General features: G+C 73.2%; 58 protein-coding genes, 1 tRNA gene and 1 riboswitch (1 of these 60 cut by a window edge). Of the genes, 36 read left to right on the top strand and 23 right to left on the bottom strand.

Annotated elements, in window-relative coordinates; all coding sequences use genetic code 11:
- The 5 genes from HD595_RS26015 to HD595_RS26035 form a co-directional block, all read left to right on the top strand.
- Window positions 1-484, top strand: the 3' portion of a protein-coding gene (locus tag HD595_RS26015; RefSeq protein ID WP_253773351.1) for an SAM-dependent methyltransferase. 332 nt of this gene lie to the left of the window's left edge; 484 of the gene's 816 nt are visible here — the last part of the coding sequence; the start codon falls outside the window, past its left edge; the stop codon is at window positions 482-484.
- Window positions 485-683: 199 nt separating this feature from the next.
- Window positions 684-1,565 (top strand): DMT family transporter, encoded by an 882-nt coding sequence (locus HD595_RS26020; RefSeq protein WP_301309599.1) that lies wholly within the window; start codon window positions 684-686, stop codon window positions 1,563-1,565.
- 225 nt (window positions 1,566-1,790) lie between these two features.
- Window positions 1,791-3,941, top strand: coding sequence for an accessory Sec system translocase SecA2 (gene secA2 / locus HD595_RS26025; RefSeq protein ID WP_253773355.1), 2,151 nt, complete (start codon window positions 1,791-1,793; stop codon window positions 3,939-3,941).
- A gap of 54 nt (window positions 3,942-3,995) precedes the next feature.
- Window positions 3,996-4,370, top strand: a complete 375-nt coding sequence (locus HD595_RS26030; RefSeq protein ID WP_253773357.1) for a VOC family protein — start codon at window positions 3,996-3,998, stop codon at window positions 4,368-4,370.
- 109 nt (window positions 4,371-4,479) lie between these two features.
- A complete protein-coding gene (locus HD595_RS26035; RefSeq protein WP_253773359.1) occupies window positions 4,480-5,364 on the top strand; it encodes a DMT family protein in 885 nt (294 codons plus the stop codon).
- On the opposite strand, the gene HD595_RS26040 is transcribed toward HD595_RS26035, so the two are convergent.
- Window positions 5,267-6,481 carry an FAD-dependent monooxygenase gene (locus HD595_RS26040; RefSeq protein WP_253773361.1) on the bottom strand — a complete coding sequence of 405 codons (1,215 nt, stop codon included), beginning with the start codon at window positions 6,479-6,481 and terminating at the stop codon, window positions 5,267-5,269. The two genes, HD595_RS26035 and HD595_RS26040, sit on opposite strands and share 98 nt — an antisense overlap.
- Window positions 6,482-6,575: 94 nt before the next feature.
- Between HD595_RS26040 and HD595_RS26045 the strand changes: the two genes are divergently transcribed.
- A complete protein-coding gene (locus HD595_RS26045) occupies window positions 6,576-7,154 on the top strand; it encodes a TetR/AcrR family transcriptional regulator (protein WP_253773363.1) in 579 nt (192 codons plus the stop codon).
- Between the two features lie 27 nt (window positions 7,155-7,181).
- On the opposite strand, the gene HD595_RS26050 is transcribed toward HD595_RS26045, so the two are convergent.
- Complete coding sequence (locus tag HD595_RS26050; RefSeq protein WP_253773365.1) at window positions 7,182-7,757, bottom strand: GNAT family N-acetyltransferase; 576 nt, start codon at window positions 7,755-7,757, stop codon at window positions 7,182-7,184.
- A gap of 124 nt (window positions 7,758-7,881) precedes the next feature.
- Here HD595_RS26050 and HD595_RS26055 point away from each other — a divergent pair, with 124 nt between their 5' ends.
- Genes HD595_RS26055 through HD595_RS26065 form a run of 3 tightly spaced genes read left to right on the top strand, consistent with a single transcriptional unit; the run spans window position 7,882 to window position 11,488 of the window.
- Window positions 7,882-9,084, top strand: a complete 1,203-nt coding sequence (locus HD595_RS26055; RefSeq protein ID WP_253773367.1) for an acyl-CoA dehydrogenase family protein — start codon at window positions 7,882-7,884, stop codon at window positions 9,082-9,084.
- A gap of 20 nt (window positions 9,085-9,104) precedes the next feature.
- Window positions 9,105-10,268, top strand: a complete 1,164-nt coding sequence (locus HD595_RS26060; RefSeq protein WP_253773369.1) for an acyl-CoA dehydrogenase family protein — start codon at window positions 9,105-9,107, stop codon at window positions 10,266-10,268.
- Window positions 10,265-11,488 (top strand): acyl-CoA dehydrogenase family protein, encoded by a 1,224-nt coding sequence (locus HD595_RS26065; protein WP_253773371.1) that lies wholly within the window; start codon window positions 10,265-10,267, stop codon window positions 11,486-11,488. Before HD595_RS26060 ends, HD595_RS26065 begins: the two co-directional genes overlap by 4 nt.
- Here the strand turns inward: HD595_RS26065 and HD595_RS26070 are convergent.
- Complete coding sequence (locus tag HD595_RS26070) at window positions 11,441-12,073, bottom strand: TetR/AcrR family transcriptional regulator (protein WP_420540760.1); 633 nt, start codon at window positions 12,071-12,073, stop codon at window positions 11,441-11,443. The two genes, HD595_RS26065 and HD595_RS26070, sit on opposite strands and share 48 nt — an antisense overlap.
- Before the next feature lie 153 nt (window positions 12,074-12,226).
- Here HD595_RS26070 and HD595_RS26075 point away from each other — a divergent pair, with 153 nt between their 5' ends.
- The gene (locus HD595_RS26075) at window positions 12,227-12,991 is read left to right on the top strand and encodes a nuclease-related domain-containing protein (protein ID WP_253773375.1); all 765 of its coding nucleotides are present in this window, start codon (window positions 12,227-12,229) and stop codon (window positions 12,989-12,991) included.
- A gap of 75 nt (window positions 12,992-13,066) precedes the next feature.
- On the opposite strand, the gene HD595_RS26080 is transcribed toward HD595_RS26075, so the two are convergent.
- From HD595_RS26080 to HD595_RS26100, 5 genes are all read right to left on the bottom strand, one after another.
- Complete coding sequence (locus HD595_RS26080) at window positions 13,067-13,483, bottom strand: STAS domain-containing protein (RefSeq protein ID WP_253773377.1); 417 nt, start codon at window positions 13,481-13,483, stop codon at window positions 13,067-13,069.
- On the bottom strand, window positions 13,480-14,763 hold the full coding sequence (locus HD595_RS26085) for a cobalamin B12-binding domain-containing protein (protein WP_253773379.1): 1,284 nt from the start codon (window positions 14,761-14,763) through the stop codon (window positions 13,480-13,482). Before HD595_RS26085 ends, HD595_RS26080 begins: the two co-directional genes overlap by 4 nt.
- Entirely contained in the window at window positions 14,760-16,475 is a 1,716-nt protein-coding gene (locus HD595_RS26090) for a PP2C family protein-serine/threonine phosphatase (protein WP_253773381.1), read from the bottom strand. The genes HD595_RS26085 and HD595_RS26090 overlap by 4 nt, the downstream gene beginning before the upstream one ends.
- Window positions 16,476-16,583: 108 nt before the next feature.
- A complete protein-coding gene (locus tag HD595_RS26095; protein ID WP_253773383.1) occupies window positions 16,584-17,969 on the bottom strand; it encodes a vWA domain-containing protein in 1,386 nt (461 codons plus the stop codon).
- Entirely contained in the window at window positions 17,962-18,801 is an 840-nt protein-coding gene (locus tag HD595_RS26100; RefSeq protein WP_253773385.1) for an AAA family ATPase, read from the bottom strand. The genes HD595_RS26095 and HD595_RS26100 overlap by 8 nt, the downstream gene beginning before the upstream one ends.
- 118 nt (window positions 18,802-18,919) lie before the next feature.
- Between HD595_RS26100 and HD595_RS26105 the strand changes: the two genes are divergently transcribed.
- Window positions 18,920-18,993, top strand: a tRNA-Lys gene (locus HD595_RS26105).
- Between the two features lie 47 nt (window positions 18,994-19,040).
- Here the strand turns inward: HD595_RS26105 and HD595_RS26110 are convergent.
- A complete protein-coding gene (locus HD595_RS26110; RefSeq protein WP_253773387.1) occupies window positions 19,041-19,502 on the bottom strand; it encodes a hypothetical protein in 462 nt (153 codons plus the stop codon).
- 5 nt (window positions 19,503-19,507) lie between these two features.
- On the bottom strand, window positions 19,508-21,265 hold the full coding sequence (locus HD595_RS26115) for an alpha/beta hydrolase (RefSeq protein ID WP_253773388.1): 1,758 nt from the start codon (window positions 21,263-21,265) through the stop codon (window positions 19,508-19,510).
- A gap of 118 nt (window positions 21,266-21,383) precedes the next feature.
- On the opposite strand from HD595_RS26115, the gene HD595_RS26120 reads away from it, so the two are divergent.
- Window positions 21,384-21,764: a VOC family protein gene (locus tag HD595_RS26120; protein WP_253773390.1), complete on the top strand. Its 381-nt coding sequence runs from the start codon at window positions 21,384-21,386 to the stop codon at window positions 21,762-21,764.
- A gap of 11 nt (window positions 21,765-21,775) precedes the next feature.
- Here HD595_RS26120 and HD595_RS26125 read toward each other — a convergent pair whose 3' ends face one another.
- Complete coding sequence (locus tag HD595_RS26125) at window positions 21,776-22,213, bottom strand: YkvA family protein (protein ID WP_253773392.1); 438 nt, start codon at window positions 22,211-22,213, stop codon at window positions 21,776-21,778.
- A gap of 125 nt (window positions 22,214-22,338) precedes the next feature.
- Between HD595_RS26125 and HD595_RS26130 the strand changes: the two genes are divergently transcribed.
- From HD595_RS26130 to HD595_RS26145, 4 genes are all read left to right on the top strand, one after another.
- Window positions 22,339-23,199 carry an aldo/keto reductase gene (locus tag HD595_RS26130; protein ID WP_253773394.1) on the top strand — a complete coding sequence of 287 codons (861 nt, stop codon included), beginning with the start codon at window positions 22,339-22,341 and terminating at the stop codon, window positions 23,197-23,199.
- A 153-nt stretch (window positions 23,200-23,352) separates the two neighbouring features.
- Entirely contained in the window at window positions 23,353-23,553 is a 201-nt protein-coding gene (locus HD595_RS26135) for a DUF5302 domain-containing protein (RefSeq protein ID WP_253773396.1), read from the top strand.
- A 201-nt stretch (window positions 23,554-23,754) separates the two neighbouring features.
- A riboswitch (cyclic di-AMP (ydaO/yuaA leader) is annotated at window positions 23,755-23,893 on the top strand.
- Between the two features lie 187 nt (window positions 23,894-24,080).
- Window positions 24,081-24,911: a hypothetical protein gene (locus tag HD595_RS26140; protein ID WP_253773398.1), complete on the top strand. Its 831-nt coding sequence runs from the start codon at window positions 24,081-24,083 to the stop codon at window positions 24,909-24,911.
- Window positions 24,912-25,197: 286 nt separating this feature from the next.
- Complete coding sequence (locus HD595_RS26145) at window positions 25,198-26,049, top strand: alpha/beta fold hydrolase (RefSeq protein WP_253773400.1); 852 nt, start codon at window positions 25,198-25,200, stop codon at window positions 26,047-26,049.
- A gap of 21 nt (window positions 26,050-26,070) precedes the next feature.
- Here the strand turns inward: HD595_RS26145 and HD595_RS26150 are convergent, their stop codons facing one another.
- The 5 genes from HD595_RS26150 to HD595_RS26170 all read right to left on the bottom strand — a co-directional run bounded on the left by HD595_RS26150 (window position 26,071) and on the right by HD595_RS26170 (window position 29,743).
- Window positions 26,071-26,442, bottom strand: coding sequence for a hypothetical protein (locus HD595_RS26150; RefSeq protein ID WP_253773402.1), 372 nt, complete (start codon window positions 26,440-26,442; stop codon window positions 26,071-26,073).
- A gap of 39 nt (window positions 26,443-26,481) precedes the next feature.
- The gene (locus HD595_RS26155) at window positions 26,482-26,913 is read right to left on the bottom strand and encodes a roadblock/LC7 domain-containing protein (protein WP_253773404.1); all 432 of its coding nucleotides are present in this window, start codon (window positions 26,911-26,913) and stop codon (window positions 26,482-26,484) included.
- Window positions 26,910-27,902 (bottom strand): hypothetical protein, encoded by a 993-nt coding sequence (locus tag HD595_RS26160; protein WP_253773406.1) that lies wholly within the window; start codon window positions 27,900-27,902, stop codon window positions 26,910-26,912. The genes HD595_RS26155 and HD595_RS26160 overlap by 4 nt, the downstream gene beginning before the upstream one ends.
- 3 nt (window positions 27,903-27,905) lie before the next feature.
- The gene (locus tag HD595_RS26165) at window positions 27,906-28,283 is read right to left on the bottom strand and encodes a roadblock/LC7 domain-containing protein (protein WP_175593873.1); all 378 of its coding nucleotides are present in this window, start codon (window positions 28,281-28,283) and stop codon (window positions 27,906-27,908) included.
- A 197-nt stretch (window positions 28,284-28,480) separates the two neighbouring features.
- On the bottom strand, window positions 28,481-29,743 hold the full coding sequence (locus HD595_RS26170; RefSeq protein WP_253773408.1) for a DUF4032 domain-containing protein: 1,263 nt from the start codon (window positions 29,741-29,743) through the stop codon (window positions 28,481-28,483).
- A gap of 22 nt (window positions 29,744-29,765) precedes the next feature.
- Between HD595_RS26170 and HD595_RS26175 the strand changes: the two genes are divergently transcribed.
- Entirely contained in the window at window positions 29,766-31,352 is a 1,587-nt protein-coding gene (locus HD595_RS26175) for a DUF885 domain-containing protein (RefSeq protein WP_253773410.1), read from the top strand.
- 71 nt (window positions 31,353-31,423) lie between these two features.
- On the opposite strand, the gene HD595_RS26180 is transcribed toward HD595_RS26175, so the two are convergent.
- Window positions 31,424-32,068 carry a class II aldolase/adducin family protein gene (locus HD595_RS26180; protein WP_253773412.1) on the bottom strand — a complete coding sequence of 215 codons (645 nt, stop codon included), beginning with the start codon at window positions 32,066-32,068 and terminating at the stop codon, window positions 31,424-31,426.
- 115 nt (window positions 32,069-32,183) lie between these two features.
- Here HD595_RS26180 and HD595_RS26185 point away from each other — a divergent pair, with 115 nt between their 5' ends.
- The gene (locus HD595_RS26185; protein WP_253773414.1) at window positions 32,184-33,251 is read left to right on the top strand and encodes a saccharopine dehydrogenase NADP-binding domain-containing protein; all 1,068 of its coding nucleotides are present in this window, start codon (window positions 32,184-32,186) and stop codon (window positions 33,249-33,251) included.
- Between the two features lie 31 nt (window positions 33,252-33,282).
- Here the strand turns inward: HD595_RS26185 and HD595_RS26190 are convergent, their stop codons facing one another.
- On the bottom strand, window positions 33,283-33,867 hold the full coding sequence (locus HD595_RS26190; RefSeq protein WP_253773416.1) for a TetR/AcrR family transcriptional regulator: 585 nt from the start codon (window positions 33,865-33,867) through the stop codon (window positions 33,283-33,285).
- A 75-nt stretch (window positions 33,868-33,942) separates the two neighbouring features.
- Between HD595_RS26190 and HD595_RS26195 the strand changes: the two genes are divergently transcribed.
- The 7 genes from HD595_RS26195 (at window position 33,943) to HD595_RS26225 (ending at window position 40,621) form a co-directional block, all read left to right on the top strand.
- Window positions 33,943-34,914, top strand: coding sequence for a carbohydrate kinase family protein (locus HD595_RS26195; RefSeq protein ID WP_253773418.1), 972 nt, complete (start codon window positions 33,943-33,945; stop codon window positions 34,912-34,914).
- Between the two features lie 21 nt (window positions 34,915-34,935).
- The gene (locus HD595_RS26200; RefSeq protein WP_253773420.1) at window positions 34,936-36,150 is read left to right on the top strand and encodes an aminotransferase class III-fold pyridoxal phosphate-dependent enzyme; all 1,215 of its coding nucleotides are present in this window, start codon (window positions 34,936-34,938) and stop codon (window positions 36,148-36,150) included.
- Between the two features lie 212 nt (window positions 36,151-36,362).
- Complete coding sequence (gene ngcE / locus HD595_RS26205) at window positions 36,363-37,802, top strand: N-acetylglucosamine/diacetylchitobiose ABC transporter substrate-binding protein (protein WP_253773422.1); 1,440 nt, start codon at window positions 36,363-36,365, stop codon at window positions 37,800-37,802.
- A gap of 3 nt (window positions 37,803-37,805) precedes the next feature.
- The gene (locus tag HD595_RS26210) at window positions 37,806-38,720 is read left to right on the top strand and encodes a carbohydrate ABC transporter permease (RefSeq protein ID WP_253773424.1); all 915 of its coding nucleotides are present in this window, start codon (window positions 37,806-37,808) and stop codon (window positions 38,718-38,720) included.
- 1 nt (window position 38,721) lies between these two features.
- Window positions 38,722-39,618 (top strand): carbohydrate ABC transporter permease, encoded by an 897-nt coding sequence (locus HD595_RS26215; protein WP_253773426.1) that lies wholly within the window; start codon window positions 38,722-38,724, stop codon window positions 39,616-39,618.
- A gap of 10 nt (window positions 39,619-39,628) precedes the next feature.
- Window positions 39,629-39,904: a 4a-hydroxytetrahydrobiopterin dehydratase gene (locus HD595_RS26220; protein WP_253773428.1), complete on the top strand. Its 276-nt coding sequence runs from the start codon at window positions 39,629-39,631 to the stop codon at window positions 39,902-39,904.
- Window positions 39,905-40,000: 96 nt separating this feature from the next.
- Window positions 40,001-40,621 (top strand): superoxide dismutase family protein, encoded by a 621-nt coding sequence (locus tag HD595_RS26225; RefSeq protein WP_253773430.1) that lies wholly within the window; start codon window positions 40,001-40,003, stop codon window positions 40,619-40,621.
- Between the two features lie 194 nt (window positions 40,622-40,815).
- Here HD595_RS26225 and HD595_RS26230 read toward each other — a convergent pair whose 3' ends face one another.
- The gene (locus tag HD595_RS26230) at window positions 40,816-41,169 is read right to left on the bottom strand and encodes a VOC family protein (RefSeq protein WP_253773432.1); all 354 of its coding nucleotides are present in this window, start codon (window positions 41,167-41,169) and stop codon (window positions 40,816-40,818) included.
- A 98-nt stretch (window positions 41,170-41,267) separates the two neighbouring features.
- Between HD595_RS26230 and HD595_RS26235 the strand changes: the two genes are divergently transcribed.
- From HD595_RS26235 to HD595_RS26255, 6 genes are all read left to right on the top strand, one after another.
- Entirely contained in the window at window positions 41,268-41,504 is a 237-nt protein-coding gene (locus HD595_RS26235; protein ID WP_253773434.1) for a hypothetical protein, read from the top strand.
- Window positions 41,505-41,860: 356 nt separating this feature from the next.
- On the top strand, window positions 41,861-41,986 hold the full coding sequence (locus HD595_RS46080) for a hypothetical protein (protein WP_301309601.1): 126 nt from the start codon (window positions 41,861-41,863) through the stop codon (window positions 41,984-41,986).
- Window positions 41,983-42,720 (top strand): ABC transporter ATP-binding protein, encoded by a 738-nt coding sequence (locus HD595_RS26240; protein ID WP_253773436.1) that lies wholly within the window; start codon window positions 41,983-41,985, stop codon window positions 42,718-42,720. Before HD595_RS46080 ends, HD595_RS26240 begins: the two co-directional genes overlap by 4 nt.
- Window positions 42,717-45,116 carry an FtsX-like permease family protein gene (locus tag HD595_RS26245; protein WP_253773438.1) on the top strand — a complete coding sequence of 800 codons (2,400 nt, stop codon included), beginning with the start codon at window positions 42,717-42,719 and terminating at the stop codon, window positions 45,114-45,116. Before HD595_RS26240 ends, HD595_RS26245 begins: the two co-directional genes overlap by 4 nt.
- 40 nt (window positions 45,117-45,156) lie before the next feature.
- Window positions 45,157-46,347: a sensor histidine kinase gene (locus tag HD595_RS26250; protein ID WP_253773440.1), complete on the top strand. Its 1,191-nt coding sequence runs from the start codon at window positions 45,157-45,159 to the stop codon at window positions 46,345-46,347.
- The gene (locus HD595_RS26255) at window positions 46,335-46,976 is read left to right on the top strand and encodes a response regulator transcription factor (protein ID WP_253773442.1); all 642 of its coding nucleotides are present in this window, start codon (window positions 46,335-46,337) and stop codon (window positions 46,974-46,976) included. Before HD595_RS26250 ends, HD595_RS26255 begins: the two co-directional genes overlap by 13 nt.
- 10 nt (window positions 46,977-46,986) lie before the next feature.
- On the opposite strand, the gene HD595_RS26260 is transcribed toward HD595_RS26255, so the two are convergent.
- Window positions 46,987-47,889, bottom strand: a complete 903-nt coding sequence (locus HD595_RS26260; RefSeq protein WP_253773444.1) for an aldo/keto reductase — start codon at window positions 47,887-47,889, stop codon at window positions 46,987-46,989.
- A gap of 1 nt (window position 47,890) precedes the next feature.
- Window positions 47,891-48,916 (bottom strand): hypothetical protein, encoded by a 1,026-nt coding sequence (locus HD595_RS26265; protein ID WP_253773446.1) that lies wholly within the window; start codon window positions 48,914-48,916, stop codon window positions 47,891-47,893.
- Between the two features lie 85 nt (window positions 48,917-49,001).
- Here HD595_RS26265 and HD595_RS26270 point away from each other — a divergent pair, with 85 nt between their 5' ends.
- Window positions 49,002-49,598, top strand: coding sequence for a TetR/AcrR family transcriptional regulator (locus HD595_RS26270; protein ID WP_253773448.1), 597 nt, complete (start codon window positions 49,002-49,004; stop codon window positions 49,596-49,598).
- Between the two features lie 7 nt (window positions 49,599-49,605).
- On the opposite strand, the gene HD595_RS26275 is transcribed toward HD595_RS26270, so the two are convergent.
- A complete protein-coding gene (locus HD595_RS26275; protein ID WP_253773450.1) occupies window positions 49,606-49,788 on the bottom strand; it encodes a hypothetical protein in 183 nt (60 codons plus the stop codon).
- Between the two features lie 62 nt (window positions 49,789-49,850).
- Window positions 49,851-50,672 carry a spermidine synthase gene (locus HD595_RS26280; protein ID WP_253781320.1) on the bottom strand — a complete coding sequence of 274 codons (822 nt, stop codon included), beginning with the start codon at window positions 50,670-50,672 and terminating at the stop codon, window positions 49,851-49,853.
- A gap of 51 nt (window positions 50,673-50,723) precedes the next feature.
- Here HD595_RS26280 and HD595_RS26285 point away from each other — a divergent pair, with 51 nt between their 5' ends.
- The 4 genes from HD595_RS26285 (at window position 50,724) to lat (ending at window position 54,970) form a co-directional block, all read left to right on the top strand.
- Window positions 50,724-52,256, top strand: coding sequence for a penicillin-binding transpeptidase domain-containing protein (locus HD595_RS26285; protein ID WP_253773452.1), 1,533 nt, complete (start codon window positions 50,724-50,726; stop codon window positions 52,254-52,256).
- A 94-nt stretch (window positions 52,257-52,350) separates the two neighbouring features.
- The gene (trhA, locus tag HD595_RS26290) at window positions 52,351-52,998 is read left to right on the top strand and encodes a PAQR family membrane homeostasis protein TrhA (protein ID WP_253773454.1); all 648 of its coding nucleotides are present in this window, start codon (window positions 52,351-52,353) and stop codon (window positions 52,996-52,998) included.
- Between the two features lie 88 nt (window positions 52,999-53,086).
- Complete coding sequence (locus HD595_RS26295; RefSeq protein ID WP_253773456.1) at window positions 53,087-53,620, top strand: HdeD family acid-resistance protein; 534 nt, start codon at window positions 53,087-53,089, stop codon at window positions 53,618-53,620.
- Between the two features lie 75 nt (window positions 53,621-53,695).
- Window positions 53,696-54,970: an L-lysine 6-transaminase gene (lat, locus tag HD595_RS26300; RefSeq protein ID WP_253773458.1), complete on the top strand. Its 1,275-nt coding sequence runs from the start codon at window positions 53,696-53,698 to the stop codon at window positions 54,968-54,970.
- Window positions 54,971-54,993 lie beyond the last annotated feature (23 nt).

Raw genomic sequence — 54,993 nt, forward strand, 5'->3', positions numbered from 1 at the left:
CCCGATGGTGGAGCCGCACGCCCGCGCCATCCTCAAGGGCAACCCGCACGTGACCGCCGTCACCGCCGACGCCCGCGACGTCGCCGCCGTGCTGGGCCACCCCGGGCTGCGGCGGCTCATCGACCTGTCCCGGCCGGTCGGGGTGCTGGCGATCGGGCTGCTGCACCTGTTCCCCGACCAGGACGACCCCCACGGGATCGTCCGGAGCTACATGGACGCGCTGCCGTCCGGCAGCCACCTGGCCGCCTCCAACATGCTGGCCGCCGACAACCCGAAGGCCAAGGCGCTGGAGGTGATGCTCCAGGCCACGATGGGCACCGGCTGTTTCCGCTCCCGCGCGGAGATCGGCCGCTTCTTCGACGGGCTGGAGCTGGTGGAGCCCGGTCTGGTCCACTTCGCCGAGTGGCGGCCCGACGACCGGCTGCCGCACCCGCTGGCGAGCTGGGAGCAGCTCCTGCTCGGCGGCGTCGCCCGCAAGCCCTGACGCCCACCCCCGGCCGTGACAGGGCCGTGGCCGCGTCGCTAGGGTGGGGACCGTGCCGCGCAACCTGATCTGCTCCCCGCCGCCCGCCCTGTAGCGGGCGGCCTCCTCTGCTGACATCTCGCCGGGTCTGAGCCGATCCGGGGATGGTCGCCGCCCGCGTACGGGCCCCTTCCGACCACTCCACCCGGAGAGACCTGTCATGACTGCTGTCCCCGCTTCCCTTTCCGCGCGCCGGGGAGCCCTCTACATGTCCGCCGCGGCGGCCGCCTGGGGCACCGGCGGCGCCGCGGGATCCCTGCTGTTCCAGACCGCCGGGCTCGGCCCGGCCGGCGTCTCCCTGTGGCGCTACGCCCTCGGCGCGGCGTTCCTCCTCGGCCTCCTCCGGCTCACCGCCGGCTCCCTCCCGCGGCTCAGCGCCCGGATGGTCGTCGTGGGCGCCGGGATGGCCGTCTACCAGGCCGCCTACTTCGCCGCCATCGAGCGCTCCGGCGTCGCCGTCGCCACCGTGGTGACGATGGGCGCCACCCCCGTCCTCACGGAGCTGGGCGGGCGGCTGCTGCTCGGCGAGCGGTCCGGCCGCACCGGCCTGCTCGCGCTGGCCGCCGCGATGGCCGGGCTGTTCCTGCTCACGGGCGAGAGCGTGCTGGCGGGCGGCGGCCGGCTCGGCGGCGTCGGGTACGCCCTGCTGTCGGCCGCCGGGTACGCCGCGGTGACGCTGTACTCCCGGCGGCACCGGGACGACTCCGGCGGCATGGCCGTGGGCGGCTTCGTCGTCGGCGCGCTGTGCCTGGCGCCGTTCGCGCTGGTCGGCGGCGCCGTGCCCGAGCCGAGCCTGACCACCGCGGCGCTGCTGCTCTATCTCGGCGCGGTGCCGACGGCGCTGGCCTACGCGCTGTTCTTCCGGGCCCTGACCACGCTGCGGGCCGCCACGGTGTCGGTCATCTCCCTCGGCGAGGCCGTCTTCGCGGCCGTGCTCGGGGTGGCCCTGTTCGGCGAGCGGCTGAGCGGGCTCGGCTGGGCGGGCTGCGCGCTCCTCACGGCCGCGGTCGTGATGCCGGCCGTACGTCCCGAGCAGCGATGACACGCTGAACCGGGGAGCGGGGCGGCGGCGCGGGAGGCCGGGCACGTGCCCGTATGGGTTAGGGTCCGGTACGGCGACGCATGCCGTACCGTCGCTCCGCTCCCCACTTCGGACACACTTGTGGAGGTGGGCACGAGGGGAACGCGGCCGGGCAGAGCGCGCGTTGGAGGGACTGTGGCGTCGATTTCCGGAATCTTGAAGAACCTCCTGGACCGTCCGGGAGGGGTGAGTCTGGGCCCGTACCAGAAGGTCGTCAAGGCGGCCGGCGCGCTGACCGGTTCGATCGGCGCCCTGGACGAGTTGCCCCGCCCCGCGATGGACGACCTGGCGCGGTTCTGCGCCGTCGCCCGCGAGGCCGCCGACCGCTCGCTCGGGCTGCGGCCGTACGACGCGCAGCTCCTCGGCACGCTCGCGCTGCTCGACGGCAAGATCGCCGAGATGGCGACCGGCGAGGGCAAGACGCTGTCCGGCGCGATGGCCGCCGCCGGCTACGCCCTGCAGGGCAGGCGCGTGCACGTCATGTCCGTCAACGACTACCTGGCCCGGCGCGACGCCGAGTGGATGGCGCCGTTCTACGCGGCCATGGGCGTGACGGTCGGCTGGGTCGGGCAGTCGTCCACCCACGAGGAGCGCCGCGAGGCGTACGCGAAGGACGTCACCTACGGCGCCGTCAGCGAGATGGGCTTCGACGTGCTGCGCGACCGCCTGCGCACCGACCCGGCCGAGCTGATCGTGCCCGCGCCCGAGGTCGTGCTGGTGGACGAGGCCGACTCCGTGCTGGTGGACGAGGCCCGCGTGCCGCTCGTCATGGCCGGCGCCTCCGACGCGGGCAGCGCCGTGCCGGAGATGGCCGCAATGGTCAGGCAGCTCGTCCGCGGCTACCACTACGAGGTGGACGACCAGGCGCGCAACGTCTACCTCACCCCCAAGGGCGCCGACACGGTCGAGAACCTGCTGTCGGTCGACCTCTACGACGAGAACGAGCCCGGCACGCTCATCGAGCTCAACCTCGCCCTGCACGCCCACGTCCTGCTCACCCGCGACGTCGACTACATCGTCCGCGACGGCAAGGTGCAGCTCATCAACGCCTCCCGCGGCCGGGTCGCGCTGCTCCAGCGCTGGCCCGACGGCCTGCAGGCGGCCGTGGAGGCCAAGGAGGCGCTGGCGCCCAGCGAGAAGGGCGAGATCCTCGACTCCATCACCGTGCAGGGCCTCATCCGCCGCTACCCGCAGATCTGCGGCATGACCGGCACGGCCGTCGCGGTCAGCGAGCAGCTCGGCGAGTTCTACGGGCTCAAGGTCGCCGTCATCCCGTCCAACCGGCCGTGCGTCCGCGTGGACGAGCCCGACCGGGTCTACCCGGACGTGCCCGAGAAGGAGGCCGCGCTCGTCGAGGAGATCCAGGCCGTCCACGCCACCGGCCGGCCCATCCTCATCGGCACCCTGGACGTGGCCGAGTCGGAGAACCTGGCCCGCCAGCTCCGGCGGCGCGAGCTCGACCCGGTCGTGCTCAACGCCAAGAACGACGCCGAGGAGGCGTCGATCATCGCCCGGGCCGGCGAGCGCGACGCCATCACCGTCTCCACCCAGATGGCCGGGCGCGGCACCGACATCCGCCTCGGCGAGGGTGTGGCCGAGCTGGGCGGCCTGTACGTCATCGGCTCCGGCCGCCACGCCAGCAGCCGCCTCGACGACCAACTCCGCGGCCGGGCCGGGCGGCAGGGCGACCCCGGCGGCTCGGTGTTCTTCGTCAGCATGCGCGACGACCTGGTCACCCAGTTCGCGCCGGACGAGCGCCCGCCCGCGCCCGACGCCGACGGCGTGGTCCGGCACCGCCGCGGCGCCTACGTCGTCGCCCACGCCCAGCGCGTCGCCGAGGGCGTCAACCTGCAGATCCACCGCAACACGTGGCGCTACACCCGGCTGCTGGAGCAGCAGCGCGAGCTCATCCTGGAGTGGCGCGACAAGGTCCTGCACGGCGACGCCGCCGCGCGGGCGCTGGCCGAGGGCGACCCCGAGCGCTGGGCGGCCATGCCCGAGGACACCCGCGAGGAGACGGCCCGGCAGATCGTGCTGCACGCCATCGACCGCTGCTGGACCGAGCACCTGGCCTTCCTCACCGACCTGCGCGAGGGCATCCACCTGCGGGCCCTGGGCCGGATGAGCCCGATCGACGAGTTCCACCGCGAGGCGGTCGCCGAGTATAAGGCGATGCTGGCGGAGGTGGAGCGGCGCTCGCTGGAGGCGTTCGAGGCGCCCGAGCCCGATCTGAGGCGGCCCACGGCGACCTGGACGTACATGGTGCAGGACAACCCGTTCGGCACCGAGTGGGACCGCATCCTCAAGCGCATGAGTCCGGACGGCCGCCGCCGCTGACATCGCTCGCCGTACCTGACAGAAGATGGCAGGTACGGCTGGGAGGCTTGAGCCATGACAACGAAGGCGAAGCTCCTGGCCGTCACCATCGACTGCGCGGAGCCCAAGAAGCTGGCCGAGTTCTACCACCAGATCACCGGCCTCGACCTGCAGTACGCCGAGGAGGAGTACGCCGCGGTCGGCGACGGCACCACGGCCATCTACTTCGGCCGGGTCCCCGAGCGCGAGCCCGCCCCCTGGCCCGGCCCGGCCAAGCAGTTCCATCTCGACTTCCGGGTGCCCGACGTGGAGAAGGCGGCCGAGGAGTACATCGCGCTGGGGGCGACCAAGCCCGACTTCCAGCCCGGCGTCACCGAGGAGGGCGTCCGCTGGATCGTGCTGCGCGACCCCGAGGGGCACCTGTTCTGCGTCTGCCCCGACCAGTCCTGACGCCCGTGCCTGAAGGGTGAATTGTCCTAAAGGATGATTCCCGCGCTCCGCTTCCCTCATAAGCTGGAGCAATGCTCCTCCACGTTCCCCCGCCCCTGCGTGGGCGCCGATGACCTGGGCCGGACTCCTCATCGCCCTGCTCGGCGCCCTCGGATACGCGCTCGGGGCCGCCCTGCAACAGTACGAGGCCGTGGCGGCCGGCGCCTCGCTCAAGCTCGTGCGACGGCCCCGCTGGTGGATCGGCGGGGTCATCGGGTTCACCGGGGCGAGCCTGCACGCCGTCGCGCTCAGCTTCGCGCCGCTGGTCGCGGTGCAGCCCATCAGCGTGGCCACACTCGTGTTCGCCGTGCCGCTGGCCGCGCTGATGTACGGGCGGCGGCCGTACCGCGCCGAGGTCCTCGGCTCGATCGCCGTGGCCGTCGGGCTCGTGTGGCTCATGCTGCTCGTGCCGGCCCACAACGTCGTCCCGCACCTCGGCGACGGGGCCGCGCTCGCGTTCATCGGCGTGATCGCGGTGATCGCGGTGGCCGCCGAGCTGGTCTCCCGCCGGCTGCGCGGCCCGGCCAAGGCCCTGCTGATGTCGGTGGGGGCGGGGGCCGTCACGGCCAGCGTGTCCACGTTCGTGCGCGTGGTCGGCGGCGGCATGCAGGGCGACTGGAGCAGGCTGCTGCACTGGTTCACGCTGGCCGTGCCGGTGCTGCTGGTCTGCGCGGTGGTGCTGCTCCAGCGCTCGTACGCCGTCGGCTACTTCGGCATCGCGTACGCGGGCGTCCAGGTCGTCGACCCGGTCACGTCCGTGCTGGCCGGGGCGATCCTGCTGGGTGAGCCGCTGCCGGCCAACCCCTCCACGGCCATCCCGGCGCTGCTCGCCGGGGCGCTGACCATCGCCGGCACGATCACGCTCGGGCGGCTGGCCCCCGACCACTCGCGGCCCGCCGCGGTGGAGTCCATTCCAGTACCTCCCGCATTGACCGCAGCATCAGATCGGAACTGAGCCGGGTCCCGAGGGCCATGCCCGCCTCGCGCAGGGACACCGCGACCGGGTTGCGGAGCTTCGTCGCGCGGCAGACCGCCGTCGAGCGGCGCATGATCGCGCTCGTCCGCTCCAGCCGGGCCGCCGAATAGGCGGCCAGCCCCCCACCCTCCCCAGCGGCGTGCGCCGGCCCTTCTCCGACCGCGTGCGCCAGCCCTTCTCCGACCGCGTGCGCCAGCACGACCGCGTCCTCGATGGCCTGGCAGGCGCCCTGCCCCAGGTTGGGCGTCATCGGGTGGGCCGCGTCGCCCAGCAGCGCCACCCGGCCCCGGTGGTAGGCCGGCAGCGGCGTGGCGAACGCGTGGACGTCGTTGCGCACGATCCGCTCCGGCCGTACGGCGGCCAGCAGGGACGGGATCGGCTCGTGCCAGCCGCCGAACCGGCGCAGCAACTCCTCCCGCTCGTCCCCGTGGACGGCGCCCTCGGGTGACAGGTCCGTGGCGTAGAAGTAGACGACGTCCCCGGCCAGCAGATGGGCGCCGAACACCCGGCCCCTGCCCCACGTCTCGGTGCTGGGCAGCGGGCCGCCGTCCCACGGCACCATCCCGCGCCAGGCCGTCACCCCCGCGTACACGGGACCCGGATGACCGGGGAAGAGCGCGCGGCGGGTCGCCGAGCGGATGCCGTCGGCGGCCACGACCAGATCGGCCGCGTGCTCGCCCCCGTCCGTGCGCACGACTCCCGTGGCGGCGTCCACACCGGTCACGGTGACGCCCAGGCGGAGGGCGTCCGCGCCCAGCGTCTCGGCCAGCAGGTCCACCAGCGTGGCCCGCGCGAGCAGGACCACCAGGTCGTCGAACTTCCGCTGAGCCCTGTCCACCGTCGTGTGCGCCAGCCACCGGCCGTCCGGGCGGCGGATGCCCAGCCGCCCCTGCACCCGCGACAGCGCCCGGACCCGGTCGCCGAGCCCGAGCGTGTCCAGGGCGCGCAGCGCGTTCGCCGCGATGGCGAGCCCCGAGCCGACCGGCTTCAGCCGCTCGGCGCGCTCCAGCACCGTCACGTCCCAACCGGCCCGGCGCAGCGCGATCCCCGCGCTCAGCCCGCCGATCCCCGCCCCGATCACCACAGCAGCCGGCATCGTCGCCTCCTCCACTACGTCTGTAGTTTTACCATACTACGGCTGTAGTGTGGATGACTACAGACGTAGTCGGCGACTCGTAGGATCGGTGACCGTGAAGCGTTCAGAGGCGGTCGCGGAGGCGGCCATCACCCTGCTGGCGGAGCGGGGCATGCGCGGCCTGACCCACCGGGCCGTGGACGAGACCGCCGGCCTGCCGCCCGGCTCCGCCTCCAACCTCGCCCGCACTCGCGCCGCGCTGCTCGAACTCACGCTCGCGCACCTGGTCGAGCTGGAGGAGCGCGCCCTGGCCCCCGCGCTGGAGGCCGGGCTGACCTCGCTCGACCGGCGGCCGTCGCGCGAGGTCCTGCTGGGCTTGCTGGTGGAGGCGTTGCAGGTGCAGATCGCCGACGCCCGGCGCACGCTGGCCCGCTACGAGCTGGCCCTGGAGGCGACCCGGCGGCCCGAGCTGCGCCGCGTCTACGACCGGGCGGGGCGCCGGTTCCGCGACCCGGCGGTGGCGCTGCTGGCCGTCCTGGGATCGCCCGACCCGGTACGGCACTCCCGGCAGCTCGTGGCGTTCACCGAGGGTCTCATGTTCGACGCCATCGCCGGGGCGGGGGAGAGCCCGTCGCCGGAGGACGCCCGCGCGGCGATGCGTGAGCTGCTCGACGGCATGCTGGGGCCCGCCTGAGCCGTCCGGGCCCACTGCGATCAGGGGTCAGGCGGTGAGGCGGGCGCGGTGGGCGGGCCACTCCTCCTGGAGGATGCCGAAGACGACCGTGTCGCGCCAGGTGCCGTCCGGCCGCCTGCGGTGACGCCGCAGCGTGCCCTCGTGGACGCCGCCGATCCGTCGGATCGCGTCCTGGGAGCGCGTGTTCAGCACGTCGGTCTTGAGCATGACGCGGTTGTACCCCAGCTCGTCGAAGGCGTGGTCGACGAGCAGCACCTTGCAGTTGGTGTTCACGGCCGTGCGCCAGGCCGCCCGGCCGTACCACGTCCAGCCGATCTCGACGCTCTCGTCGAAGCCCGGCACGTCGCAGTAGGCGGTCCAGCCCACGGCCCGGCCGCCCGCGCGCGGGACGACCGCGAGCGGGACGTGCTTGTCGTCGGCGATCAGCCCGGCGGCCACCTCGCGCAGCTCCTCCTCGCTCCCCGGGTGGACGGGCATCCAGCGCCACACCTCCGGATCGGCGCCCCCGGCGGCGAACAGGTCGGGGACGTGGGCGAGGGTGAGCGGTTCGAGCCGGACGACGTCGTTCTCGAGCACCACGGGGGAGGGGAGCTTCGCGGTCATGGCCGCCAGCCTAGGGGGCGACCGTGATCCCGCTCATGGCCACCTGGCGGCTTTCGCCGGCGACCACTGTTCGGTGGGCGGCTGCTGTCGACACGCATACCGGCCGGTCGGTAGGCTCGGCGCCATGGACTTCGCCTACGACAGCGTCACCGAGGAGTTGCGCGAGCGGCTGCTGCGCTTCATGGACGAGTGCGTCTACCCGGCCGAGCCCGCCTTCGCCGAACAGGCCGCCACCAGCGGCTGGAGCGCGCCGCCGCTGCTCGCCGACCTCAAGGACGAGGCGCGCAAGCGCGGCCTGTGGAACCTGTTCCTGCCCGGCGGCGACGGCGCCGGGCTGACGAACCTCCAGTACGCGCCCCTGGCGGAGATCATGGGCCGCAGCCCCCACCTCGCCCCCGCCGCGACCAACTGCGCCGCGCCCGACACGGGCAACATGGAGGTGCTGTCGATGTTCGGCAGCGCGTGGCAGCGCCAGGAGTGGCTGCGCCCGCTGCTCGACGGGGAGATCCGCTCCGCGTTCGCGATGACCGAGCCCGACGTGGCCTCCTCCGACGCCACCAACATCGCCACCTCGATCGTGCGCGACGGCGACGAGTACGTGATCAACGGCCGCAAGTGGTTCATCTCGGGCGCCATGAACCCCGAGTGCAAGATCTTCATCGTCATGGGCAAGACCGACCCGGAGGCGCCCTCGCACCGGCAGCAGAGCATGGTGCTGGTGCCGCGCGACACGCCCGGCATGCACATCCGGCGCGGCATGACCGTGTTCGGCTACGACGACGCCGACCACGGCGGCCACGCCGAGATCGTCTTCGAGGACGTCCGCGTGCCGGCCGACAACCTCATCGGCGAGCAGGGCGGCGGCTTCGCCATCGCGCAGGCCCGGCTCGGGCCCGGCCGCATCCACCACTGCATGCGCCTGATCGGCATGGCCGAGCGTGCCGTCGAGCTGATGTGCCGGCGCGCGCTGAGCCGCACCACGTTCGGCAGGCCCGTCGCCCAGCAGGGCGTCGTCCAGGACTGGATCGCCGAGTCCCGGGTCCGCATCGAGCAGCTCCGGCCGCTCGTCCTCAGGACGGCCTGGCTCATGGACACCGTCGGCAACCAGGGCGCCCACACCGAGATCCAGGCCATCAAGATCGCTACCCCGGCGGCCGTCGAGTGGATCCTCGACAAGGCCATCCAGGTCCACGGGGCCGGCGGCGTCTCCCAGGACTTCCCGCTGGCCGGCCTGTGGGCCGGAGCCCGCTCCCTGCGCCTGGCCGACGGCCCGGACGAGGTCCACAAGCGGTCGCTGGCCTACCGCGAGCTGAAGAAGTACATGTGACATCGATCGGAGGATCCCGAGTGGAGGAAGCACGGCTCAGGGAACTGGCGGCGGAGTTCCGCGCCCGCCACGACCCGGGAGGCGACCGGCTGGAGTTCCTGCGGGCCAGGTTCGACGCCGGGCTGGCCTGGGTGTGGTACCCGGAGGGCCTCGGCGGCCTCGGGCTGGCGCCCGAGCTGCAACGGGTCGTGGACGAGGAGCTGGCCGGCACCCCGCAGATCGACGTCGGCCTCCAGGGCATCGGCCTCGGCATGGCGGCCCCCACGATCCTCGCGTTCGGCACCGAGGAGCAGAAGCGCCGCTTCCTGCGCCCGCTATGGACCGGCGAGGAGATCTGGTGCCAGCTCTTCAGCGAGCCCGGCGCCGGCTCCGACCTCGCCACGCTCGCCACCCGCGCCGTCAGGGACGGCGACGAATGGGTCGTGGACGGACAGAAGGTGTGGACGTCCGGCGCCCACCACGCCCGATGGGCGATCCTCGTCGCCCGCACCGACCCGGGCGTGCCCAAGCACCGCGGCCTGACGTACTTCGTCTGCGACATGCACGCCCCCGGCGTCGAGGTCCGCCCGCTGCGGCAGATCACCGGCGAGGCCGAGTTCAACGAGGTCTTCATGACCGGCGTCCGGCTGCCCGACGACCTGCGGCTCGGCCAGGTCGGCGACGGCTGGCGGGTCGCCCAGACCACGCTCATGAACGAGCGCGTCGCCATCGGCGGCGCCCGGGTGCGGCGCGGCGGCGGCATGCTCGGCCCGGTCCTGGACACCTGGCGCGAGCACCCCGAGCTGCGCACTCACGACCTGCACCAGCGGCTGCTCGCCCTGTGGGTGGAGGCGGAGGTGACCCGCCTGTCCGGCGACCGGCTGCGCGAGCAGCTCGCCGCCGGCCAGCCCGGGCCCGAGGGGTCGGGCATGAAGCTGTCGTTCGCCCGGCTCAACCAGGCGATCTCCGGCCTGGAGGTGGAGCTGCGGCGCGACCTCGGCTACGACGACTGGACCTTCCGCCGCTCCGACACCGTCGACTTCTACGGCCGCGGCGCGGGCTACCGCTACCTGCGCGCCAAGGGCAACTCCATCGAGGGCGGCACCTCCGAGATCCTCCGGAACATCATCGCCGAGCGCGTCCTCGGCCTGCCCGCCGAACCCCGCGTCGACAAGGACGTCCCCTGGAAGGACCTGCCGCGATGACCCTGCTGTACTCCGAGGTCGAGGAGGAGCTGCGGGCCGCCGTCCGCGCCGTGCTCGCCGACCGCTGCCCGCCCGCCGCCGTCCTCGCGCGGGCCGAGTCCGAACCGTACGACCCGAGCCTGTGGAAGACCCTCGCCGTCGAGATCGGCGTGGCCGGGCTGCTGGTGCCGGAGGAGCACGGAGGCGCCGGGGCGACGGCCAGCGAGGCGGCCGTGGTGCTGGAGGAGCTGGGGCGTGGGGTGGCGCCGGTGCCGTTCTTCACCAGCTCGGTGCTGGCCACGTACGCGCTGGTGCGCGCCGGCGAGACGGGCGCCGGTGAGGAGGTCGGCGGGCTGCTGGGGCGGCTCGCGGAGGGGCGGGCGACGGCCGCGCTGGTGGTCCCGTTCGCCGCCTCGCCCTACCGGCCCTGGCCGGTCCGGGGAGGCGTCGCCGAGGCGGGGGAGCAGCTCTCCGGGAGCGTGGCCGACGGTGAGGCGCGGCCCTCCGGGAGCGTGGCCGACGGTGAGGCGCGGCCCTCCGGGAGCGTGGCCGACGATGGGGCGCGGCTCTCCGGGAGTGTGGCCGGGGTGGCGGGGGCGGACGTGGCCGACGTGCTGGTCGTCCCGGTGCCCGGCCCGGACGGGACGGCGGTCCTGTACGCCGTGGACCGCGCGGCGGCGGCCGTCGAGGCGGCGCCGTCGCTGGACCTGACGCGGCCGGTGGCCACCGTGACGCTCGACGGGGCCCCGGCGGTCCGGCTGGGCGTCGTGGACCTGGCCGAGGTGCTGCGGTTCGGCGCGGGGCTGCTGGCCTCCGAGCAGCTCGGCGTGGCCGAGTGGTGCCTGGAGACCACGCTCGCGTACGTCAAGGATCGCCGCCAGTTCGCGCGGCCGGTGGGCTCGTTCCAGGCGGTCAAGCACCGGCTGGCCGACCTGTGGCTGGACGTGGTCAGGGCCAGGGCCGTCGCGCGGGCGGCCGTGTCGCCCTCCGACGAGGCGCGGCCCGACCCGGTGGCGGTCGCCGTGGCCCAGGCGTGGAACGGCGGCGTGGCCGTCCACGTGGCCGAGGAGGCGCTCCAGCTCCACGGCGGGATCGGGATGACCTGGGAGCACCCCGTGCATCTCTTCCTCAAGCGCGCCAAGGCCGACGAGATCGCCCTCGGCACGCCGGGCGACCACCGGGAGGCGCTGGCCTCACTGGCCGACGTGCCCGGCCCGGTCCCCGTCTCCTTCGCGGAGTGAGGTGAGCAGCAGGTCGGCGAAGTGCCGTCCCACCTGGGCGCCGGTCAGTGGCCCGTCCACGTGGTACCAGGTGCCCAGGTGGTGGACCGAGCCGAAGAAGTAGTCGACGACCAGGTCGGCCGGGACCCGGTCGCTGAACGTGCCCTCGCGCTGCCCCTCCGCCACGAGCTCGCGGAACCGCTCGTGGTAGCGGCGGCGCTCGGCCCGCACGCTCTTCTGCGTCTCGGGCGCGAGCAGGTGCATCGACCGGAAGAAGATCTTGGAGTCGTCGAGGTTGGCCGTGGTGGTCTCGACGACGTCGGCCGCGGCGGCGTGCAGCCGCTCGGCCACCGTGCCGGGACCGTCGGCGATGCGGGTCAGCCGGTCCATCTGCATGCGGAGCACGCGGGCGTAGATCTCGTGCAGCAGATCATCCTTGGAACTGAAATAGTGGTACATGGCGCCCTTGGTGACGCCTGCCGCCAGCACGATCTCCTGCACGGAGGTGCCCTCGAAGCCCCTCTCGGCGAACAACCGCGTCGCCGCGCCCAGCAGCCGGCCGCGTACCGGTTCTTCCTTCACGTGTCCCCCTTGGTCACCTCCGATAGGATACCGACTGGTCGGTTGATTGGTCTTCGCGGTGCTATTTCCGTCACCTTAGGGTGCCCTTCCCTCAGGTGGGGTATTACTTGACGTGGCGAGGGATCTTCGGCGTGGCAGATCCCGTCTGGTTCCAACTCATCATTCGGGGAGTTTGCCGTGCCCGGTGGCTCTATCTACGTGCAGCAGGACGCGAAGTACGCGGGCTCGTCGCCGCAGTGGTACTACGAGAAGTTCTGGCGTGAGGCGGCCAAGAGCCGCCAGCGGTCCCGGATGATCAAGGCGGCCGTGGGTTTCGTGGCCGGCATCGGCCTGGCCCTGCGCTTCGGCCTCGACCTCGTGCCCTTCTACGGCCTCGCGCTCGCGGGCGTCGTCGCCGCCGCCGACTGGTGGTGGGCGTGGAACTCCTTCCGCGCCACGGCGGTCTGGCGCGGCCGGCGGCGCGGCGAGGCCATCACCGGCCGGCTGCTGCGGCGCTCGCTGCGCAGGCGCGGCTACCGGGTCCTCGACGGCCGCGCCATCCGCGGCCAGGCGTCCATCGACCACCTCGTGATCGGCCCCGGCGGGGTGTGGATCGTCGACAACGAGTCGTGGAGCCCCGACACCGAGATCGCCGCGTACGGTGGCCGGCTGTTCTTCGGCGAGAAGTACGGCACCAGCGTCGCCAAGCCGCTGGTCGACACCGCCGACGCGTTCGCCGAGATGCTGAAGCGCGAGACCGGGGTCGCGGTGACGATCACGCCGCTGCTGGCGGCCCACTCCGGCTCGCTGCCGCGCGGCGGCAGCGTCACGGCCGAAGGGCTCACGCTGCTCAAGCCCCGCCTGGTGGCCCGCCGGATCAAGGCGGCGCGCGAGGTCGTGCTGGACGACGCCCAGATCGAGCTGCTGGCCCGTACGGCGGCCCGCGAGCTGCAACGCTCCTGACCCGTACGGCGGCCCGCGAACTGCAACGCTCCTGACCCGTCGGCGGTCCGCTCCTCGGCCTCTCGTGGGCGTGACTCAGGCGGGGCCGCCGTGGCCCGCGGCGGACTCCCCGGTCGGGTGGCCCGCGGCTGACTCCCCGGCCGGGCGGCCCGGGGCGGGCTCCCCGGTCAGGTGGTCCAGGGTGCCGGTCACGTCCAGCAGCCGCTGGAGGGCCGGCCCCCGGTTGTCCAGGCGCAGCCGCGCGCCCGTCTCGTCCGCCCGGCGGCGGACCAGGAGCAGCGCCGACAGGCCCCTGGAGTCGCACAGCCGCAGCTCGGCGGCGTCGAGGCGCACCTCCCGGGGCGGGTCGGCGACGGCCAGGGCGGCGTGGACGGCGTCGAGGAGCTCGTCCGCGGTCGTGTGGTCGAGATCGCCGCGCAGGGCGACGCGCAGGGTGCCCGGCTCGGGCGTCTCCAGGGCGAGCTCCAGCGGCTCGGGCGCGAAACCGCTCACCGGCCGCCTCCGGCGCCCTCGGCGGCGGGCGCGGGCCCCGTGCCGGTGTCCGTGTTCTGCGCATGTCCGGTGTCGGCGGCGGCGGTACGCAGGATCTCGTGCCCGTACGCCAGCATGCCCGTCGTCCGCGGGAAGTCGGTGAGCCGCTCGGCCAGCAGGTCCAGGGCGGGCAGCAGGACGCGGGCCGGCACGCCCCGCGCCGCCAGGATCTCGCCGGTCCACGCCAGGAACCCGCCGAACAGCTCGGGGTCGTCCAGATAGAGCGCGGTGCCCAGGAAGTCCACGATGTGCGAGACGTCCTCGGCGGTGTGGCGGAGCTGCTGGGGCGAGTAGGAGGCCATCGCCGGGACCCGCTCGCGCAGCCCGTCCATGACCTGCCTGACCAACTGCCGGGCCGACCGGGCGACCAGCGTGTACTCCTGGTCGTCGAGGTGCGGCAGGTCGTCCACGGCCTGGCGGCCCGGCGCCGGGCGCGGCGGGAGGCCGGCGTCCAGCCCGTCGGCCGCCGAGCGGGCGTCGGGTGACCAGGCGTCGGCGCCCAGCAGGCGGGCGTAGCGGCCGTCGGGCCCGAACGCGGCGCCGCCCGCCAGCACCGGCGTCCCGGTCGCCTGGCAGGCCGTGATGGCGGCGTGCGCGGCCGGCAGCCGCGTGGCGATCGAGCTGGACAGCGCCACGACGTCGGGGCCGGCGCGGTGCAGGTGCGCGATCAGGTGCGGCGTGGGCACCTGCGCGCCCAGGTAGTCCACCCGCCAGCCGCGCAGGCGCAGCACCTCGGCGAGGATCCGCGCGGGGAACGCGTGCCACTCCCCGTCGATGCACGCCACCGTGACCCGTCCCCGGTGCTGCGCAGGGGAGTGGTCGCGGGAAGCGGACGTCGAGCCGTGGGGAGCGGGCATGGAGCTGTGGGGAGCGGGCAGCGCGGGCGCGGGGGCGCGGGTGGACGGGTGGTGCGCCAGGGCGGCCAGCACGCGCTCGTTGACCGCGGTGATCGTGTGCTCCTGCGCGACCGTGATCCGGTTGGCCGCCCACTCGCGGCCGACCCGCGCCTGCACGGGCGCCACCACGTCCATGAGCAGGCTCTCCATGTCCATGCCGTCGTCGAGCGCGGCCACGACCACGTCCACCGCCGCGTACTCGTCGCCGGCCGCCGCGGCATCCCACAGCAGCTCGGCCCGGCTGACCGCGTCGCCCGCCGTGACGCCGCCCGGCCCGGCCATGACGCCATCCTGCCCGGCCGTGACGTCGCCCGGCCCGGTCGGAAGGTCCGCGTGCGCGGTCATGAGATGCCGCCGCCCGCACGGGGAGAGGCGCTCTCGCGGCCCAAGCCAGGAAGGGTCGTCTCGCGGCCCGCTCGGGGAGCGGTGATCGCGATGACCGCGACGTCGTCCTGGTCGCCACCACCCGTCCACTGCGCCGCCAGCATCTGGACGCGCTCGGTCAGCGCCTCGGGCGGCATCCCCGCGCACTGCTCCAGCTCCTCGCGCAGCCGCTGCTCGCCGAACAGCTCGTCGCCCAGCGGCCCGCCGCGCGCCTCGGTCACGCCGTCGGTGTAGATCAGGCAGGTGTCGCCCGGCTCCAGCTCCACGGTCACGGTGGTGGCGGTCACGGTCTCCAGCATGCCGATCAGGGTGCCCCGCGTGGGCACCTCCTCCACCCGGCCGTCGGCACGCAGCACCAGCGGCGGCGGGTGTCCCGCGCTGGTCAGCCGCACCGTCACGCGTGGCCCGTCCCGCCGTACGGACGCCAGCACGAGCGTGACGAACGTCCGGCGGTCACCCCGCAGCAGCACGTCGTTGAGCAGCCCGAGCAGCCGCCCGTGGTCGCCGGCCACCGGCAGCAGCGCGTGCAGCGTCGTGCGGATCCGGCCGGTGAACACCGCCGCCTCCAGGCCCTTGCCGCACACGTCGCCCAGCACCAGCAGCGACTCCCCGCCGGGTTCGGCGGCCGGGTGCAGGTCGTAGAAGTCGCCGCCGACCAGCTCCGTGGCCCCCGCGGGGCGGTAGCGGGCCGACAGCTCCACCCCGTCCAGGCCGCGGGCCTCGGGCGGCAGCAGCTCCCGCATCAGGGTCTCGGTGATGGCCGCCTGCTCGGCGTACAGGCGGGCCGCCGACATGGCGGCCCCGGCCCGGGCGGCGAACAGCCGGGCGAACACCTCCTCGCCCTCGGAGAAGCTCGCGTGGCCGGAACGCCGCAGCAGCACCAGCGCCCCCGCCGGAACCCCGTGGCCGGGCAGGGCCGTGACCACCATGGAGCCCGGCTCGCCCAGCTCCTCGCGGGCCAGCCAGCCGGGGGCCGAGGCGGGGTCGATCCAGCGCGACGGCACCGGCGGGAACCCGCGCAGCGCCTCGGCCAGCCCCGGCACCTCGCGCGGGTCCACGGCCGGGTTCTCGCGCACCACGCGGCCGTCCGGCCCGCAGTACGCGACGGGATGCCTGCGCCCGGCCGCGGGCAGGATCACCAGGGCGGCGTCGGCCAGGTGCCGGGCGGCCAGCCGGACCGTGACCTCCATGCAGCGGTCGAGGTTCAGGGAGGAGAGCAGCTCGTTGGACGCCTCGGCGAGGAACGCGGTCCGCCTGCGCTCCAGCCGCAACGCCTCGGACACCCGCTCGTGGTCGGTGGCGTCCACCAGCCACCAGGTCACGCCGGAGCCGCGGTCGCCGGGGGTGGGGTGCGCCTCGAACGCCCGGTCGCCGATGAGCCCCCGTACGGGCGCGACGAGTCCGGACACGTCCTGGGCGACGAGGGGGTGGCCCTGGGCCTCGGTGACGAGGCTGTGCGCCTGGGCCTCGGTGACGAGGCGGTGGGCGTCGGCGAGCCAGGCCGGCACGGCGTCGGCCAGCCGCACCCCTGGGGCGGCCGCCGGCAGCGCGCGGGCCGCGTCGTTGACGTGCTCTATGACGCCGTCGCCGCCGACCAGCAGCACCGGGTACGGCGCGCTCTGCCAGACGGTCCCGGCCGGACCGTGTTCCGCTTCGCTGGTTGTACCCGTCACGATCGCGAGCCCTCGACGAGGGCTCTGCCTCCTGGATCACCTAGTGCGCTGGAAGAACGTTTTGCCCACTGTAGCCCACTCTGTCGCCTTCGCTACCTGGCGGTAACGTCAGGCCAGGTCCGCGATGAACGCCGTGAGCTGGGAGACGTTGCGGCATTCGGTCATCGGGACGACGGCCGCGTACGCGCTCGCGACGGAGTCGCCCGTGTCCCACTGGGCCCGCGGCTCGGGGTTGAGCCAGTAGGCGTTGCGCACCCGCCCGGCCAGGGCCTTCAGGGTGTCCAGGGCGGGCGGCTGGTAGTTGGAGCGGGCGTCGCCGAGGATCAGCAGCGACGTCTTCGGCCCGACGGCGTCGCCGTGGCGCTCGGCGAAGCGCTCCAGCGCGTGCCCGTAGTTGGTGCGGCCGAAGCGGACCATGTCGGCCTCGTTCGCCATCCTCGTCATGGCGTCCACCACGTCCGTACCGGGCCGGAAGAACCGGGTGATCTCGTCCACCGTGTCCACGAACCCGAACGCCCGCACCTTCGCGAACTGCTCACTCAGCGCGTACGTGAGCAGCAACGTGAAGTGCGCGAACGACGAGACCGAGTCGCTGACGTCGCACAGCACCACCAGCTCGGGCCGGTGCGGCCGGGGCGGACGGAACGACGGCGTCAGCGGCACCCCGCCGCTCTGCAGGGACGCCCGCACCGTCCGGCGGAAGTCGAGCCGCCCGCGCCGGCCCCGCCGCCGGCGGATCACCAGCCGGGCCGCCAGCCGCCTGGCCAGCGGATACACCTCCCGGCGCAGCCGTGACAGGTCCTCCCGGGTGGCGCGCAGGAACTCGACCTGGTCGAGCGGCGGGCGCACGGCCGAGCGGGCGATGCGCTCGACGCCGGAGTCCTCGGCGATGCGGCGGCGCACGTCGGCGGCCACGGCCTCCTCGAAGCGCCGGATCCCGGCGGTCACCTGGTCGCGGACCGCCCGCTCCGCCAGCCCGCCGCGCTCCCGCCCGGCCAGCGCCTCACGCAGGATCCCGGCCATCAGCGTCTCGGGGGACAGGGCCCGCATGACGCTGTACGAGAACCAGTTCTGGCGTCCCGGCCCGGCCTGCTGCCGTCCGTACCGTTCCACCATGGCGCGGGCGAACTCCCGCATCTCCGCGTCGCTCCCGCCGGTCAGCAGCTCGGCCAGCCGCTCCCGCGGCTCTGCCGCCGGCGCCTTGGCGGTGCCACCCGGACGGGCAGGCGAACCGGCGGCATCACCGGCAGGAGCCGTCGCGCCGGACATGACGGGCGGGAACCACAGATCGAACAGCACGTCGAACCCGGGCCGATGGACGGGCCGCTTGACCAGCGTCGCCGCGTAGGCCGCGCGCAGCGACTCGCGCTCGGCCAGGTCGATCACCCGCAGGGCGCGCACCGCGTCCAGCCCCTCGGCCACGGACACGGGCACCCCCGCCTCACGCAACGCCCGCACGAACCCGACATGCCGGTCGACCAGCGACTCACCCACCGGCGAGGCCCAGTTCCTTGATCGCCCGCCGATGGTCGGAGGCGTGCTTGAGCACCACGCCCAGCGTCCCGGCGACGGTCGCCTCGTCCAGCTCCTCCCGCCCCAGGGCCAGCAGCGTGTGGGCCCAGTCCACGGTCTCGGCCACCGACGGGGCCTTCTTCAGCTCCAGCCCGCGCAGGGTCGCCACCGTACGGGCGAGCTGCTCGGCCAGGTCGGCCCGGATGGTCGGCACCTGCGCGAGCACGATGTCCCGCTCCCGCTCGGGCGCCGGGTAGCCGATGTGCAGGTACAGGCAGCGCCGCTTCAGCGCCTCGGACAGCTCGCGGGTGGCGTTGGAGGTCAGCACGACGTACGGCCGGCGCACGGCGGAGACGGTGCCCAGCTCGGGGATCGTCACCTGGAAGTCCGACAGCAGCTCCAGCAGCAGCCCCTCGACCTCCACATCCGCCTTGTCGGTCTCGTCCACCAGCAGCACGGTCGGTACGTCGGCCCGGATGGCCTTCAGGAGCGGCCGTTCGAGCAGGAACTCCTCGGTGAAGATGTCCTCGTCCGTGCTGGTGGCCTGGATGCGGAGGAGCTGCTTCTTGTAGTTCCACTCGTACAGCGCCCGGGCCTCGTCCAGGCCCTCGTAACACTGCAGCCGGATGAGCTGGGACCCGGTCGCCCGCGCCACTGCCTTGGCCAGCTGCGTCTTGCCCACCCCTGCGGGCCCCTCGACCAGCAACGGCCTGCCGAGCGCGGCGGCGAGGAAGACGGAGGTGGAGATGGCGTCGTCGGAGAGGTATCCCGCGGCGGCCAGCCGCTCGCCGACCTGGGCGGGGGAGTCGAACATGAAGGCTCCTGTCGTCACAGCCGAACCTTATTCTAGTCTCGCGCCCGCCGTCCTGGAGGAGTCGGACTCCAGCCGATTCGACCAGGATGCCGAGTGCCGGTATATTCCTCTCAGCAACGCGCCGCTAGCTCAGTTGGTTAGAGCAGCTGACTCTTAATCAGCGGGTCCGGGGTTCGAGTCCCTGGCGGCGCACCGCTCCAAAACCCCAGGTTGTCGGGAGACGGCCTGGGGTTTTGTCGTTACTCGGACGGATGCCCATCCGGCCAGACGCAGGGGGAGGCGGCTCCTAGGTAGAGGTTGTCGCCTTCCGCCCAGGTGAGGGTGAGGGTGAAGCCGTCCGGCTGGGACTCACCGCTCAGGTCTGGGTTCCCGGCTCGCCCGGACGCGACGATCCGATGGCCGGCGGCTTCCCAGTGGGCACGGACCTGCTGTGAGATCGACATGTTCTCGCTCTTGGGCACGTCACGTAGCCAGTAGGCGCGGCTTACGATGATTTGATCTTGCGATTTGTCCTCGTCCCAGCACGTGCTGGGCACCTCGAAGGAGGGGACGGATTCCAGCCGCGGCTTTGGAGTAAGGATGTCGGCGGTTTCGTGGATGAGCTGCTCAACACGAGCAAGCGCTTGGGCGGAGGTGGCTGTAGGCTGGTTCACGGAACATCCCGAGGTGAGAAGAACAAGTGCGGCGAAAAGTCGGAGCATGTCGTTCACTCCTTGGAGCTGGGCGAATCAGGTCCTAGTTCGGGCATGAGAAGCTGCGGAGTCGTGTTCAGCGGGGCTGGAGCGGTGAGCATGTCGTATTGACCGTTGATGAGCCGGCCCATGTTGCGGAGCGACGGCGAGTGCGGTGTCCAGTAGCAGCTGTGGGCCTCGGTAAAGGGCTCTCGGCCCACCGGAAAGTGCCTAGCCCCGAACGAGTCGTCCCCCGGATCTCTCCCGAACCGTCCCAGAGCCGCCACCGGGTCGTTCCCCGCCTCGCCCACCCACACGTGCGCCGGATCCATGCCAAGTCCCGAAGCGTGTTCCACCCCCACCCCCGGGCTGCCGATGAGGATGAGGTCGTCCGCGAGTCTGCCGCGGCGGAGGACGGCGGCGTGGCCGGTGGTCAGTGAGCCGTAACTGTGCCCGATCATCACGCTGCGCGCCCTGGCCGAAGGGGCGTGTGCGGCGTGCAGGCCGTCGGCGAACGCCGCGAGCGCCCTTCCGCCCTTCCTCGCCGCGTCGTCGGCGGCGACGGACTTCGTGACGTCGAAGAGGCCCGGGTCGAGCTGCGGAGCGTCGTAGCCGAGCCAGGTGATCGACGCGATCGAACGGTCTCCACTGGTGGCGCGCGCCTGCCTCCACAGCGCCCGCGACCGTTCCAGATCCCCCTGTGCCGCGTCCAGCCCCGACGTGAGCCCCGACACAGACGTGACCGTGATGTCCGCCGTATCCGGATCCCCCCACGAGACCACGAGCCGTCCCTGGCCCGTGACGTCGAACGCCAGCAGCAGCGGCTCCGGATGTCCCGCCACCGGCCGCAGCCCCGCCTCGATGAGGTCGAGGCGCCGGAGCCGGGCCGCGATGCGTTCCCAGCCGCCCAGCAGGCCGGGGTCCGCCAGCCGGCCGAGGTCGGCCGTGGCCGTCCCCAGCTCCCGCTCCAGGCGCGCCCGCTGCTCCGCCAGCCACTGCCGGTTCGCCCGGTCGCGAGTGGTCGCCGGCAGGCCGTTCAGCAGCCCGAAGCGCGGCAGCGTCGTCAGCCGTTCCCGTGTGCCCGCCGAGAGCGTGGTCCACCACGCGGCGATCCGCGCCGCCAGGCCCGGGTCGGCGCCGCCGTCCTGGAGGGTCAGCAGGCGCGTCACCGCCTCCTCGTCCCCGGCGCCGGCGCGGGCCAGCAGGCGCTCCGCCCCGGCCGGGTCCGCGGCGTGGGCGCCGAACAGGCCGTACGCGGCGAGCCCCGCGGGCAGTGAGAGTCCTGGTACGGTCTCGCGGATGCGGTGCAGGCGCCGGCGCAGGTCGTCGCTCTGGGCGGCGGTCCAGGTGGCGATGCGGCCGAGCGCGTGGCCCGGCTCGGCGGACAGGCCGAGGCCCGACAGCTCGGCGGCCAGGCGCGCTCCCGCGACGGGCAGCGTGTGCGCGACCCGGCTCAGGGACGCCACCAGGGCGGTCATGGCGTCGACGTCGATGCCCTGGAAGCGTCCCGCGGTGGGTGCGAGGGTCGTCACCGATGTCGTCAGCGCCGGCACTGCCGGGGCGGGGCCGCCGTGTCGTACGACGAGGAGGGCCAGGGCGTGCAGCGCGCCGGTGAGCGAGGACTGCAGGGCGGAGCGGTGGCGCGAGAGGGCGTCGGCGAAGGCGGGGGCGCCGCCGCCGACCCAGGCGTGGGCATGCGTGAGCCGCGTCGCCGGGTCGAGGTCGGCGTGGTGGCCGGCGGCCAGCGCCGCGGCCCGTTCGTACGCCGCGAGCGCCGCCCTGTGATCCGCCATGACGCGGCCCAGAGTGCCAGGTCAGCCCGGTGATTCTCAGGTGATCGGCGACTCACCCGGGTAAGTGCTTTCTCGGCTGGTTCGGCCGGGAGCGTGGCGAAGTGGTACGGATGGGGACATGGCGTGTCGGATAACTGAGTTGGTGCTGGACTGTCGCGATCCGGAGAGGCTGGCGGCGTTCTGGTGTGAGGTCCTGGGCTATGTCGTGCTGGAGCGGCCCGACGACGGGTCCGTGGAGATCGGGCCCGAGGAGGATGGCGCGGGCGGGTTCCGGCCGATCCTCGTGCTCAGCCCGTCCGAGGAGCCGAAGGGCGGCAAGCTGCGGCTGCACATCGACCTGAACGCGACCGACCGCGACCAGGACGCCGAGCTGGAGAGGCTGCTCGCGGCGGGCGCCCGGCCGGCGGACGTGGGGCAGACGGGTGAGGAGAGCTGGCACGTGCTGACCGACCCGGAGGGCAACGAGTTCTGCCTGCTGCGGAGGAGGGTGGACGCATGAGCGTCCTCGGTTCAGTCGCGGCCGCTCGGCGAGCCTTCCCCGTCTGCCGGGCGGGGGTCTCCGAGCAGGCGCAGGAGCAGGCGGGGCTCGCCCGGCCAGGCCTCCAGCAGCACCTCCCGGGGGACCTGCCGCGCCGCGTACCGCAGCGCCAGGGCGACCACCACGATGTCGTCGAGCGGGCCGATGACCGGGAGGAACTCGGGGATCAGGTCGACCGGGCTGGCCACCCACACGCCCGCGATCATGACGGCGACCTTGGCGCGGCGCGGCACGGCCGGGTGGCGGCGGAGCCTGCGGACGGCGGTCAGGCAGTCGGGGATGAACGCGGCCAGATCCCGCAACAGGCCGGGCGGCAGCCTGCGCGCCAGGAGCACGAGCACGCCCCAGCTGGCCGCCACGCACACCACCGTGACGGCGAGCCCGATCAGCCAGCCCCGCACGCCGTCCACGCCCTCACTTCCGTTCCCGCCCGTTTCGTCCGTTCCGGCCCTTTCCGGTACGGCCCCACTTTACGGTCGCCGATCCCGGTAAGGGCGCCTTCCTCTTTCGACAGGGACGAGAGGAGGATGTGGGCATGAACACGCGACCACTCGGACAGACGACCGTCAGCTCCATCGGTCTCGGCGCGATGCCCATGTCGGTGGCGGAGCACATGCCCGACGAGGCCCAGTCGATCCGGACGATCCACGCCGCCCTGGACGCCGGCGTGACCTTGATCGACACGGCTGACGCCTACGCCCCCGCCCACGACCAGGTCGGTCACAACGAGCGGCTGGTCGCCAAGGCGCTGGCGAGCTGGGGCGGCGACCGGGACGCGGTGCTGGTGGCGACCAAGGGCGGCCACACGCGTGTCCCCGACGGCGGCTGGGCCCTCGACGGCCGCCCGTCGTACCTGGTCGAGGCGTGCGAGCGGTCCCTCAGGGCCCTCGGGGTCGAGGCGATCGGGCTCTACCAGCACCACCGGCCCGACCCGTCCGTGCCGTACGAGGAGACGATCGGCGCGCTGCGCGACCTGCTCGACGCCGGCAAGATCCGGATGGCCGGGATCTCCAACGCCGACCCCGGGCAGATCCGGACGGCCTACGACATCCTGGGCGGCCGGCTGGCGAGCGTGCAGAACCAGTACTCGCCCGCCTTCCGCTCCTCCGAGCCGGAGGTGGACGTGTGCGAGGACCTGGGGGTGGCGTTCCTGCCGTGGTCGCCGCTGGGCGGGATCAGCTCGGCGGGGCGGCTCGGCGGGGAGTACGAGGCGTTCGCCAAGGTGGCCGAGGGGCGCGGGGTGTCGCCGCAGCGGGTCTGCCTGGCCTGGGAGCTGTCCCGCAGCCCGGTCGTGATCCCCATCCCGGGGGCGAGCCGGCCGGAGAGCGTCCTCGACTCGGTGGCGGCGGCCGATCTCGTGCTGACCGCCGAGGAGCTCGCGCTGCTCGACGGCTAGATCTCCGCCCTGCCGATGTTCCAGGGCGGGTAGATCTCCGCCCTGCTCGCGTTCCTCGCGGCTGACACGCCCGGTGCCGGCGCGGTCGGCCGGTTTCGCACGGCGGGTACGGGCGTGCGAAGCTTTGAACGTCCCTAACACCAGGAGGTCCTCATGACGGAAACACCGGAGCCGGAAGTCAGCGAAACTCCCGAGGACGAGATGAAGCGCAAGTTCCGGGAGGCCCTGGAGCGCAAGCGCGTCCAGCAGGGTGGCTCGGGCGCTGGTGGCAAGGGCGGCGACGCTTCGAAGATCCACGGCGCTCACGGGCCGGCCGCCAGCAAGCGTTCCTTCCGCCGCAAGAGCGGGGGCTGAACGCGCAGCGGCCAGGCGTCGTGAGCACGCGCTGAAACCTGGTTTTCTGGAGGGGTACGGCATGGCCGTACCCCTCCTTTTCTTTGCCTGAAAGGTAGATCTTCACCCGTTTTATGGGGTTTCCTTTGCTATTGTCCGGTTCGCTGGCTAGAGTCGAACGCATCGACCGGACAGTGACCTAGCCCTTCGCCAGGAAGCGGCGGCTGGCCGGCGCCGAATCCCGCGCCAGCGGGAACCGGGGACCCAAACATCTGGGGTGAATCCGGCCCAACTCGGGCCGGTAGGGCATCTCCACGTCCGAACCCGTCAGCTAACCCGGTAGGCGAGATGGAGAGGACACGACTTCGATGCGCTACCGCGTACCCCCGGACGGGGCAGTGACACCGGCCGCCTGCTGAGCGGCACCCCCTTCCCCTGATCTACCTTTTCGCGCTCCCGCGTAGCGCCCGTTAGGCGATCTGCCCGGCTACGCCCCCATCTGAGCGAGCGCGCCCTCCTGTACCCCACGTAAAGGATTCTTCCGACACATGTCCGCACGACTTGGCATGCGTTCTTTCTCCCTCCTGACGGCGGCCGTACTCGGCGCACTCACCCTCGGCGCCGGCACCGCGGCCCACGCCGACGCCGACACCGACCAGAAGGTTCTCCTCAAGGGCTCCACCACGGCCTCCTACTTCTGGGACGACTCGTCCGGCCGCGCCGGCGACACCGGCCTGCCGGCCAGCGGCAAGCCCATGCAGAAGGGCCTGGTCGCCAGCCCGAGCTGGCCCCTCATGACCGAGGGCTACGTCGTCTACAAGGGCAAGAAGGCCCCGTTCTTCGTCGGCGACCGCGGTCCGGGCGTGCCCTCCAGCAGCGGCGTCATGCTCGACCTCGACGCCAAGACCTTCGCCCAGCTCACCGGCGGCCGCTTCAACTCCGAGACGCTCGGGGTGGACGGCGTCGGCGGCCAGGGCCACATCAAGGTGAGCTACGTCATCACCAAGTGGGGCAGCGGCCCGGGCAAGAAGAACGTCCCGGTCTCCTTCGCCTCCGGCGCCTGGCGCCGCGTGGACCGCAACCCGGCCAAGCCCCCGCTGCTCGCCGAGGACAAGGCCACCGCTCCCAAGGAGGCCGGCGCCGGCTCCACCGGTGAGGTGACCTCCGTCTCCGAGCGCGACAAGGGCAACGACGACGCCGGCGTGGTGACCGCCTCCGAGCGCACCTCCGGCCGTTCCACCGCCGAGGCCGGCGACGCCGCCTCCGGCGACCAGGGCCTCAGCGCCTCGGCCGCCCTCGCCCTGACGGGCGTGGCCGCGGTCGGCGGCGGCGCGTACCTCGGCCGCGACCGCCTGCGCAAGCTGCTCGTCAAGAGCTGACCCCCGCCGGGCCGCCCGCCGTCCCTCCCCAGGACGGCGCGCCGGCCGGCACCCGACCACACGGCCGGGTCCGGACGCCACCCCGTCCGGTCCGGCCCTCCCTCAGGGGCCTGCCTGCCTCTCCATCCGGGCCCCTGGTCGCCCCGCTCCGGACCGCCGCCGCCCCGGCGGTCCCGGAGCGGGGCGACGCATTTCCGGTATTCTTCGGCCTCTTCGCCGCACATCCCGCTCTTCATTCCATGTCCGGCTCTTTACGCACAGTGATCCGAATGTCATTCTGTTCAACGTGATCGCGCGTGCGAAGGCCAACGGCATCGAGCTCGCCTACGAGAGCTTCGGCACCCCCGGCGCCCGTCCGCTCCTGCTCGTCATGGGGCTGGGCACCCAGCTCATCCACTGGGACGACGACTTCTGCCGCCTCCTCGCCGACCAGGGGCACCACGTCGTCCGCTTCGACAACCGCGACGCGGGCCTGTCCACGCACCTGCACGAGTACGGCAGGCCCGGGCTCGGCGGCGCCGCGCCGTACCTGCTGGACGACATGGCCGACGACACGGCGGGGCTGATGGACGCGCTCGGGTGGCCCGCCGCCCACGTGGTGGGCGCCTCGATGGGCGGCATGATCGCCCAGGTGCTGGCCATCCGGCATCCCGGACGGGTGCTCAGCCTCACCTCCATCATGTCCACGCCCGGCCCGCGGGCCGCCCCTCCCACGCCCGCGGCGAGCGCGGTGCTGCTGGCCCCGCCGCCCGCCGGGCGCGAGGAGGCCATCGAGCGGTCCCAGGCCGCCTGGGACCTGATCGGCTCACCCGGCTACGAGCCGGACCGGGCGCGCATCGCGGACGTGACGGGCCGCGCCTTCGACCGCTGCTTCGACCCGGCGGGCACCGCGCGCCAGCTCGCCGCCGTCATGGCCTCGGGCGACCGCACGGAGGGACTGCGCGGGCTCGGCGTGCCGGCGCTCGTGGTCCACGGCGAGGACGACCAGCTCGTCCCCCTCGCGGGCGGCCTGGCCACCGCCGAGGCCATCCCCGGGGCGAGGCTGCTGACCTTCCCCGGCATGGGCCACGACCTGCCGCGCCCGATCTGGCCGGAGCTCGTCGCCGCCATCACCCGGCTGACCGCCGGACAGCCGTAGCCGCCGTCCCCCGGCCGCCGGCTACACCTCCAGCTTCTCCTCGATGGAGCGCAACTGGTGCCTGGCCATCGCCAGGTTGGCCCGGTTGCGGTCCAGGGCGAGGTAGAGGAACAGTCCCTTGCCGCCGCGCCCGCTGACGGGCCGGATGATGTGGTACTGCGAGCCGAGCGTGATGAGGATGTCCTCGATCGCGTCCTTGAGGCCGAGCGAGTCCATCGTGCGCAGCTTGGCCTTGACCACCTCGGTGTTGCCGGCGCCAGCGACCTGGAGGTCCAGGTCCTTGGAGCCGCCGAGCGCGCCCAGCGTCATGCCGCTGCCGTGGTCGACGACCGCCGCCCCGATGGAGCCGTCGATCGTCATCATCTCCTTGAGCGAGACGTCCATGCTGGCCATGTCACTTCTCCGTTCTGTGGTGATCTGCCTGGGGTTGGGTCATCGCATCCGTGCTGCGATGGCGGCCACGGCGGCCGCCGTCTTGCGGCCCTCCAGCCGGAGCAGCCCGAGGTTCGTGCCGGGCTGGGCCAGGACTGTGAGGACGATGGTGGGGCCCGCGGCGTAGAACGCGGCGAACCCGGCCGTGCCCGAGATGAGCGTCTCCTCCAGATCGCCCCTGCCGGACATGGCGAGCATGCGCCTGCTCATCGCGAGCAGGGCGGCGGTCAGCGCGGCCGTCCGCTCGCCGTTGTCGGCCGCGGGGTCGCAGGCGACGGCCAGCCCGTCGACCGTGCAGGCGACGCTGCCGCTGATGTCCGGGGTGCGCTCCCGCAGGAGCACCATCTCCTTGAGCACCTCGTCGTGCAGCTCCACCGGCGGCCTCCTTCTGAGCGAGGGCAGTCTCACGACGGTGAGTGGGGGGAACCTCATGCCAGCTCCTCCAGGGCCTTCTTCAGCCGCATGAGCAGAGCCAGGTCCCTCGGGTCCGCGGTCACGGCCGGGCCGAAGGACCGCGCCGGGCCCTCCGTGTCCGCGACGCCCGCCGCTCCGGCCGCGCCCGCCATGTCGTCGGCGTCCGTCGTGTCATGGAGGAGGGGCGGCGCATCCGCCGGATCCGGGGTCTGGGGGGAGTGGCGGGCCCGCCGCCCGCCGCCGCGGGCGCGCTTGGGCAGCGCGGTTCCCCGCCCGCCGCCGGCCTCGGACGTGGCGCTCTCGGGCCGGGCGGTCTCGGGAACGGGGGGATCGGTGGAGCGGGCCGGGTCCGTCGGCGGGTCGGGGGCGGTGGGGGTGAGCAGTCCGGACGCGGCCAGCCGCCGTACCGCCAGCAGCACCGAGTACCCCGACCGCCCGAGCAGCCGGGCCAGGTCGAGCGGTGTCGCCTCCTCGTCGGCGCGGGTGATGATCTCCCACTGGACGGCGGTGAGCGTCACCCCCTGGCCGGGCAGCCGGGACGCCGGCCGTACCGGGGCGGTGTCCACGTCGGCGGACGGCCAGATCCGGGCGAGCTGCGCCCGGCGGCGCGCGCACTCCCGCACGAGCCCCGACACCTCGAAGTACCACCGGCCGCCCAGCCAGTGCCGCTCGCCGGGCCGGAACTTCGGCCGCGTCCCCGTGGCGGGCAGCAGGAAGAACGCGGCGTCCAGCACGGCCCCCAGCACGCAGAACTGCAGCTCCCCGAGCGTCACCGCGCCCTCGGCGAGCAGCCGCTCGCAGCCGCCGTCCGCCTGGACGCGGCGCAGCGCCGCCTCGGGCATGCGGCCGCGCGCGGTCAGCAGTCGCTCGACGCCGGGCGTCTGGGCGCACTCCATGTACGTGATCCGCCCCTCGTCGAGGAAGACGGTGCCGGCTCGGCCGACGCGCAGGGCGCCGGTGGGGCGGTCCTTGGCGAGACTCGCCAGCAGCGTGTCGAGGGTGGCCATCGGTCACGCCAGCAGCCGGCCGGAGATGTCCCGCAGGCGATGGCGCGCGAGCGCCAGGTTCGAGCGCTCCAGGTCGAGGCGGACGTAGATGACCAGCGGCCCCTCGAACACCGTCTCCATGAGCCGGAGCAGGTGGTGGCCGCGGTCCGTGGTGACGAGCATGTCGTCGATGCGGACGGTGTCGCCGGGGCACGACCGCGCCAGGCCGTCCATGGTGGCGCGCAGCGTCTCGGTCAGGGCGGCGGCGGAGCGCTCGGTGTCCACGCCCTGGGGCGCCCCGCTGGCGGCCACCGCCATGCCGCTGGTCTGGTCCAGCAGCATGGCGTCCAGCGCGCCCGGTATGGCCATGACCTCGGTCAGGCAGTCGTCCAGTCCCAGCACGGAACCTCCCCTCGCCGTCTTGAAGACTGGGACAGCGTAGGAGCGGCACGGGGGCGCGGAGCGGGGCCGGACTGCGGAGGGACGAAAGCTATACGGCGCGGGAGAAGAAAAACCCCACTGCGGCGCAGCTTTCTCCGAGTTATCCGGATTGAGGCGGACTTAGGCGAATATCCTTCGCCTTTTCTCAGGTCAGCGGATCAGCCGGGCTCCTCCGTGGCGTCGTCCGCGGACGCCTCGGCGTCGTCCGAGAGCCCCTCGGGCGGCTCGTCCGGCAGGACGGCCTTCTCGTCCGGCTTGTAGACGAGCACGTTCTCGATGTACGACTTCACGGCCGCCGCGAGGCCCACGTCGCCGCCGGCCTCCTCCGACAGGTACCACCGGTGGTCGAGGATCTCGTGGAAGACCTGGGCCGGGTCCAGCTTGGCCCGCAGGTCCGGCGGCAGCGCGTCCACCGTCGGCTGGAACACCTCGGCCAGCCAGCGGTGCGCCACGATCGCCTCGTCCTCGTGCCGCAGGCCCTTGGCCACGCGGAAGCCGTCGAGGTCGTTGAGCAGCCGCCGCGCCTGGTTCTCCTCGACGTCCAGGCCGGTCAGGCGGAGCAGGCGCCGCTGGTGGTGGCCGGCGTCGACCACCTTGGGCCGTACGATCAGCCGGCCGGTGCCGACCTTGCGCCGCACCATCATCTCGGCCACGTCGAACCCCAGCAGGTTCAGCCGCCGGATCCGCTGCTCCACCCGGTGCCAGTCGACCTCCTCGATGATCTCGTCCTGGGTGATCTCGTCCCACAGCCGGTGGTAGCGGTTGACGATGTCCTCGGCCGTCTCCATCGGGTCCACCGAGGGATGCAGCAGGCCGCCGGCCTCCAGGTCCAGCATCTCGCCGAAGATGTTGGTGTGGGCGACGTCGATGTCGGCCAGCCGCTGTCCCTCGCTGATCATCGGGTGCATCTCGCCGGTCTCGGCGTCCACCAGGTATGCGGCGAACGCCCCGGCGTCCCGGCGGAACAGCGTGTTGGACAGCGAGCAGTCGCCCCAGTAGAAGCCGTTCAGGTGCAGCCGCACGAGGAGCACGGCGAGCGCGTCGAGCAGCCGGGTCAGCGTGTCGGGCCGCAGCGTGCCGGACATCACGGCCCGGTACGGGAGCGAGAACTGCAGGTGGCGGGTGATCAGGGCGGCGTCGAGGCCCTCCTCGCGGCCGGTGACGTAGGCGACCGGCTCCACGGAGGGGGCGTCCAGCCGGGCCAGGTCCCACAGGAGCTGGTACTCGCGGCGGGCGTACCGCTCGCTGATCTCCTTGATCGCGTACACCTTGCCGGAGAGCCGGGCGAAGCGCACGACGTGCCGGGAGATGCCCCTGGGAAGGTCGACGAGGTGGTGCTGGGGCCAGTCGGCCAGTGGACGGTCCCACGGGAGCCCGATGAGGTCAGGATCTTCGAGCGCTCCGGTGATCTGCAGCGGCATTTCTACAGGATATTGTGCGGCGGTGGACGAGTTTCTCAAATGGTACTTTTCCGACCGTCCGGTGATCGCCAGCGTTCTCGGCGCCGACGGCTACGACCACACGCTGGGCGACTTCTCCGCCGAGGCATGGACCGCCCGCGCCCGCGAGACCCGGGCATGGCTGGAGCGGCTGTCCGCCACGGAGCCCGCCACCCTCGACGACGAGCTCGACCGGGACCTCGTCGTCTCCCAGCTCAGGGGCGCGGTCGCGCTGGAGTCGTGGCCCGAGTGGCGCCGCGAGCCGGCCGCGTACCTGAACCCGATCTTCGGCTCCCTCTTCACCCCCTTCCAGCAGCGCCTCAAGCCCGAGGCCGAGCTGGTGGACGCCGCGATCGCCCGGCTGGCCGAGGTGCCCGCCGTGCTCGCCGCGTGCCGGGCCAACCTCGACCCCGACCTGGCCGCGCCGCTCCTGGTGCAGCGCGCGCTGGGACAGGCGCGCACCGGCCGCAGGTTCCTCACCGAGACCGTGCCCGGCATGGTCGCCGACGAGTCCGCCCGGGCCCGGCTCGCCGAGGCCGCCAAGCCGGCCGGCCACGCCTTCGACGAGCTCGTCACGTTCCTGGAGGGCTTCGAGTGCGGCGGTAGCTGGCGCATGGGCGAGCGCCTGTATTCCACGCTGCTGCGCGAGCGCGAGATGCTCGGCTACGGCGCCCCCGAGCTGCACGAGAAGGGCAAGGCCGCCTGGGCCGAGCTCGACGGGCGGATGCGCGAGGTGGCGCGCGGCGTCAACGGCACCACCGACTGGCGGGCCGCCATGGAGTCGCTCATGGACGACCACCCGCCGACCCTGGCCGACATGCGCGCCGAGTACGAGGCCGAGACGCGCCGGGCCCAGGAGTTCGTCCGGGAACGCGACCTCGTCACCTTCCCCGACGGCGAGGAGTGCCTGGTCCTGCCCTCGGCCGAGTACAACCGGCCCATCGTGGCCGTGGCCCACTACCTGGCCCCGCCGCCGCTGACCAGCTCGCGCACCGGCGTGTTCTTCGTGCCGTACACCCCGGACGGCTTCAGCGACGAGCAGGTGCGGCAGCGGCTGCGCACCAACTGCCGGGCCCAGATGCCCTCGATCGCCGTCCACGAGGCCTACCCCGGCCACCACTGGCACCTGTCGCACATGGCGGGCAACCCGCGCACGGTGCGCAAGGTGTTCCGCACGCCGTACTTCACCGAGGGCTGGGCCCTGTACGTGGAGAAGGTGCTGCACGAGGAGGGCTACTTCGACACGCCCGCCACCGAGCTGGCCCACCTCGACTGCCGCATCTTCCGGGCCGCCCGGATGGTGGTGGACACCGCCCTGCACTGCGACGACATGACGATCGAGCAGGCCGAGGAGTTCATGTCCACGAAGGCGTCGCTCTCGCCGGGGACGGCCCAGGGCGAGGTCAGCCGCTACTGCGCCTGGCCCACGCAGGCGCCGTCGTACCTGACGGGCGCGATCGAGATCGACCGCATCAGGCAGTCGTACGCGGGGACGCCGAAGGAGTTCCACGACCTGATCGCCGGCTCGGGCGGCATGCCCCTCGGGCTCGCGGAGAAGGCCGTCACGGGGGCCTCCGCCGCGGAGGGCTGAGCGAGGCCGCGGGCTCGCACAGGCCCGCAGCAGCGCAGGCCCGCAGCAGCGGGGGCCCGGGGCCGCGCGGGTCAGCGGCCGGCGGGCCGGCGGGGGAAGTGGGGCGGGTCGAACGCCCGCTCCACGACCGCGTCGAGCTGCTCGGGCGTGAGGACGGCCGGCCGGCCCACCCCGAGCGCCCGCACGTACACCTCGCACAGCCACTCCAGCAGCCGCGTCGCCTCGAACGCCTGCTCCAGCGTGGCGCCGATGGTCACCCCGCCGTGGTTGGCCATCAGCGCCGCCTGCCGGCCGTCGAGCGCCGCGCGCACGTTCGCGGCCAGCTCGGGCGTGCCGTAGGTGGCGTACGGGGCGACGCGGACCGTGCCGCCGAGCAGCAGCGTGTTGTAGTGGATCGGCGGCAGCTCGGTCATCGTCGTCGCCACCACCGTCCCGAACACCGAGTGCGTGTGGACGACGGCCTGCGCCGCCGTGCTCGCGTAGACGGCCAGGTGCATCGGGGTCTCCGACGACGGCTGGAGGTCGCCCTCCACCAGGTGGCCGTCCATGTCCACGACCGGGCACATCTCGGGGGTGAGCCGGTCGAGCGCCACGCCCGACGGGGTGACGGCGACCAGGTCGCCCTGGCGGACGCTCAGGTTGCCCGAGGTGCCGATCACCAGGCCCAGCTCGACGGCGCGCCTGCCGTACACGCACAGCTGTTCACGGGGGCTCATGGGCGGCAATGTAGTCGGTCGTCCGAAATACATCAACGGCATTGACGGTGGATTGTCGCGAACATACGTTCGGTGAGTCGTGGTTGCATACCCGGAGTATGGAAGAGGTCCCGTCATGGACGCACCGACCATCGCGATCTACGGCGCCAACGGCCACACCGGACGCCTGGTGGCCGCCGAGCTGCTGGCCCGCGGAGCGCGCGTCCTCCTCGCCGGCCGCGACGGGGCGGCCCTGGACGCCCTCGCGGCCGAGCTGGACGACTCCGCCCAGGGCGGTGCGGGAGCCGCGTCGGCGGACGGGCCCGCCCGGGTGCGCACGAGAGCCGTGTCCCTGGACGACCGTGACGGGCTGCGCGCGCTGGCGGAGGAGTCCGCCGTGGTGGTCCACTGCGCCGGGCCGTTCGCCGACACCGCCGTGCCCGTCGCGGAGGCGGCCGTCGCGGGCCGCTGCCACTACATCGACCACGCCGTGGAGCCCCACCCGGTGAAGAAGCTGTTCGACACGATGGGGGCCGCGGCCGAGCGGGCCGGGATCGTCATGGTGCCGCAGCTCAGCTTCTACGGCGGCGTCGCCGACCTGCTCGCCGCGGCGGTGACCGAGGGCATGACCGGCGTGGACCGGCTGACCGTGGGCTACGCGGTGACCGGCTGGCGGATGACGCCGGCGGCGGTGCGGACCGCCGAGCTGCTCATCGGCGAGATCGACCGGGTGACGTTCGCGGACGGCGCGCAGCGGGTGGGGCCGGTGGAGATCCGCAACACGGTCTTCCCCTTCCCGCCCCCGGTCGGGCCGCGCACCATGATCGCGCCGTTCCCCTCGGGGGAGGTGGTGACGATCCCGCGGCACGTCCCGGCCCGGTCGGTGGAGTCGCAGCTCACGGCGAGCACGTTCGAGGAGGAGCAGGTCTTCACCAGCCAGGACGCGACGGCCGAGGAGCGCGCCCGCACAGAGTTCACCGTGGCGGTGCAGGCCATCGCCGCCGGAGGCGGCGGGCGCAACGGCCATGTGCGCGGACGCGACATCTGGTGGGTCGGCGCCCTGGCCTCGGCCGAGGCGGCGGTGCGGCTGGCGCGGGGCGAGGGGCCGAGCAAGGCCGGCGTGCTGAGCACGGCGGAGGCGTTCCCCGCGGTGCCGTTCCTGCGCCGCCTGGAGGAGCTCGGCGCCTTCACCCTGCACCTGTGAACGCGCGCCGGCCCGCCCGGGGCGGCGGGGGTCAGAGCCGGTCGAGGTGGGCGAGCATGAGGCGTTCGAGGTCCACCCGCGTCAGGCGGCCCGGGTAGAGGAGCAGGTGCAGGCTCAGCCCGTCCACCAGCGCCAGCAGGTGCTCCGTGACGTCGTCCAGGTTGTCCTCGGTGGTCAGCTCGCCCGCCTCGCGCGCCTGCCCGAGCAGGCCGCGTACGGCGGCGCGCAGCTCCTCGGCCTCGGCCCGCTGCACCTCGGCCAGCCGCTCGGCGGCCAGGCTGCGGCTCCAGAAGCTGACCTCCAGGCGGGTCTCCTGGGTGCGCTCGGCGTCCAGCGGCAGGTTGTCGAGCAGCAGCTCGCGCAGCGCGGCGAGGCCCGTGACGCCCTCGACCCGGCGGGTGATGCGCGCGCGGATGCGCTGGTGCGACTGGCGCAGCGCCGACAGCAGGATCTCGTCCTTGTCGGCGAAGTAGTGGGCGAGCACGCCGTTGGAGTAGCCCGCCTCCTTGGCGATGGCGCGGGTGGTGGCGGCGTCGATGCCGTCGCGGACGATCACGCGGCGGGCCGCCGACAGCAGCTCGCGCCGGCGCTCGTCGTGGTCAACGATCTTGGGCAAGGAGTCGTCCCCCTTCGTGCGTCGTACGGCTCCCAGCATATTGACTTTTTATTCGGACGTCTGTCTATTTAGACCATGACCGTCGCCACCGTCGGCGTCCACATCGTCGACATCCTCACCCGGCCCGTCGAGCGCATCCCCGAGGGCCAGGACACCGTGCTCGTCGACCAGATCCGGCTGACCGCCGCGGGCGCCGCGGCCGGCACCGCCGTGGACCTGGTCAAGCTGGGCAACGACGTCGTCACCATGGGCGCCGTCGGCGACGACGAGCTCGGCGACTTCCTGCTGGCGGTCCTCGCCAAGCGGGGCGTCGACGCCTCCCGGCTGGTGCGCAGGGCGGACGAGCAGACCGCCGCGTCGATCCTGCCGATCAGGCCGGACGGCGGGCGGCCGAGCTTCCACGTGCCCGGCGCGAACCTCGGCGTGACGCTCGCCGACCTCGACGTGGAGGCGCTGCGCGGGGCGCGGGCCGTCCACCTGGGCGGCGTGGACGTGACGTTCGGGCTGGGCGATCCGGCCTTCTTCGCGCTGCTCGACGAGCTGCGGGCCGGCGGGACCATCGTGACGATGGACCTGCTGTCGGAGATGCCGGACCTGCTGGGCATGGCCCGGGCGTTCCTGCCCCACGTGGACTACGTGCTGCCCAACGCGTCCCAGGCGCTGCTCATGACCGGGCTCGGCGGTGACGGCAGCGGCGCGAACGGCGGGAGCGGTGGCGGCGCCGGCGACGGCGGTGACGTGGCCGAGGCGGCGCTGGCGCTGCTCGCCGACGGGCCGCGCGGCGTGCTCGTCACGCTCGGCGGCGACGGCAGCCTGGTCACCACCGCCGACGGCGTCGAGCACCTGCCGGCCCTGAAGGTGGAGGTCTCCGACACGACCGGGTGCGGCGACGCGTACTGCGCCGGCTTCATCACCGGCCTGCTGCACGGGCGGGACGTGCTGGAGGCGGCCCGCTGGGGCACGGCCGCCGCCGCCCGCGTCGCCACCGGCCTCGGCTCCGACGCCGGCATCACGGACCTCGACTCCACCCTCGCCCTGCTGACCTGACCATCTGAGAGAAGGCACCTGATGAAAGACGCCGAGCTGCGCGCGCGGGCCGCGAAAGTCGTCCCGGGCGGCATGTACGGCCACCTCAACGCCGCCATCTTCGCCCCCGGCTACCCGCAGTTCTTCGAGCGGGGCGAGGGCTGCCGGCAGTGGGACGTCGACGGCCGCGAGTACATCGACTTCATGTGCAGCTGGGGCCCCGTCGTGCTGGGCCACCGGCACCCCCGCGTCGAGGAGGCCGCGGCCCGGCAGCTCGCCCAGGGCGACTGCCTGAACGGCCCGGGGCCCGTCATGGTCGAGCTGGCCGAGCTGCTGGTGGACCTGATCCCCAGCGCCGACTGGGCGATGTTCTCCAAGAACGGCACCGACGCCACCACCCAGGCGCTCATGGTGGCCCGCGCGGCGACCGGCCGCACGAAGGTGCTCATGGCCCACGGCGCCTACCACGGCGCCGACCCGTGGTGCACGCCGTCGCCCGCGGGCACCACGCCCAACGAGCGGGCCGACCTGGTGGAGTTCGCCTACAACTCGCTGGAGTCGCTGGAGGCCGCGGCGGCGACCGTCGAGGGGGACGTGGCGGCGATCATCGTGACGCCGTTCAAGCACGACTCGTTCGAGGACCAGGAGCTCGTGGAGCCGGCCTTCGCCAGGGGAGCGCGGGCGCTGGCCGACCGGCTCGGCGCCGCGCTGGTGATCGACGACGTGCGGGCGGGCTTCCGGATCGACCTGCGCGGCTCGTGGGAGCCGTACGGGGTGCGCCCGGACCTGACGGCGTGGTCCAAGGCCATGGCCAACGGCTACCCGATCGCCGCCGTGACCGGCACCGACGCGCTGCGCGGCGCCGCCCAGACCCTGTACTCGACCGGCTCGTTCTGGTTCTCGGCGGTGGCGATGGCGGCGGCCAGGGCGACGATCGAGACGCTGCGCGACGAGGACGGCATCGCCGCGATGGAGCGCGCCGGCACCCAGCTGCGCGAGGGCCTGTACGCGCAGGCCAAGGCGCACGGCTTCACCGTGAACCAGACGGGCCCGGTGACGATCCCGTGGCTCAGCTTCGACGGCGACGCGGACCTGTCCACGGCTCTGTACTGGAGCGACGCCTGCCTGCGGCACGGGGTCTACCTGCACCCGTGGCACAACTGGTTCATGTCGGCGGCGCACACGGAGGAGGACGTGGCCCGCGCCCTCGAAGGGACGGACCTGGCCTTCGCCGAGACCCGCGCCCACCTCGGCTGAGCGGGCCCTTGCCCTCGCCGCCCCGCGTGGACGATCCTGTCCCGGGTGAGGGACGCGAGGCGGGGTCACGGCCCCTGTCCCGGGTCGGGGCACGCGAGACGGAGTCACGGCGAGGTCACGTCTCGATCGCGGCCCCTTGACGCAGCTCGGGGGGCGTCCGTACGTTCGGGCAAACATTAGGAAACTTTCCTAATAGCCCGTCAGGAGCCCCCATGACCCATCCCGGAGAGATCACCCGAAGGCAGCTCATCCGGCGCGCCGGCCTGACCGCGCTGATCGTGGGTCCCGGAGCGGGCCTGCTGGGCGGCTGCGCCACCGGCGGCGGCGACGAGCCGGCCGCGCCCGTCACCTCCGCCGCCGGCTCCGCCGACCCCCGCAATCCGTTCGGGGTGGACGCCAGGAAGCCGCTGAAGGTCACGATCTTCAGCGGCGGGTACGGCGACGCGTACGCCAAGGAGATCCACGAGCCGCTGTACAAGAAGGAGTTCCCCGGCGCGGCCGTCGAGCACGACGCCACCCAGCAGATCAGCACCCAGCTCCGCCCGCTGTTCGTCAGCGGCGACGTGCCCGACGTGGTCAACAACTCCGGCCCCCAGGCGCTCGACCTCGTGGCGCTGGCCGAGCAGGGCCACCTGGCCGACCTGACGGCCCTGTTCGACGCCCCGTCGATCGACGACCCGGCCAGGAAGGTCCGCGACGTCGTCACCCCGGCCGTCCTCGACAACGCCAAGATCGACGGTAAGGACCTCGTCCTCAACTACACGGTCTCCCACCGCGCCCTCTGGTACAACGCCAAGCTGTTCGCCGCCAAGGGCTGGACGGTCCCGAAGACGTGGGCCGAGTTCACCGCCCTGGGCGACAAGGCCAAGGCCGAGGGCATCCTGCTCTTCGCCTACCCGGGCCAGAAGGGCCCGTACTACCAGCTCTGGAACGTCCTCTACACCGCCGCCAAGATCGGCGGCAACCAGGCCATCATCGACATCGACAACCTCGTCGACGGCGCCTGGAAGAGCGAGCCGGTCAAGCAGGCCGTCGCCGCCTGGGCCGACATCCAGGCCAGGTACGGCGACAAGGCGTACTTCGGCCTCGACCACACCCAGACCCAGGTCAAGCAGCTCCAGGACAAGCTGCTCTTCTACCCGGTCGGCTCATGGATCGAGAACGAGATGGCCAAGGACAAGCCCGACGGCTTCGAGTACGCCATCGCCCCCATCCCGGACGTCACGGCGGCCGACAAGATGCCGTACGGCGCGATCCAGGTCGGCGTCGGCGAGAACTTCTTCGTCGCGGCCCGCGGCAAGAACCCGCAGGGCGGCCTGGAGTACCTGCGGATCATGCTGTCCAAGGACGGCGCGCGCGGCTTCACCGAGAAGACCCAGAACCTCACGGTGGTCAACGGCGCGGCCGAGGGGCTCGACCTGCCGCCCGGCCTGCGCAGCGCGGCCAAGGCCCAGGACGCCGCCGGGCAGAACATCATCACCGACGCGCGCTTCGAGGGCTGGTACAAGGAGCTGTTCGACTACGGCACCGAGCAGATCAACGTGGTCATGGCCGGGCGGATCACCCCCGACGAGTTCTGCTCCCGCATGCAGGCCAAGGCGGACGCGATCAAGAAGGACGGCTCCGTGCCCAAGCAGACGCGGGGCGAGTAGCCCATGGAGCGGTGGCGTACGTACGGCTTCGTCGCCGGGTTCCTCGCCGTCCCGATCGTCCTGTACACGGTGTTCGTCATCAGCCCGTACGTCCAGGCGTTCCAGATCTCGCTGACCGACTGGAACGGGATCGCCGCGCGGCCGGGCTACGTCGGGCTGGACAACTTCCGGCGCCTGCTCGGCGACGAGGTGTTCTGGCGGGCGTTGCGCAACCACGGCATCCTGCTGCTGGTGCTCCCGATCGCGACGATCGTGATCGCGCTGTTCTTCGCGTTCCTGCTCAACCTGGGCGGCGGCGCCCGCGGGCCGGGCATGGCCGGCGTGCGGGGCTCGGCGTTCTACCGCGTCGTGTTCTTCTTCCCGCAGGTGCTCGCCGTCGCCGTGGTCGGGGTGCTGTTCAAGGCCGTCTACCGGCCGGACGAGAGCGGCGTGATCAACGGCGCGCTGGTGAGGCTCGGGGCGGACCCGGTCGGCTGGCTGATCGAGCCGGACCTCGCGCTCTGGTCGATCATCGCGGTGATGGTCTGGCAGGCGGTCGGGTTCTACGTGGTGCTGTTCTCGGCCGGGATGGCGGCCATCCCGAAGGACTACTTCGAGGCGGCGGCGCTCGACGGGGCCGGGCGGGCCCGGCTGTTCTTCTCGATCACCCTCCCGCTGCTGCGCGACACCGTGCAGGTGGGGTGGGTGTACCTGGGCATCGCGGCCTTCGACGGGTTCGCGCTGATCCAGGTGCTGGCGGGGGACAAGGGCGAGCCCGACGGCGCCACGACCGTGCTGCCCATCGAGATCTGGAAGAACGCCTTCTCCTACTCCAAGGTGGGCTACGCCTCCGCCATGGGCGTGGCGCTGTTCTTCCTGACCGTGACGTTCGCGGTGCTGACGCTGCGCACCACCCGGCGGGAGAGGATCGACCTCTGACATGGCCCCGGACTCCCTCGACTCCGTCCGTCCGGTCCGTTCCGCCCGGAGTGTCCCGGACGCCCGGCCGCGGCCGGGCCTGCTGAACGGGCTCTCGCACGCCGCGCTCGCCGTCTGGGCGCTGCTGATCGTCGCGCCGCTGCTGTGGACGTTCCTGGCGTCGTTCAAGAGCAACACCGAGATCTTCGGCGACGCCCTCCAACTGCCCGGCGAGCTGCGGCTCGACGCGTGGGGGCGGGCCTGGGGGAAGGCGCACGTCGGGAGGTACCTGCTCAACACCGCCGTCGTCGTCGCCTTCAGCACGTTCGGCACGATGCTCTTCGGGTCGATGGCCGCGTACGTGCTCGCGCGCTACCGCTTCCCGGGCAGCCGGGTGATCTACTACTACTTCACGGCCGGCATGGCGTTTCCCGTGTTCCTGGCGCTCGGGCCGCTGTTCTTCGTGGTCAAGCGGGTCGGCCTGCTGTACACGCACACCGGCGTCGTCCTCGTCTACATCGCGTACTCGCTGCCGTTCACGATCTTCTTCCTGGCGGCGTTCTTCCGTACGCTGCCCGAGAGCGTGGCCGAGGCGGCCCGCATCGACGGCGCCTCCCACACCCGCACGTTCTTCCAGATCATGCTGCCCATGGCCAGGCCCGGCCTGGTCAGCATCACGATCTTCAACGTGCTCGGCCAGTGGAACCAGTACCTGCTGCCCCTGGTGCTGCTCGCCCGCGACGAGCGGGACTGGGTGATCACCCAGGGCATCGCCAACATCTCCACCCTGGCCGGCTACGAGGCCGACTGGCCCGGGCTGTTCGCCGCGGTCTGCATGGCGATCCTGCCGGTGCTCGTCGTCTACGTCATCTTCCAGCGCCAGATCCAGTCCGGGCTCGGCGCCGGGGCGCTGAAGTAACGTGACCTGCATGGACGTCGAGAAGATGCTCGCCGGGGTGCCCGACTGGCACCGCGAGGGCGAGGAGATCCGCCGCACGGTCACCGCACCCGACTTTCCCACGGCCATCCGGATCGTGGACGCGATCGCGGTCAAGGCCGAGGAGCTGAACCACCATCCCGACATCGACATCCGGTGGCGCAAACTGCACCTCGCGCTCACCACGCACGACAAGGGACACCTGACCGAGACGGACTTCCGGCTGGCCGCCCTCATCGACGGGATCGTCGCCGAACACGGTGCGTAGTCGCATCGTCACCCGCTAGAGTGGTGGCCCTCCACGAGCCGGCCGTACCCGCTCGTGACGCATCCTTTGTCACCACCCCGGGGGTTTTCCATGCGCATGCCCGTACCCATAGTGCTGCTCGCCGTGCTGGCGGCAGGCTGTGCGCCCACCACGGCCGGTCAGGCCGGCACCGCCCAGACCCAGGAGTCGCCGGCCCAGGAGGCGGCCGCCCACACGCCGTCGCCGGAGCCCACGCCCGGCGGCAAGGGCGCAGCCGCCGCCGCGGCCCGGTCCGGCTCCCTGTCGTCCAGCGGCAACTTCACGGCCGACGGCAAGCGGGCCGTCGTCTACGCCCGCAAGCTGGCCCCCGAGGGGGCGCGGGCCAGCATCACCGTCGAGTCGTCCAGCGGCCAGACGCTGTCGTCGCTCGTCGTCGAGGGCCTGCTGCCCAACCGGCCCTACGGCGCCCACCTGCACACCAAGCCGTGCGGCCCCAAGGCCGACGACGCCGGCCCGCACTACCAGCACGAGAAGGGCGAGGTCAGCGCCGCCAACGAGGTCTGGCTCGACTTCACCACCGACGCCTCCGGCGCCGGGCGCGCCACCGCGCGCAACCCGTGGACGTTCTCCCCGGGCCGGCGGCCGCACTCGCTGGTCATCCACGCCAAGCCGACGACCGCCGCCGGGCCGAAGGCGGGCGAGGCCGGCGAGCGGGTCGCCTGCCTCACGCTGGGCTGACCCGAGGAGCTGACCTGCTGGGCGGCCACCGTGCCGGCGGACGGCCGCCCGGCCGCCCGGCCGCTCTCCGCCACCCACGAGGCTCCGGCCGGTGCGACGCACCGGCCCGGGGCCTCACGGCGTCGTCAGGCGGGGCTTCACGGCGTCGTCAGGCGGGGCCTCACGGCGTCGTCAGGCGGGGCCTCACGGCGTCGTCAGGCGGGCTGCCACAGCTCGACCCGGTTGCCCTCCGGGTCGGTGACCCAGCCGAACCGGCCGACGCCCTCCATGTCCTGCGTCTCCTCGGCCACGTCAGCGCCCTTGGCGCGCAACTGCGCGAGCATCGCGTCGAGGTCGCGCACCCGGAAGTTGAGCATGGCCCGCTGGGCGCGCGACCCGAAGTAGTCGGTCCCGGACTCGAACGTCGCGAACACCGTCGGCCCGGTCTCCTGGCGCCACAGGCCGTGCTCGTCGGCGTCCAGGCCCAGGCAGTCGCGGTACCACGCGCCCAGGGCCGCCGGGTCGGCGGCGCGCAGGAAGTATCCACCGATGCCGAGCACACGTTCCATGCCGCCATCCTGCCAGGACGGCGATCGGGCGGGCCGCTGTATCAAGGAGCGCCGCCGCGCCCTCCTTCCCTACGGGACGCGTACGGAGGGAGACGGTCATGCGAAGGAACGAGGCGGCGCTCGCCTGCCTGGTGACGGTGGCGGTGGTGGTGGGGACGGCCGGGTGCCGGGCGCCGGTCGAGCCCCCGCACCTGCGGCTGCCGGGTGACGTGCCCGCGCCGCGGGTCGAACCGCGGCGCCCCAGGCTGCACGATCTCCCGCTGCCGAACCCGGAGCCGCCGGACCTGGACGACACCCAGCAGCCCTACTGGCCGCCGCCGTCCCGGCGCGCGTGACAGGGCCGGGTCAGACATCCCTGGACGTCGGATGTCAAGCGGTGAGGTCGGAGTCGCGGTGCGACCAGGCGGTTGCCGATGCGGCGGAGACCGGCCGATCTCGCCCACCCCGATGACCCCGGTCCGCTTCACCGTGTCTTCCTCCCGATCCGTGGTCGTACGTATTACAGCGGTCTGTACCGTGACTTCGGTTGCTGGCGGGATTCAGCGCGGAGGTCGGCGTCCATAGCGTTGTCCTCATGAGCGATCCGTACAGAATTGACACATATGAGAGGCCGGCGCACAGCCCGCGAACCCGGCCGCGGCGACCGGCGTCGCGTGCCCTGCTGTGGGTCCTGGCGGTGGGCGGAGCCTCGGTGAACGTGGCGGCCAACATCGTCACGCAGGGAGCTCTGAACCCCGTGGGGCTGTTGTCGGGCGTGGTGGGCGTGGCCGCCATCGCCGGGCTGCTGATCCTGCGCTTCGCCGGAGGCCGGTCGTGAGGCCCGGCATTGAGGCAGTCGTCACGCTGGAGCGGGTGAGCAAGACCTACGGTGACGTGGTCGCCCTCGACGACGTCTCGCTGGCCTTCCCGCGCGGCCGGTTCGTGGCCGTCATGGGCCCGTCGGGCTCGGGGAAGAGCACCCTCCTGCAGGCCGCCGCGGCGCTGGAGCCGCCGACCTCCGGCGAGATCACCATCTGCGGCGTCGAGGTCACCCGCATGTCGGAGACCCGGCGCACGGAGTGGCGCAGGAAGCACCTGGGCTACGTGTTCCAGTCCTACAACCTGCTGCCCACCGTGACCGTCGAGGACAACGTCACGTTGCCGTTGCGGATGGCCGGGGTGCGCCCGGACCGGGCCTGGCTCGGCCAGCTGATCGACCGGATGGGCCTGCGTGACCGGATGCGGCACCTGCCCACGGAGTTGTCGGGCGGCCAGCAGCAGCGGGCGGCGATCGTCCGGGCCCTGGCCGCGCGCCCGGACGTGGTGTTCGCCGACGAGCCCACCGGCGCCCTCGACCTGCGCAGCGCCGCCCACGTGCTGGACCTGCTGCGCGAGCTGGTCGACGACCTGGGCCAGACCGTCGTCATGGTCACCCACGACCCGGCCGCCGCGGCCCGCGCGCACGACACCGTGGTCATGGCCGACGGGCGGGTCCTCGACGTCCTGCCCGCCCCCACCGCCGAGGACCTGGCCGTACGGCTGGCGCGGCTGAGCGGGGAGCGGGTCGCGTGATCAGGCTCGCGCTGGCGCTCGCCAAGGCGGGCGGGCTGGTCGTGGTGTTCGCGGCGGTGCTGGGCGGTATGGCGCTGGTGACCGGGACCGGCGTGCTGGTGGACTCGGCCTTCCGCGCGCAGCCGCCCCTGCGGCTGTCGGGCGCCGACGTGCTGGTCTCCGCGCGGCAGTCGATCCCGCTCAAGGAGGAGCCGGACATCGCGCTGCCCGAACGCGCCAGGATCCCCGGCTCGCTGGTCGCCTCGGCGTCAGAGGTGCCCGGCGTGGCGGCCGTGGCCGGCGACCTCGCCTTTCCCGCCGCCGTCGGGTCCGGGACGGCCGGACGGACCGCCGACCCCGCCACCGCCGGGCACGGATGGTCCTCCCTCGCGCTGAGCGGCCGGATCACCGCCGGACGGGCGCCGCGCGCCGCCGACGAGATCGCGGTGCGCGGCGCGCGGGTCGGCGACCGGCTGCGGCTGACGGCGGCCGGCACACCGGGCACCTACCGGGTGAGCGCCGTGGTGGACGCCCCGGGCGTGTACTTCACCGACGCCGTCGCCACCGCCCTGGCCGCCCGGACGGCGGGCCGGGCGGGGACCGTGGACCTCGTCGCGGTCCGCGCGGCGCCCGGCGTCTCGCCTGAGACGCTGGCCGCCCGGCTGAAGGCCGGCCTCGGCGACGGCTACGAGTACGCCACGGGCCGGGACCGGGCCGACGCGGAGTCGCCGGGCGCGGCGGCCGGGCGCGGGCTGCTGCTGGTCCTGCCCTCCTCGATCGGCGGGATCAGCCTGCTGGTGGTGGGGTTCGTGGTGGGCGGCGGCCTGGCGTTGTCGGTCAACCGGCAGCGCCGCGACCTCGCCCTGCTCCGCGCGGCCGGCGCGACCCCGCGCCAGGTGCGCAGGCTGGTGGCCGTCCAGGCCGCGGCGGCGGCGCTGCCGGCGGTGCCGTTCGGGGCCGCGCTCGGCTACTTCCTGGCCGCCCGCTTCGGCGAGCTGCTGGCCGGGATCGGGCTGGTGCGCGCGGACCAGCCGCTGGTGTACGGGCCGTTGCCGGCCGTGGCCGCGGCGCTGCTGCTGCTCGCCGTCACGCGGGTGGCCGCGTGGGCGGGGTCGCTGCGGGTCTCGCGCATGCCGGTGGTCTCCGGGCTACCGGAGCCGCGCACGCCGTCGCCGGGGCGGACCCGGGCGGGGCTGCTGCTCATGCTCGCCGCGCTGGGGCTGTCCGTGACGCCGCTGGCCGTACGGAGCGAGGCGGGCATGATCGGTCCGGGCATCGCGTCGATCGTCGCGGTGATCGGCCTGGCGCTGGCCGGTCCGCGGCTGGTGCAGGGGGTGGCCAGGGCGCTGGCCGGATCGCGGCTCATGACCCGGCTGCCCGGCCCGCTGTGGCTGGCGGTGCACAACTCCCACGGGTACGCATTGCGGACCGCCGGAGCCGTGGCCGCCCTCGGCATGGTCGTCACGCTGGGTCTCAGCGTGGTGCTCACCCAGACCACGATGGCCAAGGCGCGCTCCGACGAGGTCGCCCTGGGCCTGCGCGGCCTCGTCACGATCACCGCTCCCGGCCTCGGCGGCGTCCCGCGCGACCTGCTGGCCGACGTACGCTCGCGGACGGAGGCGGCGGGCATGGCGATGACGACCGTGGTGACCGAGCCGATGCTGACCGGCGACGACCCCGGCCTGATGGCCCGGCCCGCCATGGCGCTCGGCCCGGACGCCGAGGGCCTGGTCGACCTGGACCTCGCCGACGGCCGCCTGTCCGGGCTCAAGGGCGCGGCCGTAGCCGTGGAAGAGGGCCTGGGCCGGGTCGGCCGGAGCATGGACGTGATCATGGGCGACGGCGCACGGGTGCGGGCGCGGGTGGCCGCCACCTACCGGCGCGGCCTCGGGTTCGGCCCGATCGTGGTCTCCCGCGACCTGGCCGCCGCGCACACGACGACCGGCCTGGACAGCGCGGTGCTGGCCCGTCCGGCCGACTTCGGCGACCTCGCGCGCCGCCCCGGGTTGCGCTTCGACAGCCGTGCCGCGGGACCGCAGGCCGCCATGGCCTCGGCCCAGACGCTGGTGAACGTGGCCGTGCTCGCCGTGCTGCTGGGCTACGTGCTGGTGGCGGTCGCCAACCGGCTGGTGGCGACGACGACCGCGCGCCGGGAGGAGTTCGCCGGGCTGCGCGCGATCGGCCTGACCCGGCGTCAGCTCAGGCGGGTGGTGCGCTGGGAGGCGCTGCTCGTGGGCGCGGCGGCGTCGGTGTCGGGGCTGGTGTTGTCGGCGGTGCCGCTGGTGCTGCTGAGCGTGGGTTTCCTGGCCCGCCCGCTGCCTGCCGGGCCGTTGTGGCTGGTGCCCGCCTCTATCCTGGCGGTGATGACGATCGTGTCCCTCGCCATGGAGCTACCCGCCCGGAAGATCATGACTTGATGTGAAAGCTCTGTGGCGGTTTGTTCGGTATCACCTGATCGTGTTCGCGTCGGCCCTGGGCGCGATGGTCTCGCTGGCGGTCCTCGCCGTGGGCGTCGCGCTCGTCCCGGTGGGCGGGGCGGGGCTCGTCCTGATGCCGCGCATGATGGCGGTGCTCCACCGGTGGACCGAGTGGCAGCGCGCGCAGGCCGGCGCGGTGCTGGGGGTCGACGTGCCGGCGCGCCCGGCGCCGCCCGCCCCGGCCGGAGTGCGCGAGCAGTGGCGGCAGCTCCTCATGGGCACGCGGGCCAGGCGCGACCTGCGCTGGACGGCGCTGCACGTCGTCGTGGGCCTGCCCGCCGCGCTGGCCGCGCTCACGGTGGCCGGGCTGCTGGTGAACCCCGTGCTGGAGGCCCCGCTGTGGTGGCTGTTCCCCGCGGACGAACCGCTGCGGCTGCTGGTGGCCGTCCCGGTCACCGGATGGCGGCAGGCGATCGGCATGGGTGTGGCGCAGGTCGTCCTGGCCGCGCCGCTGGCCTGGTGGGCGCTGCCGCGGCTGGCCCGGCTGCACGCCCGCGCCTGCCTGGCCGCGCTCGCCCCTTCGGAGGCCGACCGGCTGGCCGAGCGGGTCGGCGAGCTGACCGAGAGCAGGTCGAACGTCCTCGACGCGCACGCCGCCGAGCTGCGCCGCATCGAGCGCGACCTGCACGACGGCACCCAGGCGCGGCTGGTCGCCATCGCGATGCGGCTGGCCATGGCCCGTGAGGCGCTCGACGACGACGGCGGGCCCGTCGGCCGGCTGCTGAAGGACGCGCACGAGGGCACCGAGGAGGCGATGACCGAGCTGCGGCAGGTGATCCGCACGATGTACCCGCCCGTCCTGGCCGACAGGGGGCTGGCCGGCGCGGTGGCCGCCGTGACGGCCAAGGCCGGCCTGCCCGTCGAGACGGACGTGAGCGGCCTCGGCGCCGTGCCCGCCGCGGTCGAGACGGCGGCCTACTTCATCGTGGCCGAGGCGGTCACGAACGCCACCAAGCACAGCGGCGCCGGCCACGTCACCGTACGGCTGGCGTCCGGACGCGTGCTGCGCATCGAGGTCTGCGACGACGGCAGGGGCGGCGTGGACGAGAGCCGCGGCACCGGCGTCACCGGCATCCGCAGGAGGGCCGCCGCGCTCGACGGTACCTTGTCCATCGTCAGCCCTCCCGGAGGGCCCACCCGTCTCGTCGTGGAGCTGCCGTGCGCGTCGTGATCGCCGAGGACAACGTCCTGCTGTCCACGGGCCTGGAACTGCTCCTGACCAGCAAGGACATCGAGGTGGCCGCGGTCGTGCCGGACGCCGGCGCCCTGATGGACGCCGTCACCGAGCACCGGCCCGACCTGGTGATCGCCGACGTGCGGCTGCCGCCGTCGTTCCGCGACGAGGGCATCAGGGCCGCCGTGGCCCTCCGGCGCGCCGACCCGGCCCTGCCCATCCTCGTCCTGTCCCAGTACGTCGAGCGCATCTACGCCCGCGAGCTGCTGGCGCACGGCTCCGGCGGCGTCGGCTACCTGCTGAAGGACCGGGTCAGCCGGGTGAGCCAGTTCGTCGAGGACGTCCGCCGGGTCGCCGCGGGCGGCACGGTCATGGACCCCGAGGTCATCACCCAGCTCATGGCCGGGCGAGGCCACGGCCTGGACAGCCTCACCGGCCGGGAGCGGGAGGTGTTGTCCTGGATGGCCCAGGGCCTGAGCAACACCGAGATCGGCGAGCGGCTGACGATCACCGACAACGCGGTGCACAAGCACATCGGCAGCATCTTCGCCAAGCTCGGCCTGACCGTCTCGGACGGCGGCCACCGCCGGGTGCTGGCCGTGCTCACCTTCCTCGACGACCAGTGACCCGCCTCCCCTACGCCGGGCCCAGGCGGGCGCGCACGGCCGCGTCCACGTCGGGCGGCAGCGGGCCCTTGCGGGCGGCGGCGACGTTGGCCCGCAGGTGTTCCGGCCGGGCCGAGCCGACGATCACCGCGTGCAGCTCCGGATGGCCGAGGATGAACCGGAGCAGCAGCTCGGCCACCGGCGCGCCGTCGGCCAGCTCCTCCAGGCGGGCGGCGGCGAGCCGGGCGTGACGCTCGGCCAGCGGCCGGCGCACCGGCTCGGGCACGGCCTCGGGCGGCGGCGCGAGGGAGCGGGCCACCGCCCCGCGGGCGATCGTGCCCGCCCCGCTCGCCCCGGCGGCCCCGGCGAGCCGTTCGTGGGAGCGGTCGAGCGCCGAGTAGGGCAGCAGGAACACGTCGAACGCTCCCGTCGCGATGTGGTCGGGAAGGTGCGGCAGCTCCCCCGACATGCCGGTGAAGCGGATCAGGCCCTCGTCCTGGAGTGCCCGCATCCCGGCGATGGTGTCCTCGGCCGCCATCACCGGGACGCTCGGGCTGAGGTGCACCATCAGCACGTCGAGATGGCCGGTGCGCATCCGGCGCAGGCTCCGCTCGACGCCCGCGCGCACGTTCGCCCTCGTGTAGACGTGCGCGGGGTCGCCGTCGTCGAGAGGGCAGCCGCACTTGCCCGCCAGGACGAACTCGTCGCGCCGGTGCGCGATCCAGCGGCCGATGTGCTCCTCGGCGTCGCCGTAGTCGGGTGCGGTGTCGATGAGGTTCACCCCGGCGTCCAGGGCCTCGTTCAGCACGGCGCGGGCCGCGTCGTCGGACACCGGCGGGCCCCAGGCGCGGGGGCCGCGCAGTTCCATGGCGCCGTAGCCGAGGCGGCTGACGCGCAGGCCGGTGCGGCCGAGGGTGGCGGTGGGCAGGGTCATGTCAGTGCTTCGCGTAGTGGCCGGCGACGGCGGCGAAGGCGGCCTTGGGGTCCCAGGGCAGGCCGGGGTAGGCGGTGCCGGAGCGGTCCTCGTAGACCTTGACGACGCCGTAGCTCGCCAGGTCCAGGTCGTCGCGGGGGTCGCCGTCGGGGCGGTGCGGGTGGTCGCGCAGCGCGAAGGTGAACACGAAGGCGCCGTCCACGCCGGCCGAGTCGAAGATCTCCAGCAGCTCGCGCACGTACGCGGCCTGGCCCTCCTCGTCGCGGGCGTGCTCGCCGGTCAGCCGGAGGGGCTCGCGGGTGCCGGGGGCGTACTCGACGATCTCCAGGCCGAGCGCGCCCCGGTCGCCCGCGCCGCGGTAGGTCGCCGAGCCGAACTCGGTGATCGCGACCGGCCTGCCCTGCGCGACGAGGGTGCGCACGCCCTGTTCGAACACGTCCACGATCTCGGCCGACCGGTAGAGGTCCACGGAGACGAGGTCGAACGGCGTCCAGTCGACGCCTTCGAGCGGCACGGAGGCGTAGGTCACCCGGCCGCCGAACCGCTCGCGCACGACGGCCACCGCCCGACCGAGGAAGTCGTTGACCCGCGTGCGGACGCCGCCGACCAGCTCGCGCACCCGTTCCGGACGGCTCAGCAGGGCGACTCGCTCGTCGATGTCGTCACCGGGCAGGAAGCCCTTGTTCATCAGGCACAGCTCGGCGCCGGTGACGAAGACCACCTCGGCGCCGCGCCGCCGGATCCGTTCGGCGCGCTCGGCGCAGTCGGCGAACAGCGCCAGCGTCTCCTCCTCGGTCAGCTCCAGCGGATAGGGCGAGAACCACACCTCCAGCCCGAGGTCGGCGGCGTGCCCGGCGGCGATCTCCAGGCGCTCGGGGTCGCCCCCCATGACGCGGACGGCCGTGCAGTGCAGGTCGTCCCGGATGACGCGCATCTCGCGCGCCACCACGTCGGGGTCGAACCCCGGGTGGCCGATCGTCCCGTTGACGACGAAACCGGTGTCGTAGCTGATGCCTTTGGCACGCATGGGTGTCCCTTCACTCTTTACGGTACTGGTCGTACCTTAGTCCATATGAGGTACGGTCGGTACCCTCAAACCGAGGAGGGTGGCGATGGCCGAGGCAGGCGGGCGGACACGGCGGCGCGGGGTCGCGCTGGAGGAGGCGATCCTGAGCGCGGCGGCCGACGAGCTCACCGAGTCGGGGTTCGCCGGGCTGACCATGGACAGGGTCGCCGCCCGCGCCGGCACCAACAAGAACGCCATCTACCGCCGCTGGCCGGGCCGCCTGGCCCTCGGCGTCGCCGCCTACAAGCGGCTGGCCACGACGGTCTCGCCGCCCGACACCGGCGAGCTGCGCGGCGACGCCCTGGAGCTGCTGCGCCGGGCCAATCGCTACTGGAGCTCGCCCCTCGGCGCGATCCTCCGCGACCTGATCGCCGCCGCCGGCGGCGCCGCCGAGCTGCTGGCCCAGCTCCAGGAGCAGTCGGACGACGCGGTGGCCGCGCCCTGGCTGGCCGTCCTGGAACGGGCGGTGGCCCGCGGCGAGGCCGCCCCCGAGTCGCTGCGCCCGAGGGTCGCCACGGTGGCGATCGTGCTGCTGCGCAACGAGTTCGTGGTGCGGGGCGCGCCCAGTGCGCCCGACGACGTCCTCGTGGAGATCGTGGACGAGGTCTTCCTGCCGCTGGCCCGGCGAGGTCAGGGCGCCTGAGGCAGGCTCACCGGAGCCGGTCGATCTCCCCGGGGTGGAGCTCTGTGCGCGCGTGGTGGAACGACAGCCGGTGCGCCCGGCCCTCGGGTGAGGGGAAGGAGGGGCCGGGCCGGGCCATCCGTCGCAGGTCGCGGACCTGGGCCAGCAGGTCCGCAGGGACGTCCGGCTCGGGGAACGACCTGATGAGCATGGCTCCCGAGTGTGCCGCGCGACGGGCCCCGGGCGAACCGGTTTCCGCGGCGCGGGCTCCCATCAGCCGAAGACGGCCGGGGGCGGGACCGGGGCCAGCACCGGCTCGCCGTCCCGGATGGGGGCCGCCCCCGCCACGAAGCGGGTCAGCGCGTCCCCGTACAGACACCGGGCCTGGGTGAGCCCTCCGGCGGCGCGGCGCGTGAGGAGGTCCACGGGCAGGGCCGTGCGCGAGGCGGCCAGGATGAGGTTGCCGAAGCGGCGCCCCCGCAGCACACCGGGCTCCGAGAGCAGCGCGACGTGGCCGAACGTGTCCTGGACCGTGGCCGCGAGCCGCCGGGCGAAGGTCAGCCCCTTGCCGTCGGCGAGGTTGACGAGCAGCGTGCCGGACGGCCGCAGCACGCGGGCGAGGTCGCCCATGTACTCGGCGGTGGCCAGCTCGACCGGCATGGTGGCCCCGGCGAACGCGTCGAGCACGACGAGGTCGGCGGAGGAGTCCCAGACCCGGGCGGCGCCCTCGCGGCCGTCCATGACCAGCACCTTCAGGCGCGGCACCGACCGCAGGTCGAGCTGCTCGCGGATGAGGTTGACGAGGAGGCCGTCGGGCTCGATGACGATGTGGCGGGAGCCGGGCCGGGTGGTGGCGACGTAGCGGGGGATCGTGCAGGCGCCGCCCCCCACGTGGACGCAGCTCAGCGGCCCCTCCGGCAGGACGTCGATGACGTCCGCCATGAGCTGTACGTACTCGAAATCCAGATATGTGGGGTCTTGTAGGTCCACATAGGACTGCGGTACGCCATCCTTGGACAGCACCCAGCCGTCCTGCCGGTCCAGATCCCGGAGCAGTTCGATCTCGCCGAAGGTCACCGGGTACAGGCCGGGCATCGGTTCGCGCTGTGCTCGTGCCACGTTGCTGCCTCCCTGGGAGAACACCGTATGCGACGAAGAAGGCTGATCGTGCTCGTCGTCGCGGTTCTGGCGGTATTGGGTGCGTACGGCTTCGCGGTCGCGGCGGCCGGCCGGGTGCGGGGCAGCGCCGGGCAGACGGCCGAGTCCTACTTCCGGGCCTGGCGTGAGGGGGACGTGCGCGGCATGGCCCGCCTGGTCTACCAGCCGCCGGCCGACTTCGTCTCCCGCCACCTGGCCCTCACCAGGGACCTGGACGTCGAGAAGATCGAGCTGCGGCCCGGGGCGGTCAAGAGCACGGGGGAGGGGACCGCCGAGGTGCCGTTCACGGGGGTGCGCACGCTGCGCGAATTCGGGGCCTGGCCGTTCACGGGCACGCTGCGCCTGGCCGTACGGGACAAGGTGTGGAAGGTGCTGTGGGGCCCCGAGACGCTGCACCCGCTGCTCGCCGCCGGCGGCGAGCTGGAGATCGTGGACCTGCCGGACGCGAAGGCGGAGATGCTGACCAGCGAGGGCGACCGGATCCCGCACGACAGCTACGCCGGCGCCTACCTCGACCGGCTCGCGCCGGAGTTCGCGACGACCGGAGGAGGCCGGGCGCTGGTGGCCACCGCGCCCGGGAAGCCGGAGCAGCGGCTGCTGACGAAGGCGACCGCCCCGAAGACGCAGCGGACCACCCTGTCCCGGCCGGTGCAGGCGGCGGCGGCCCGCGCGCTGGACGGCGTGGCGGACGCGGCGGTGGTCGCGCTGCGGCCGAGCAGCGGCGAGGTGCTGGCGGTGGCCGACCGTCTGGCCGACGGCCAGAGCGCCTTCGACACCCTGTACCCGCCCGGCTCGACGTTCAAGACGATCACCGCGGCGGCCCTGCTCGGCGGCGGGCTCGACCCGGCGGCCGAGCTGCCCTGCCCGGGCGACTACCAGATCCCCTTCCACCGCTCCTTCCAGAACGCGGGCCTGCAGGACCACGGCGCCGTCACCTTCGCCGACGCCTTCGCCCTGTCGTGCAACACCACGTTCGTCGAGCAGGCCACCACCCGCCTCGGCCCGGGCGAGCTGCGGACCACGGCGGGGGAGTGGGGATTCGGCCACGCGCTGCCCACGGGCGTCGGCGGCACCTGCGGCACGATGGAGGAGCCGGAGGACGAGGACATGCTGGGGGCCGACGCCATCGGACAGGGCACCGTGCAGGCCACCCCGCTCTGCATGGCCGCGGTCGCCGCCGCGGTGCAGAGCGGCACCTGGCGCCCGCCGCGCCTGCTGCCCGAGAAGGAGGCGCGGCGCGTCGACGGTCCGCAGCCGGAGCCGGTCGCGCTGGACGAGGGGGTCGTCGAGGCGCTGCGCGGCATGATGGCGGCCGTCGTGGACCACGGGACGGCGAGCCAGGCGGGCCTCCCGGCGGGGGTGGCGGGCAAGACGGGGACGGCCGAGACGCCGGACGGCGCCGACCACGGCTGGTTCATCGGCTACCGCGACGACCTGGCGTTCTGCGTCTTCGTCCGGCACGGGGGAGCGGGCCGGACGGCGGCGCTGCCGATCGCCGCCCGCTTCCTCAACGGCCTGTGAGCCAACGGTCTGCGAGCAACGGTCTGCGAGCAACGGTCTGCGAGCAACGGTCTGTGAGCCGGGAAGGCCGATAACTTACGGTACCGTAGGTTTCATGACGACCGTCGCCGTGAAGCCCCGACTGCGTGGCTGGTTGCATACCGGAGCCCTCCCCGTGACGCTGGTCGCCGGCTTCGTGCTCGTGGCCCTCGGCCCCACCCTCCAGGCGCGCCTGGCCTCCGCTATCTACGCCATCACCTCGGGCCTGCTGTTCGGGGTCTCGGCCACCTACCATCGCGGCACGCTCGGGCCGCGCCTGGCCGAGGTGCTGCGCCGCTTCGACCACGCCAACATCTACCTGATCATCGCGGGCACCTACACGCCGTTCGCGCTGCTCGCGCTCGGCGGCGCGGCGCGGATCGCCGTGCTGTCGGTCATCTGGGGCGGCGCGCTGGCCGGCGTGGTGTTCCGGGTGTGCTGGATCGGCGCGCCGCGCTGGCTCTACACCGTCCTCTACCTCGCCCTCGGCTGGACGGCGATCTTCGTGATGCCACAGCTCCTGGAGGGCGCGGGGGTGGCCGCCGTGGTGCTGGTCGCCGTCGGCGGCCTCCTCTACAGCGCCGGCGCGATCGTGTACGGCCTGCGCCGCCCCGACCCGTCGCCCCGCTGGTTCGGCTTCCACGAGGTCTTCCACGCCTGCACCATCGCCGCCTACCTGGTGCAGTACGTCGCGGTCTCGATCGTGGTCTACTCCCACCTGTGACCCCGCGCGACCCGGGCGGGTCGGTCGATCGCCGACTTTTGACCCGACCGTGGTCTGCTCTGGGGATCCATCTGGAGATCACACCAATATGGACCAACTCGCGCGCATCTGGTGGCTCATCCTCATTCGGGGCATTGTGGCCGTCATCTTCGGCATCCTCGCGCTCATCTGGCCCGCCATCACGCTGCTGGTGCTGGTGATCTTCTTCGGCGCCTACGCGCTCGTGAACGGCATCTTCTCGATCGTCGCGGGCGTCCGGCACAACGCGACGTCACGGGCCTGGCTCATCATCTCCGGCGTCCTCGGCGTGCTGGCCGGCATCGTGGCCTTCGTGTGGCCCGGCATCACGTCGCTGGCCCTGCTCTACGTCGTGGCGTTCTGGGCCATCTTCAGCGGCGTCTCGGAGATCGTGGCGGGAATCCAGATGCGCAAGGTCATCGAGAACGAGTGGATGCTCATCATCGGCGGCGCGCTGTCGGTGATCTTCGGCATCCTGCTGCTGGTCTGGCCGGGGGCCGGACTGCTCACGCTCGTCTGGCTGCTCGGCATCTTCGCCATCATCTACGGCATCACGATGATCGTCCTCTCGTTCCGGGTGAAGAAACTTCCGGCAACGGCGTAGATATCCAGAAATTTTCCGGATGAATGGGGGTAGGGGCGGGCAAGTATGTCCCTGTCGCTTCGTCGTGGAGGAGCCATGGACGTACACGCCCGTCTCGCCCGCCATCTACTCGTCGACGGCTACCATCTCGTGCTCGACCTCGACCGCAGCCAGGGGTCCTGGCTCGTGGACGCGCGCGACGGACGCCGGTACCTGGACTTCTACACCTTCTTCGCCTCCGCGCCGCTGGGCGTGAACCCGCCGTTCGACGCCGGCAGCGCCGAGCTGCTCGGCCGGGTCGCGCGCAACAAGCCGGCCAACCCCGACATGTACACCGAGCAGCTCGCCGACTTCGTCGAGACCTTCATGCGCGTGCTCGGCGACCCCGAGCTGCCCCACCTGTTCTTCGTGGAGGGCGGCGCGCTCGCCGTCGAGAACGCGCTGAAGACCGCCTTCGACTGGAAGAGCCGCCGCAACGAGGCCGCCGGCCGCTCTCCCGACCTCGGCACCCGGGTGCTCCACCTGACCCGGGCCTTCCACGGCCGCAGCGGCTACACCCTCAGCCTGACCAACACCGAGCCGGGCAAGACCGACCGCTTCCCGAAGTTCGGCTGGCCCCGCGTCGACGTCCCGGCCGTCCACCTCGGCGACGTCGAGGCGGCCGAGGCGCGGGCGCTGGGACAGGCGCGGACCGCCTTCGAGCGGCATCCGCACGACATCGCCTGCTTCATCGCCGAGCCGATCCAGGGCGAGGGCGGCGACAACCACATGCGCCCCGAGTTCCTGCAGGCCATGCAGCGCCTGTGCCACGAGCACGACGCGCTGTTCGTGCTGGACGAGGTGCAGACCGGCGGCGGCACCACCGGGACGCCGTGGGCCTACCAGCAGCTCGGCCTCGCGCCGGACATCGTGGCCTTCGCCAAGAAGGTGCAGGTGGGCGGCATCATGGCGGGCCGCAGGGTGGACCTGGTGCCGGACAACGTCTTCCAGGTCAGCGGCCGGATCAACTCCACCTGGGGCGGGGGACTGGTGGACATGGTCCGCTCCCGCGCCCTGCTGGAGATCATCGAGCGGGACGGCCTGATCCCGCGGGCCGGGCGGCTGGGCGCGCTGGTGGTGGAGCGCCTGACCAAGCTGCAGGCCGAGCGGCCCGAGGTGGTGTCCAGTGTGCGCGGGCGCGGCCTGATGTGCGCCTTCGACCTGCCGGACCGGGAGAGCAGGGACGCCCTCGTGACCCGGTTGCGCGAGGAGCAGGGGGTGCTGGTGCTGCCGTGCGGGCCGCGTTCGGTACGGCTGCGCCCGGCGCTCAACATCACCGAGGACGAGCTGGACCACGGCCTGCGCGCGATCGCGGCGGCACTGGACACCTGACGCACGACCCCCGCGTGACGACC

Origin of the sequence: Nonomuraea roseoviolacea subsp. carminata (assembly GCF_024172185.1) — a bacterium.
Lineage (GTDB): Bacteria > Actinomycetota > Actinomycetes > Streptosporangiales > Streptosporangiaceae > Nonomuraea > Nonomuraea roseoviolacea.

Coding starts and splice junctions, on each gene's coding strand:
- HD595_RS26285 (WP_253773452.1), top strand. CDS start 50,724: ATGCGACGAAGAAGGCTGATCGTGCTCGTCGTCGCGGTTCTGGCGGTA.
- HD595_RS26150 (WP_253773402.1), bottom strand. CDS start 26,442: ATGGCCAGCATGGACGTCTCGCTCAAGGAGATGATGACGATCGACGGC.
- HD595_RS26270 (WP_253773448.1), top strand. CDS start 49,002: ATGGCCGAGGCAGGCGGGCGGACACGGCGGCGCGGGGTCGCGCTGGAG.
- HD595_RS26275 (WP_253773450.1), bottom strand. CDS start 49,788: ATGCTCATCAGGTCGTTCCCCGAGCCGGACGTCCCTGCGGACCTGCTG.
- HD595_RS26220 (WP_253773428.1), top strand. CDS start 39,629: ATGGACGTCGAGAAGATGCTCGCCGGGGTGCCCGACTGGCACCGCGAG.
- HD595_RS26040 (WP_253773361.1), bottom strand. CDS start 6,481: ATGCCGGCTGCTGTGGTGATCGGGGCGGGGATCGGCGGGCTGAGCGCG.
- HD595_RS26210 (WP_253773424.1), top strand. CDS start 37,806: ATGGAGCGGTGGCGTACGTACGGCTTCGTCGCCGGGTTCCTCGCCGTC.
- HD595_RS26200 (WP_253773420.1), top strand. CDS start 34,936: ATGAAAGACGCCGAGCTGCGCGCGCGGGCCGCGAAAGTCGTCCCGGGC.
- HD595_RS26035 (WP_253773359.1), top strand. CDS start 4,480: ATGACCTGGGCCGGACTCCTCATCGCCCTGCTCGGCGCCCTCGGATAC.
- HD595_RS26110 (WP_253773387.1), bottom strand. CDS start 19,502: ATGCTCCGACTTTTCGCCGCACTTGTTCTTCTCACCTCGGGATGTTCC.
- lat (WP_253773458.1), top strand. CDS start 53,696: ATGGACGTACACGCCCGTCTCGCCCGCCATCTACTCGTCGACGGCTAC.
- HD595_RS26100 (WP_253773385.1), bottom strand. CDS start 18,801: ATGTTCGACTCCCCCGCCCAGGTCGGCGAGCGGCTGGCCGCCGCGGGA.
- HD595_RS26155 (WP_253773404.1), bottom strand. CDS start 26,913: ATGAGGTTCCCCCCACTCACCGTCGTGAGACTGCCCTCGCTCAGAAGG.
- HD595_RS26230 (WP_253773432.1), bottom strand. CDS start 41,169: ATGGAACGTGTGCTCGGCATCGGTGGATACTTCCTGCGCGCCGCCGAC.
- HD595_RS26140 (WP_253773398.1), top strand. CDS start 24,081: ATGTCCGCACGACTTGGCATGCGTTCTTTCTCCCTCCTGACGGCGGCC.
- HD595_RS26055 (WP_253773367.1), top strand. CDS start 7,882: ATGGACTTCGCCTACGACAGCGTCACCGAGGAGTTGCGCGAGCGGCTG.
- HD595_RS26120 (WP_253773390.1), top strand. CDS start 21,384: ATGGCGTGTCGGATAACTGAGTTGGTGCTGGACTGTCGCGATCCGGAG.
- HD595_RS26280 (WP_253781320.1), bottom strand. CDS start 50,672: ATGCCCGGCCTGTACCCGGTGACCTTCGGCGAGATCGAACTGCTCCGG.
- HD595_RS26225 (WP_253773430.1), top strand. CDS start 40,001: ATGCCCGTACCCATAGTGCTGCTCGCCGTGCTGGCGGCAGGCTGTGCG.
- HD595_RS26135 (WP_253773396.1), top strand. CDS start 23,353: ATGACGGAAACACCGGAGCCGGAAGTCAGCGAAACTCCCGAGGACGAG.
- HD595_RS26215 (WP_253773426.1), top strand. CDS start 38,722: ATGGCCCCGGACTCCCTCGACTCCGTCCGTCCGGTCCGTTCCGCCCGG.
- HD595_RS26185 (WP_253773414.1), top strand. CDS start 32,184: ATGGACGCACCGACCATCGCGATCTACGGCGCCAACGGCCACACCGGA.
- HD595_RS26260 (WP_253773444.1), bottom strand. CDS start 47,889: ATGACCCTGCCCACCGCCACCCTCGGCCGCACCGGCCTGCGCGTCAGC.
- HD595_RS26160 (WP_253773406.1), bottom strand. CDS start 27,902: ATGGCCACCCTCGACACGCTGCTGGCGAGTCTCGCCAAGGACCGCCCC.
- HD595_RS26195 (WP_253773418.1), top strand. CDS start 33,943: ATGACCGTCGCCACCGTCGGCGTCCACATCGTCGACATCCTCACCCGG.
- HD595_RS26180 (WP_253773412.1), bottom strand. CDS start 32,068: ATGAGCCCCCGTGAACAGCTGTGCGTGTACGGCAGGCGCGCCGTCGAG.
- HD595_RS26085 (WP_253773379.1), bottom strand. CDS start 14,763: ATGACCGCGCACGCGGACCTTCCGACCGGGCCGGGCGACGTCACGGCC.
- HD595_RS26065 (WP_253773371.1), top strand. CDS start 10,265: ATGACCCTGCTGTACTCCGAGGTCGAGGAGGAGCTGCGGGCCGCCGTC.
- ngcE (WP_253773422.1), top strand. CDS start 36,363: ATGACCCATCCCGGAGAGATCACCCGAAGGCAGCTCATCCGGCGCGCC.
- trhA (WP_253773454.1), top strand. CDS start 52,351: ATGACGACCGTCGCCGTGAAGCCCCGACTGCGTGGCTGGTTGCATACC.
- HD595_RS26170 (WP_253773408.1), bottom strand. CDS start 29,743: ATGCCGCTGCAGATCACCGGAGCGCTCGAAGATCCTGACCTCATCGGG.
- HD595_RS26295 (WP_253773456.1), top strand. CDS start 53,087: ATGGACCAACTCGCGCGCATCTGGTGGCTCATCCTCATTCGGGGCATT.
- HD595_RS26020 (WP_301309599.1), top strand. CDS start 684: ATGACTGCTGTCCCCGCTTCCCTTTCCGCGCGCCGGGGAGCCCTCTAC.
- HD595_RS26265 (WP_253773446.1), bottom strand. CDS start 48,916: ATGCGTGCCAAAGGCATCAGCTACGACACCGGTTTCGTCGTCAACGGG.
- HD595_RS26235 (WP_253773434.1), top strand. CDS start 41,268: ATGCGAAGGAACGAGGCGGCGCTCGCCTGCCTGGTGACGGTGGCGGTG.
- HD595_RS26030 (WP_253773357.1), top strand. CDS start 3,996: ATGACAACGAAGGCGAAGCTCCTGGCCGTCACCATCGACTGCGCGGAG.
- HD595_RS26130 (WP_253773394.1), top strand. CDS start 22,339: ATGAACACGCGACCACTCGGACAGACGACCGTCAGCTCCATCGGTCTC.
- HD595_RS26115 (WP_253773388.1), bottom strand. CDS start 21,265: ATGGCGGATCACAGGGCGGCGCTCGCGGCGTACGAACGGGCCGCGGCG.
- HD595_RS26050 (WP_253773365.1), bottom strand. CDS start 7,757: ATGACCGCGAAGCTCCCCTCCCCCGTGGTGCTCGAGAACGACGTCGTC.